General features: G+C 42.0%; 41 protein-coding genes. 11 read left to right on the forward strand and 30 right to left on the reverse strand.

The window, feature by feature from the left end; all coding sequences use genetic code 11:
- The 7 genes from KTR07_RS21320 to KTR07_RS21350 all read right to left on the reverse strand — a co-directional run.
- Positions 1 to 2,734: DUF6443 domain-containing protein (locus KTR07_RS21320; RefSeq protein WP_227198456.1), on the reverse strand; the 2,734-nt coding region annotated here is incomplete at its 3' end.
- A 197-nt stretch (positions 2,735 to 2,931) separates the two neighbouring features.
- Positions 2,932 to 5,967, reverse strand: a complete 3,036-nt coding sequence (locus tag KTR07_RS21325; RefSeq protein WP_254306566.1) for a hypothetical protein — start codon at positions 5,965 to 5,967, stop codon at positions 2,932 to 2,934.
- Between the two features lie 223 nt (positions 5,968 to 6,190).
- On the reverse strand, positions 6,191 to 6,286 hold the full coding sequence (locus KTR07_RS21330) for a smalltalk protein (protein ID WP_149192781.1): 96 nt from the start codon (positions 6,284 to 6,286) through the stop codon (positions 6,191 to 6,193).
- Between the two features lie 5 nt (positions 6,287 to 6,291).
- Positions 6,292 to 6,807, reverse strand: a complete 516-nt coding sequence (locus tag KTR07_RS21335; RefSeq protein WP_048699341.1) for an N-acetylmuramoyl-L-alanine amidase — start codon at positions 6,805 to 6,807, stop codon at positions 6,292 to 6,294.
- A gap of 80 nt (positions 6,808 to 6,887) precedes the next feature.
- Positions 6,888 to 7,394, reverse strand: a complete 507-nt coding sequence (locus tag KTR07_RS21340) for an HU family DNA-binding protein (RefSeq protein WP_016269189.1) — start codon at positions 7,392 to 7,394, stop codon at positions 6,888 to 6,890.
- 122 nt (positions 7,395 to 7,516) lie between these two features.
- A complete protein-coding gene (locus tag KTR07_RS21345; RefSeq protein WP_103877957.1) occupies positions 7,517 to 8,425 on the reverse strand; it encodes a DUF4373 domain-containing protein in 909 nt (302 codons plus the stop codon).
- Complete coding sequence (locus KTR07_RS21350; protein WP_008767435.1) at positions 8,413 to 8,733, reverse strand: hypothetical protein; 321 nt, start codon at positions 8,731 to 8,733, stop codon at positions 8,413 to 8,415. Before KTR07_RS21350 ends, KTR07_RS21345 begins: the two co-directional genes overlap by 13 nt.
- A 423-nt stretch (positions 8,734 to 9,156) precedes the next feature.
- Between KTR07_RS21350 and KTR07_RS21355 the strand changes: the two genes are divergently transcribed.
- Complete coding sequence (locus KTR07_RS21355; protein WP_008767434.1) at positions 9,157 to 9,867, forward strand: helix-turn-helix domain-containing protein; 711 nt, start codon at positions 9,157 to 9,159, stop codon at positions 9,865 to 9,867.
- Positions 9,868 to 10,101: 234 nt separating this feature from the next.
- On the opposite strand, the gene miaB is transcribed toward KTR07_RS21355, so the two are convergent.
- Positions 10,102 to 11,469, reverse strand: a complete 1,368-nt coding sequence (gene miaB, locus KTR07_RS21360; protein ID WP_113748858.1) for a tRNA (N6-isopentenyl adenosine(37)-C2)-methylthiotransferase MiaB — start codon at positions 11,467 to 11,469, stop codon at positions 10,102 to 10,104.
- Positions 11,470 to 11,804: 335 nt separating this feature from the next.
- Here miaB and KTR07_RS21365 point away from each other — a divergent pair, with 335 nt between their 5' ends.
- Genes KTR07_RS21365 through KTR07_RS21375 form a run of 3 tightly spaced genes read left to right on the forward strand, consistent with a single transcriptional unit; the run spans position 11,805 to position 14,554 of the window.
- A complete protein-coding gene (locus KTR07_RS21365) occupies positions 11,805 to 12,245 on the forward strand; it encodes a hypothetical protein (RefSeq protein WP_008767432.1) in 441 nt (146 codons plus the stop codon).
- 56 nt (positions 12,246 to 12,301) lie between these two features.
- The gene (locus tag KTR07_RS21370) at positions 12,302 to 13,801 is read left to right on the forward strand and encodes an acetyl-CoA hydrolase/transferase family protein (RefSeq protein WP_008767431.1); all 1,500 of its coding nucleotides are present in this window, start codon (positions 12,302 to 12,304) and stop codon (positions 13,799 to 13,801) included.
- 3 nt (positions 13,802 to 13,804) lie between these two features.
- On the forward strand, positions 13,805 to 14,554 hold the full coding sequence (locus KTR07_RS21375; protein ID WP_008767430.1) for a TonB family protein: 750 nt from the start codon (positions 13,805 to 13,807) through the stop codon (positions 14,552 to 14,554).
- 24 nt (positions 14,555 to 14,578) lie between these two features.
- On the opposite strand, the gene KTR07_RS21380 is transcribed toward KTR07_RS21375, so the two are convergent.
- From KTR07_RS21380 to KTR07_RS21410, 7 genes are all read right to left on the reverse strand, one after another.
- Positions 14,579 to 15,217: a hypothetical protein gene (locus tag KTR07_RS21380; RefSeq protein WP_008767429.1), complete on the reverse strand. Its 639-nt coding sequence runs from the start codon at positions 15,215 to 15,217 to the stop codon at positions 14,579 to 14,581.
- A 6-nt stretch (positions 15,218 to 15,223) separates the two neighbouring features.
- Entirely contained in the window at positions 15,224 to 15,814 is a 591-nt protein-coding gene (locus tag KTR07_RS21385; protein ID WP_011108700.1) for an RNA polymerase sigma factor, read from the reverse strand.
- On the reverse strand, positions 15,811 to 17,103 hold the full coding sequence (locus KTR07_RS21390) for a hypothetical protein (protein ID WP_008767427.1): 1,293 nt from the start codon (positions 17,101 to 17,103) through the stop codon (positions 15,811 to 15,813). Before KTR07_RS21390 ends, KTR07_RS21385 begins: the two co-directional genes overlap by 4 nt.
- Before the next feature lie 20 nt (positions 17,104 to 17,123).
- A complete protein-coding gene (locus KTR07_RS21395; RefSeq protein WP_008767426.1) occupies positions 17,124 to 18,305 on the reverse strand; it encodes a hypothetical protein in 1,182 nt (393 codons plus the stop codon).
- 148 nt (positions 18,306 to 18,453) lie between these two features.
- Positions 18,454 to 19,860, reverse strand: a complete 1,407-nt coding sequence (dacB, locus tag KTR07_RS21400; protein ID WP_008767425.1) for a D-alanyl-D-alanine carboxypeptidase/D-alanyl-D-alanine-endopeptidase — start codon at positions 19,858 to 19,860, stop codon at positions 18,454 to 18,456.
- Positions 19,861 to 19,939: 79 nt separating this feature from the next.
- Positions 19,940 to 21,283 (reverse strand): dihydrolipoyl dehydrogenase, encoded by a 1,344-nt coding sequence (gene lpdA, locus KTR07_RS21405; RefSeq protein ID WP_008767424.1) that lies wholly within the window; start codon positions 21,281 to 21,283, stop codon positions 19,940 to 19,942.
- Positions 21,284 to 21,294: 11 nt separating this feature from the next.
- A complete protein-coding gene (locus KTR07_RS21410) occupies positions 21,295 to 21,690 on the reverse strand; it encodes a PH domain-containing protein (protein ID WP_113748001.1) in 396 nt (131 codons plus the stop codon).
- A 107-nt stretch (positions 21,691 to 21,797) separates the two neighbouring features.
- On the opposite strand from KTR07_RS21410, the gene nadB reads away from it, so the two are divergent.
- A complete protein-coding gene (gene nadB / locus KTR07_RS21415) occupies positions 21,798 to 23,369 on the forward strand; it encodes an L-aspartate oxidase (RefSeq protein ID WP_113748002.1) in 1,572 nt (523 codons plus the stop codon).
- Between the two features lie 2 nt (positions 23,370 to 23,371).
- Complete coding sequence (locus KTR07_RS21420) at positions 23,372 to 23,644, forward strand: DUF4884 domain-containing protein (protein ID WP_008767421.1); 273 nt, start codon at positions 23,372 to 23,374, stop codon at positions 23,642 to 23,644.
- A 77-nt stretch (positions 23,645 to 23,721) separates the two neighbouring features.
- Here the strand turns inward: KTR07_RS21420 and rbr are convergent, their stop codons facing one another.
- Entirely contained in the window at positions 23,722 to 24,300 is a 579-nt protein-coding gene (gene rbr / locus KTR07_RS21425) for a rubrerythrin (protein ID WP_008762794.1), read from the reverse strand.
- Positions 24,301 to 24,544: 244 nt separating this feature from the next.
- Between rbr and KTR07_RS21430 the strand changes: the two genes are divergently transcribed.
- On the forward strand, positions 24,545 to 26,224 hold the full coding sequence (locus KTR07_RS21430) for a SulP family inorganic anion transporter (protein ID WP_008767420.1): 1,680 nt from the start codon (positions 24,545 to 24,547) through the stop codon (positions 26,222 to 26,224).
- 93 nt (positions 26,225 to 26,317) lie between these two features.
- On the opposite strand, the gene KTR07_RS21435 is transcribed toward KTR07_RS21430, so the two are convergent.
- The gene (locus KTR07_RS21435; RefSeq protein ID WP_117981536.1) at positions 26,318 to 27,448 is read right to left on the reverse strand and encodes an acyltransferase family protein; all 1,131 of its coding nucleotides are present in this window, start codon (positions 27,446 to 27,448) and stop codon (positions 26,318 to 26,320) included.
- Between the two features lie 271 nt (positions 27,449 to 27,719).
- On the opposite strand from KTR07_RS21435, the gene KTR07_RS21440 reads away from it, so the two are divergent.
- Entirely contained in the window at positions 27,720 to 29,153 is a 1,434-nt protein-coding gene (locus KTR07_RS21440) for a sialate O-acetylesterase (protein ID WP_117981537.1), read from the forward strand.
- Positions 29,154 to 29,534: 381 nt separating this feature from the next.
- On the opposite strand, the gene KTR07_RS21445 is transcribed toward KTR07_RS21440, so the two are convergent.
- The 4 genes from KTR07_RS21445 to KTR07_RS21460 form a co-directional block, all read right to left on the reverse strand.
- Complete coding sequence (locus KTR07_RS21445) at positions 29,535 to 33,419, reverse strand: TIM-barrel domain-containing protein (protein ID WP_062695859.1); 3,885 nt, start codon at positions 33,417 to 33,419, stop codon at positions 29,535 to 29,537.
- Positions 33,420 to 33,629: 210 nt separating this feature from the next.
- Complete coding sequence (locus KTR07_RS21450) at positions 33,630 to 35,180, reverse strand: sulfatase-like hydrolase/transferase (RefSeq protein WP_008767416.1); 1,551 nt, start codon at positions 35,178 to 35,180, stop codon at positions 33,630 to 33,632.
- Between the two features lie 43 nt (positions 35,181 to 35,223).
- Positions 35,224 to 35,997 (reverse strand): radical SAM protein, encoded by a 774-nt coding sequence (locus KTR07_RS21455; RefSeq protein ID WP_008762787.1) that lies wholly within the window; start codon positions 35,995 to 35,997, stop codon positions 35,224 to 35,226.
- A gap of 111 nt (positions 35,998 to 36,108) precedes the next feature.
- Entirely contained in the window at positions 36,109 to 38,157 is a 2,049-nt protein-coding gene (locus tag KTR07_RS21460; protein ID WP_113748004.1) for a helix-hairpin-helix domain-containing protein, read from the reverse strand.
- A 145-nt stretch (positions 38,158 to 38,302) separates the two neighbouring features.
- Here KTR07_RS21460 and KTR07_RS21465 point away from each other — a divergent pair, with 145 nt between their 5' ends.
- On the forward strand, positions 38,303 to 38,878 hold the full coding sequence (locus tag KTR07_RS21465; protein ID WP_032814169.1) for a DUF4294 domain-containing protein: 576 nt from the start codon (positions 38,303 to 38,305) through the stop codon (positions 38,876 to 38,878).
- Between the two features lie 382 nt (positions 38,879 to 39,260).
- On the opposite strand, the gene KTR07_RS21470 is transcribed toward KTR07_RS21465, so the two are convergent.
- Entirely contained in the window at positions 39,261 to 39,788 is a 528-nt protein-coding gene (locus KTR07_RS21470) for an RNA methyltransferase (protein WP_008762785.1), read from the reverse strand.
- A 491-nt stretch (positions 39,789 to 40,279) separates the two neighbouring features.
- Here KTR07_RS21470 and nadA point away from each other — a divergent pair, with 491 nt between their 5' ends.
- Entirely contained in the window at positions 40,280 to 41,218 is a 939-nt protein-coding gene (gene nadA, locus KTR07_RS21475) for a quinolinate synthase NadA (protein ID WP_008762783.1), read from the forward strand.
- Positions 41,219 to 41,373: 155 nt separating this feature from the next.
- Here nadA and KTR07_RS21480 read toward each other — a convergent pair whose 3' ends face one another.
- The 3 genes from KTR07_RS21480 to KTR07_RS21490 are packed head-to-tail and all read right to left on the reverse strand — an operon-like array spanning position 41,374 to position 45,044.
- Complete coding sequence (locus KTR07_RS21480) at positions 41,374 to 43,398, reverse strand: glycoside hydrolase family 97 protein (RefSeq protein WP_117981538.1); 2,025 nt, start codon at positions 43,396 to 43,398, stop codon at positions 41,374 to 41,376.
- 37 nt (positions 43,399 to 43,435) lie between these two features.
- The gene (locus tag KTR07_RS21485; protein WP_113748006.1) at positions 43,436 to 44,341 is read right to left on the reverse strand and encodes a glycerophosphodiester phosphodiesterase family protein; all 906 of its coding nucleotides are present in this window, start codon (positions 44,339 to 44,341) and stop codon (positions 43,436 to 43,438) included.
- A gap of 31 nt (positions 44,342 to 44,372) precedes the next feature.
- Positions 44,373 to 45,044 carry an SGNH/GDSL hydrolase family protein gene (locus tag KTR07_RS21490; protein WP_055219082.1) on the reverse strand — a complete coding sequence of 224 codons (672 nt, stop codon included), beginning with the start codon at positions 45,042 to 45,044 and terminating at the stop codon, positions 44,373 to 44,375.
- Positions 45,045 to 45,243: 199 nt separating this feature from the next.
- Here KTR07_RS21490 and KTR07_RS21495 point away from each other — a divergent pair, with 199 nt between their 5' ends.
- Positions 45,244 to 46,971: a right-handed parallel beta-helix repeat-containing protein gene (locus tag KTR07_RS21495; protein WP_225709856.1), complete on the forward strand. Its 1,728-nt coding sequence runs from the start codon at positions 45,244 to 45,246 to the stop codon at positions 46,969 to 46,971.
- A gap of 144 nt (positions 46,972 to 47,115) precedes the next feature.
- On the opposite strand, the gene KTR07_RS21500 is transcribed toward KTR07_RS21495, so the two are convergent.
- From KTR07_RS21500 to KTR07_RS21520, 5 genes are all read right to left on the reverse strand, one after another.
- The gene (locus KTR07_RS21500; protein WP_062695862.1) at positions 47,116 to 48,408 is read right to left on the reverse strand and encodes a DUF4998 domain-containing protein; all 1,293 of its coding nucleotides are present in this window, start codon (positions 48,406 to 48,408) and stop codon (positions 47,116 to 47,118) included.
- A 20-nt stretch (positions 48,409 to 48,428) separates the two neighbouring features.
- Entirely contained in the window at positions 48,429 to 49,637 is a 1,209-nt protein-coding gene (locus tag KTR07_RS21505) for a DUF5000 domain-containing lipoprotein (RefSeq protein ID WP_055219075.1), read from the reverse strand.
- A 19-nt stretch (positions 49,638 to 49,656) separates the two neighbouring features.
- On the reverse strand, positions 49,657 to 51,672 hold the full coding sequence (locus tag KTR07_RS21510; protein ID WP_113748007.1) for a RagB/SusD family nutrient uptake outer membrane protein: 2,016 nt from the start codon (positions 51,670 to 51,672) through the stop codon (positions 49,657 to 49,659).
- An 11-nt stretch (positions 51,673 to 51,683) separates the two neighbouring features.
- A complete protein-coding gene (locus tag KTR07_RS21515; protein WP_062695864.1) occupies positions 51,684 to 54,845 on the reverse strand; it encodes a TonB-dependent receptor in 3,162 nt (1,053 codons plus the stop codon).
- 307 nt (positions 54,846 to 55,152) lie between these two features.
- Positions 55,153 to 55,919 (reverse strand): hypothetical protein (locus tag KTR07_RS21520; RefSeq protein ID WP_217315502.1); only part of this gene is annotated, 767 nt, incomplete at its 5' end.

Genomic DNA, 55,919 nt, shown 5'->3' on the forward strand with positions numbered 1-55,919 from the left:
TTATTCCATCAGCATCATAAAGATAAGAAATGACATGACCGTTTTCAAATTCTATACGACTCGGTAAATTTAAACAATTATATTGGATATTCAATATTTTCTTGTTCAAATCTTTCGTCATATTACCATTTTCATCATATTCATATTCAGCTTCTTTGTTTACTCCGTCTTTGAAATCAAAGCCATTGCCGTAAACAGAATTTGTAGCCCTATCTGATACTGATTTTAGTTGGTTCCCATTATAGGACATTGCCAGATCATCTATCAAGCCGTATCCGGTAGATGAAGTCTGTCCGGAACGTTTGATCCCTAAAATATTACTCATCTTATCGTATCCGGTTACTTGTTCATTGAAGCGATTCTGATTTTGAACGAGAACACTGCCTTCTCCATACACCGCATTCGTCAAACGATTCAAATTATCATAAGTAAAGTGGTAGCCTCTCATTATATCATCTTCACCCGATTTCCAAACCATACTGCTGATATTACCATTGTAATATGGAATACCCGTTCCGTCCGTATAATGCAATACTTGCTCAAAAGATGAACCAGTGATACCAGTTAGCCAACTACGAATATTATACGAATAAGACGTATTCAACAGACCGTTATGGAACGTCTTCCGGGATAAGCGTCCCAAATCATCATACACATTGTCAATAAGAATCACTTCCTGAGCATCTCCCAAACGATGCAGCGCCTTTACAAGACGTTCGGCGTGATCATACTCATAGGTATAACTGTCACTCAAAATCTCATTTCCAGCCCCGGTCTGACGGTGTAAATGCCGCAAGGCGTTCCCATTAAAATCATAGGAAAAGAAATCACGGTCCATACCACCTAAATGGTTGTCAGAAACAGTTTGAGAAAGGCGACCACGATCATCATAATACATCACTGAGTAATTGTAGGGAGAATCCACTCCATATTCACCATTACGATACTGATCGTATGCATCCGTATGCAACTTAGCTATTCCTGTCAACATTCCTTTAGCACCGGATGACGTAGCGGCAAAACCTTCTTCATGGGTATATCTAAATTCATCTCTTGCCGAAAGATCTGTCCGATACATAAAGTCATAGTTATCATAATAATTGATTACCTGAACTAATGGTTTCGGCCCCACTAATCCTGCCATAAGACTTCCACTAAACTGATACCCCCCATATTCAGTACTTCCTACGTATTGACAAACATACCAATTCGACAATCCACTAAAAATAGGTTTTAAATAAGGATTATCAAACGGATCAATCGCAACTTTACATACTCCCTGCAAGCATACACGACCGAATGCATCCGGAATACTAAATTTCCATTCTCCTCTTTTACGTTCCTCGCCATTCTGGCTAAATATAAGATTGTTGTTTACATTATAGACATAGTATTCCCATGAAATTCCTGGAAGCTTTTTAGCCATGAGGTTTCCCGCCACATCATATTTATACAAATATCCATACATATCGAGTTTTTCTGCAGGAATATTACCTACACTCAACTGATCGGACAATGCAGGAGGAAGAACAGCACAAAGTTTTCCCAAATCATCATAAATATAGTAAGTATCCGACAATTGCTTATCCCCTTTCAGTCTTGATTCTATACGACGTTCCAGAACGGTTCTTTCCAAACGGTCTTTAAATTCAAACAAAGTGACTCCATCTTCATCCTCTGAGCGTGTAACAAGCAAGCTTCCATTTTCATACTGTTTACTTACACTAATATTTAATGCTTCTCTTGCCCCATTGATCAATTGAAAACCGAAACAACCTAAAGTATCATTACCAGCGATATTAACGTACTCATCTATTTTCAATGATCTGCCATTTTCACGCCATACTCTCCCCGGATTATGCTGTTTAATTACTTTTTCCAAAGGAGAATTTTCGTAGGTAAAGGTTAAATACGGATAAGCATCTCCTCCATAAGTATTGCGTGCCAATTCTCCACAAGAAGCTACAGATATGAAATCACCTGTGTTTTGTGTCGTTACAGCTGGCAACCATGTATTGGCTTTACGCCCCCACCCATCATATTCTTGTAGGGTTACTAAATCTTTATGACTAGGACTCACACCTTGTTGTACCGTTTCTTTCGAACGCCCCAGCCCATCATAGTAATTAACCACAAGCATACCTTCTTCCTTATTTCCTGTCCTACTCTTGAAAACAGAAACAGCATTTTTGCCAAAACGTTCGGGCAATAGATCATTTCCCCAATTTATTGCAGGAAAAGGAATAGCCGGCATCGGCTGTTCTTCCGGAGCAAGTCCTTTTGTCTCTATTGACAGAGTCATGATATAAAATAAAGGAAGTGGTCGAATTGAGTCCATCGGCAAGACCGGATCTATTGGCGGAAAAGGATCAATCGGCGGAAAAGGCTTTATTGGTTCATGCGGGTCGATCGGTTTAATATCAAAAGTATTAGTTTTCAATACACTTGCAGCATTCACACCATTATCATCAGGAACAAGAATATCTTTGTTCTTTTCTATTACAGTCGATGTCAAACAATATGTACCGGCAAATAACAAAAGAGTATCAGTGAAACTCACTGATGATAAAGAATCCGGATCAACACTTTTCGCATTCTGATAATACACCTGATTAGTGAGCAAATTATCATCTGTTATTTTTAATTGACATTCCAATTGTCCCGGAACTTTCTCCATTTCCATTCCCATAGTGAAATAATTAGACTTAAAAGAAATATATAATGGTTCTTTCACACGAAACAAGTAGTTTGCGCAACTCACTGACGATGTATCAGAAATGTTTATATGGTCCAGATGTTTTGTTTTAACCATATCCCTCTTCAACGTGTCATATTCGAGCTTACCTATCTCATTCTGCAAAGAATTCTGCGCAGGTATTTCTATCGAAAATCCTGATAGCAAAATTAGAAGTAATATTATTTTATGCAATTTCATAGTTGTCCTCCTTTCTCTATGGCTACTTCTCCACTTTCAATCTTGGAGCCATAATAATAATTGTAATCATATATATTTAATATCCGTTTTTGATAATCTCCATCTTTAAATTCCATAATATAATTCTCTGTCAGGCGACCCAGAAAATCATATTTATAAAACACAGTGATTCCATTAGGCTTTGTTTCTGAGCCCAAACGCAACTCATTTATATATTTGTAAATATAGAAATGCGTTCCGGATATCTTATGCCTGATATTTTCTATTTTTAGCAAATTAGTTGCAGAGATATCGGATGAAGAGAAATCCTTCACATTCATTCCCAATGCTTCTTCCACTTGATTAAGAGTGGCATTTTCTATCCGTGATATTAACCGTTGACCTTCAGCTCCCCATATCAATACAACGGGCGTTGACTCTTCGTGAAGATATATAGGATTCCCATAACCATCCACAGCCTGCACAGTGTAATGTTTATGCACATAACCATCTCTATCTGTACTAATCTGCTTTATATAAGGTATAGGACCCATATACTGATATACCTCTTTTAAATAAGAGCCGCCTGTCTGTTCTTTTTTACTAGAAACCGGAGATAGTATATGTGCTTCTTCCATCCATTTATATTCCGGTAAAGTTGCAGCATAAACATATTCTGTCAGAGTACTTTTTCCATCGCTGTTTCTACCGGCTATTTGGCTTAACTGCTTATACTTATTATATTGATACGCCTTTTCTATAACAAATGCCGTATTTCCCGATTGAGGATAAAGAGTTTCTATAACAGAGTCGGTCAGATAAGCATGTGTATATGTACGAGTTAAAGTCCCCACTTTTCCTAGCATGAAATTGTCTAAATCTGTACAAAAGAACAACACCATTTGATCAGCTGTTACAAATGAGCCTGGAGTTACCTCTTTGTATCGGTAATTCACCTTCTTTCGCAAACGATCATTGACATCATAGTATTCTTCAGACAACAACTTTCCTCTCTCCATAGAACGACTGCTAAATGGCATTGTATAAGAGTTCCCTTCAAACATAGAATAAAAAGCAAGCTCGTCATAATGAGTATTACCATAAATATCCTCATTATAGTTAGAGTAATGACGCACAATATAACCTTGCGACTTATTATCTTTGTCGAACGCTTCTTCAATTACACAAGAATAACCTACATCCGGTGTATTCAGATTAGTAACTGATGGGAAAAAACCTCCCTTTGATTTGAGATATAACGATATTGCATTCTTAGGATCAGGCTCCTTATCTCCATCCTTAAGAGTATACACCATCTCATTAACAGGAAGACTTTTCAATATTCCACTACTTTTTCCAAATCGGTCACGGGTATTCGAATAGTAATATTGCTTGGCACCAAGCACATTATCTTCATTATCCAGATTGGTAATACGCCGAATACGCAAACCGCCTGCAGTACCACTTTTGTCTGTTAATGACATCAAAGAAGGAGCTACCACTTTTGAATAGTTGTTCAATTCATATTCAAAACGGCTTTTTCCACCTGTTGGATAAATGACTTCCGTCAAGACCTCTGCCAAAGTATATTGCAAACTACTATAAGTCTGAGAAAAATTAGGTATCTCGGCAAAAGCAACACTTCCTCCTGTATAATATCCCCACGAATCGGCAATCGGGCGTACATAATCATTTGGCATACGTTTTTCCGAATTATAAAGAAAACGATATTCAGGTACGCGACCTCCGGTCAAATTCTCAGGTATATTATACCAAGTAAGAAAATAAAATCCATGTGGGTGCCATACATAGTTAGGGATCAAATCCGGATTCCCTGAACGTTCCGTAATTAAAGACAATTTAGTACGATTATTCCTTGCATAGTCAAAATATATAGTTTTCAAAGCCTTGGAGTTCTTTCCTTTCACATAAATACAATGAAGAATTTTATGTTGTAGTTTTGATTTAATCGATTGACGCAATGTTGCCTGATCGGTATTATCAATTTGGTTTCCTAAAAACAGAGTAAATTGATTAGCCGGGTCTTCAAAATTCATGTTATCTATATCCTGACGGTCATAATTTGCATTGTCTTTCCATGCCAAATAACTATCAACAAACTTATCTCCATATCCGTATTCATTGTAATAATTGAATTCCAATATCTCGTTAGGTGTTTTTATAGTCTTTAAATTAACTGGGAAAAGCAGATACCCAGTCATCCCTGAACGCCCACTTTGTATACCACTATAAGTGCATGGTATGTTGGTCACCACTTTCTGTTGGGGTACATAACGAAGATCACACATGATAGCTGAAGTGTCATAACTGAATTCTATTACCCGCTTGTCTACGGTTGTTATTTTGGACAACCTCCAGGTAGTAGCTATTAAATCACTGTTATAGCGGGCATAATAAGGAATACTATATTCAGTAGCGTTGATTCCACCAAATTCATACCTGCATCCATCAGGAGTAATCAGCGTAAATTTATTGAAAAAACGATTGTTTCTTGTGCTTGCTCCCCATCTACTTACATCAAGACGTTTTCCGACTTCCGACAAACTAAGAAAGCCTTCCCCATCAACAGGATTAAATTCCACACGTATATCCTGATCAGAAACAACATTCCACTCTCCATTACCGGCATAGTAGAAATTTCCAGAATAACCACAAACACTAAACGAAAATTCGTCAGCAGTTAATTCATAATAATCATTTTCCGTGCTTTGTATATGCATCGTTTCTGCTTTAAACTGTTCATTACTGATATTTTTCAATTTAGAAGCATGTGCATAATAACCCGGAGCATATCCATTTGATTGACATTTCTCATCATACATTCCACGAACAGAACGTGTAATATAGCCGCCTGCTATAAGATTCCATCCAAGTCCAAGACAACCAGACTGGGAATTAGGCTTTACCGAAGCCAAATGATAACTTGCAGCAAGTGATAACGAATAGTTACCAGCTTTCAATTCATAAATAGGCACGGATATATCCGGAACTCCCGTATATAAACTAACTGGAACTTTTCCATATTCTCCCAAACCGGCTATTTCCGGACTGGGTACATTTTTAATAGGTATTTGTTGCTGACCTATACAGTTGAAACTGAATATTGCCAGAAAAACAAATACTGATAGTAGTCTTTTTTTCATATTCTTTGATATATAATAGTTTCTTAAATAAAATCACAATACTAAGAAACTCCCTGCCCGATAAAGTAGCGCGCATATTCCCATGACAGGGAGTTCCCGTTAATTACTTCTCTTACAGATTCATCGCATTAGCACCCAATACGCCTGCCACAGCCGACGCTACCGCGATAACCACCTTCAGGATCATATCCCATACAGATCTCTTCATTGCCATCATTTACCTCCTTTCTTGTTCTTTAAATAGTTTAGTTTACTCTGTGTTTCTTCCGTGTCTTCTGCCGCAAATTCTTTAAATTCCTGCTCGGCATCAAAGCACGGACACGCCTTCATCCACTCTTCCGGTTCTATCTCTCCATTACCGTTCCTGTCCGGCGAGAGATCCCGATGCCCGCACACCCGGCAGCCGGGGAATACCTCCAGCAGCTGATGAATCAGCAGCCGAAGCGTAGCACGCTGTTCCGGCGTCCGGGTGTCTGCCGGGCGTCCCCGACAGTCCAGACCGCCTTCATAGCAGATTCCGATACTGCTGGCATTAAAACCTTTTGCGTGTGCACCGATGCGTTCGACAGGGCGGGTAAGATGCACCGTTCCGTCTTTGCGGATGTAGTAGTGATAGCCTGTTCCGTTGAAACCACGGCGGCGGTGCATCAGGTCCAAAGCCTCCGGAGAAAGCGTACGATTCCCCTGCGTGGCGGTACAATGCACCACGATCAAATTGATAATTCTCATGTGAATAAGTGATTACTAGTTAGTTAAGTTTCCGATTTAGTTTAGTCGTTCGTTCTTACATTTTGTGTTGTGACGAAAGGTTATACTGTCGGGTCCGGTGCTTCCTCACCATCTCCTTCGCCACCATCGCCGCCACCCGGCTTATTTGTATTTCCACTGCCGGAAGCCGGAGTGTCTGTACGGTCGAAGCGCACACACTTCGCACCGGTCACCAAAGAGCGGGTAGCGGTAGTCCGATCGGGGTTCTTGGTGAAGTTGGGAAGGAAACGGACCGTAAGAGAAGCTTGCGCAGCCGACACTTCTTCCGAAGTCTCCACCCCTTTACCGTTGGATTTCATCACCATGCGGAAAGTCCCGAAACCGTCAAGCGACACGCTTTCCGATGCTTGTAGATGCTGCCCCATCACAGTCACCAGGTTATCAAGCGTATTCTTCACATCACCCGGGGAGAGAGACGAGTAAGCGGCAATCTCTTTAGCGATCTGCGAAGTGCTGATATTAGCCGTGTATATCACACGGGGATGAAACATTTTTTTGTGATTTTTGTCTTCCAGAACAGACTGGAATGACTTGTACAATACTGCCATAATCGTAATAGTTTTTTTGTGTTAATAATTTCGTTTAGTTTTGTCCTCAAGCTTAATGACATTGCAAAGATAGGAGCATTATTCAGACTGACCTAATCATTTTTTCAAAGTGCGTTCATAAATTAATTAATTATACTCAGCAGGTAGTGCCCGGGCAATCTGATCTTTCCATTACTCCCCCGGATGGTATTAAATCCTTTCCAAACAGGGTTTCCAATAGCTCCGAAGTTACTTTTAAGAATAATGGCATATTGTTCGGAAGGCGGAACTTTGTAAAGCCGCAGGTTATCTGTCAGTCCCTGGAAGTTACGCTGCACACCATCGCATGGCGGTTGCAGACAGTCAATATCTTCCTGTGTCACAGCCGTTCTACTTTTCAAATATTTTCCTCCTTCATCTCCTCCTTGAGGAGGGTTAGGGAGGTGGTTTACTTTGTTTTGATTTATTTTTATTTGTTTTCTTTTGTTTTGTGTACCCGATGTTGCAATTTCATCCTCCATTGTTACAGAATCGGAGCTTGATGTTACCGTACAGGCGGTCTTGTGATCAGCATCACCGTTTAACGCTTCCGCACATTCGCTATCCAAAGAATCATCCGTACTACTTTTACCGCTCTGAGACGAACGGTATGAGGTGATTTCTTCCGATTCCAGCAGGCAGTAGTCCGGCTCTATCAGCGCACTGCTACGCCGCTTGGTGATGAAAAGATACTGCCGCTGGATGTCGGCGGAAGTCAGGATGTTGTATTGCCGGAAAAGTCCGACATCAAACAAGCCATATTCCACGGACAGACTGATGATACGCTTCACATCATCCAGTTCCGTACTGTAAAGGCTGTCCACAAGCTCCTCGTAAAATTCGTCACCGACAGAGATATAATACCCTTTCCCGGCATAGATGTACGACAGCGTTTCCACCAGTGTGGCAAAGGCAGAATCACCTTCACGTCTCATAATTCGGCGCACCATCCGATCGTGCATAAAGCTGGTGCTCATGGGGAAATAATCCAGTCCCCGTTTTATTCTTCCCATAGCGTATTCAGTTTTTCTTTTTCTTGTTTCCGTGAGATACTTTCTGCCACAACCTGACGGGCATGAAGAATAAGAAGCATCCGCAAAGCGGGGTCTTTCACCTCGGTTATCACCGGATAAGAAACAGGTTTGTTTTCAAATGATGTACATCGTCTCAAATCACGACGCTTGCGGGTGTTTGCCTTGCGACACTCCTTGCAATAATTGTCAAGGGTCCCGGTGCGTTTGTTTGTATAAAAGGCCTCATGCGGTAGCTCCCGTTTGCAGCACCCGCAAATGTGCAGAGATTGATTCATTAAAGGTTCCATATTGATTTTGCGTTTTAAAGTTTTCATGCTTAAATATTTGTTTATGTGATTATCGGACATATAGTTCCTGCATATTGGGGATATATGGCCAGCGTATTGGATCTATAGCTCCTGTATGCAGGATATATAGATGCTGTAAACCGACTCAATATCACTGGTGTTCATCCGATACAGAATCTTCCGGAAGGGGGTGGATGAGGCATTTTACAACCTTTCATAAACTTTTTGCCGTTTTTCATGGTTATTCTATTTTTAATTTATATTTTTGAAACATATTTCTAAGTTTGCTGCTACAAAGATAAAGCAGTTTTCTCACATAAAACAAACGGTTTTAGAAATTAACGCTAAAAAATTATATAACTGACTATCAATGAACGAATAAGAAGTTCCAACATCTTTACACTAATTTAAAACAAGAATAAAATGGATACATTTCTAGATGTTTCGGGAATAGTAAAGCGCGCCAAGCAGGCGCTCAACTTTAAAAAGGACAGTGAACTGGCCAGTTACTTAGGTGTTTCACGTGCAACATTATCCAACTGGTGCGCCAGAAACCGGATTGACTTTCATCTGCTGCTCAACAAAATGAGAGATGTAGACCTCAATTGGCTGCTGGTTGGGAAGGGTACCCCCAGACATCAAACCAAGTTATGCAAAAGCGATTTAGCAAGCGGTGAGGTCCAGATGATTCACAACCCTAAAACAGTAGAGGCGTTGGACGACCGCAGCGTTGCCCTATATGATATTACAGCTGCCGCCAATCTGAAAACGTTGCTCACCAACAAGCGACAGTATATGGTAGGAAAGATACAGATTCCAAGCATTCCCTTATGTGACGGAGCCGTCTACATCAGTGGCGACAGCATGTATCCGATACTGAAATCGGGAGACATCGTAGGCTTTAAAGAGATTAACAGTTTCAGCAACCTTATTTACGGCGAAATGTATCTGGTTTCGTTTACTATCGAAGGAGACGAGTACCTGGCGGTGAAGTATGTGAACCGCTCGGAAAAGGAAGGATGCCTCAAGCTGGTAAGCTACAACGCTCATCACGACCCAATGGATATCCCTTTCAGCACCATCAATGCAATGGCAATCGTGAAATTCTCCATCCGCAGACACATGATGATGTAATTTGAATGACGCTTCTTTTGCTCCGGAAAGAGGAAAAGGGCAAAGTTTAAACGAAGTGAACCCCGAAAGTTTATTGTCTGACTTTCGGGGTTCATTTCATTTTGAAATACCTTCTTTAATATATTGCATGGGCTGACTAAAAAGTCGGCAGTATCTCAAATCTCCTCCTTCGGGAAGGAGGGGAATTTATGATACTATCGATTTTTAATCAGTCCCGACATCGAGAATAATATACTAGACTTCTTCGCCTTTCAGCGTAGCCGAACTGGCTTCCGTCACCCGCACATTGACAAAATCGCCGATACGGTGCGTGCCTCTGTCGAACACCACCACCCGATTCTGCTCCGTGCGGCCGAACAACTGATCGCGCGAACGTTTGGAAACGCCTTCTACAAGCACTTCATACGTCTTGCCGATGCAACGTTGATTGGACTCCGCGGACAGACGGTTCTGCAAAGCGATAATCTCATTCAGACGGCGAACTTTCACGTCTTCGGGCACATTATCTTCAAGATGCTTCGACGCATACGTCCCCGGACGTTCGGAATATTTGAACATAAAAGCGGCATCATAGCCACATTCCTCCATCAGAGAAAGCGAGAGCTGATGGTCCTCTTCCGTTTCGGAATGGAAACCGGAGAAGATATCGGTAGTCAGTCCGCAATCGGGAATGATACGCTTGATAGCGGCTACCCGGTCCAGATACCACTCACGGGTATATTTGCGGTTCATCAGTTTCAAGATGCGGGAGCTGCCGCTCTGCACAGGGAGGTGGATATGCTTGCACACATTCGGCACTTGGGCGATCACTTCCAGCGTTTCATCGCTCATATCCTTCGGATGGGAAGTCGCGAAACGGATGCGCACGCCCGGAGCAGCTTCGGCCACCATACGGAGCAGCATCGGGAAGGTAACCACTTCGCCCGTCGGCTTCTCGAACCGGTAAGAGTTGACATTCTGCCCCAGCAGGGTAACTTCCTTATAACCTTTGGCAACAAGGTCGGCCACTTCATTCAGAATACTTTCCACATCACGGCTGCGTTCGCGTCCGCGTGTATAAGGCACGATACAGTAGGTGCAGAAGTTATTGCATCCGCGCATGATGGATACAAATCCGGAAATGTGGTTGCCGCAGATACGCGACGGAATCACATCACGGTAAGTCTCGGTTGTCGAAAGGTCTACGTTGATCGCTTTCTCGCCGGCCTCTACCGCGGCAATCAGCTCAGGCAACGTCAGATAAGCATCCGGACCGACCACCAGATCGACATGATGGTTCGTAATCAGATCATCCTTCACCCGTTCCGCCATACAGCCCAGTACGCCTACAATCAGGGCCTTCTTCTTTTTCTTCAGCGAGTGGAAAAACTCCAGGCGGTTCAGAATCTTCTGCTCCGCATTGTCACGGATAGAGCAGGTATTCATAAACACTGCGTCGGCCTCTTCCAGCGTTTCGGCTACCGAATAGCCCGCCATCTGCATCACCGAAGCGATCACCTCACTGTCCGCCACGTTCATCTGGCAGCCATAAGTCTCGATAAACAACTTCTTGTTGTCATCAGCAGTTGCGGATTTAAAGTCCGCTCCCGTTAATTCGTTCATATTCAAATCTTGTTTTAAATTTATCCGCAAAGATACGGCTTCGAATTCAATAAGCGGTAAAATGGTACGAAAATAACGCAAAAACTTGTAGTTCAGGCATTATTCTGATAATTAATGTTAATGAAATAAACATTTACGGGGCATATCCTTGCTAAATTTAATTTTATTTTTCACATTTGTGCAATGAAAGAAACATTAGATTTTTTCATAGTTAAGGTTTAGGTTAAAAAAATTAAGGGGAGCTGTGAAGCTGCCCTTTTTTCATAACAAAATGTTAGCTCAAACCAGATATAATGTGTAACTTTGGCAGATTAACTATTTAGAAGTGAAACAGAATGGAAGATTTTTTGAAATTTCTCCTGATAGCAGGTGTCATTCTTGTGGGAATATTCAAAGAGGTGAGCAAGAACAACAAGTCGAAAAAGGCTCAGAATAAACGCCCCGTCCCGCCTGCACCGTCTCCGGTCGAAGTAGATCCTGATGCTATTCCCATACCCGAATTCTGGGGGAGAGGCAGCAGGGCTTTGGACGAACTGCTCCAGCCCATACCTATGGAACAACCGGCTCCCAAACCAACGCCAAAGAAAAAGAAAAAAGAAGAAGTATCTGTGGCTGCATCCATAGCAAACAGTTCCGCACAAGATAAACGAAACACGAAGCAAGGTTCCCACTATGACCATCCGGAACCCGCCGGCGAGGAAGATTTCTCCATCCATTCCGTAGAAGAAGCCCGCCGCGCTATTATCTGGGGAGAAATCCTGCAGCGAAAGTATTAAGTGATAAGTATTAACCAACAAATATCAACCGCATTTAACGCGAAATTATACTATTTATGTCATTCAATCGTATTTCGGCAGCAGAAGCTGCAAGCCTGATCAAACATGGCTACAACATCGGTCTGAGCGGATTTACTCCCGCCGGAACTGCAAAGGCTGTTACAGCTGAACTTGCAAAAATTGCAGAAGCGGAACATGCCAAAGGTAATCCATTTCAAGTAGGAATTTTTACAGGTGCTTCTACCGGAGAATCTTGTGACGGCGTTATGTCTCGCGCAAAGGCCATCCGCTACCGCGCCCCTTATACCACCAACTCCGACTTCCGCAAAGCCGTGAATAACGGTGAAATTGCCTACAACGACATCCATCTGTCGCAAATGGCACAGGAAGTGCGCTATGGCTTCATGGGCAAAGTGAACGTAGCCATCATCGAAGCCTGCGAAGTGACTCCGGACGGAAAGATTTATCTGACTGCTGCCGGTGGTATTTCTCCGACTATCTGCCGCCTGGCGGACCAGATCATCGTTGAGTTGAACGCCGCACACAGCAAATCCTGCATGGGTCTGCACGACGTGTACGAACCGCTCGACCCGCCTTACCGCCGCGAAATCCCCATCTACAAGCCGAGTGACCGCATCGGATTGCCTTATATTCAGGTAGACCCGAAAAAGATCGTAGGCGTAGTAGAAACCAACTGGCCGGACGAAGCACGCTCATTTGCCGATGCCGATCCGTTGACTGACAAAATCGGTCAGAACGTTGCCGACTTCCTCGCTGCCGACATGAAGCGTGGCATCATTCCGTCTACTTTCCTTCCGCTGCAGTCGGGCGTAGGAAATATCGCTAACGCTGTGCTCGGTGCACTGGGACGTGACAAGACGATTCCCGCATTCGAAATGTACACAGAGGTTATCCAGAACTCCGTCATCGGATTGATCCGTGAAGGACGCATCAAATTCGGTAGCGCCTGCTCACTGACTGTTACCAACGACTGTCTGGAAGGTATTTACAACGATATGGATTTCTTCCGCGACAAGCTGGTTCTCCGCCCGTCGGAAATCTCAAACAATCCGGAAGTGGTTCGCCGACTGGGTATTATCTCTATCAATACAGCTATCGAAGTGGACTTGTACGGTAACGTAAACTCTACTCATATCGGTGGAACGAAGATGATGAACGGTATCGGTGGCTCGGGAGACTTCACCCGCAATGCTTATATCTCTATCTTCACTTGTCCGTCTGTTGCCAAAGAAGGTAAGATCAGTGCTATCGTCCCGATGGTTTCTCACCTCGACCACAGCGAACACTCCGTGAATATCATTATCACCGAGCAAGGTGTAGCCGACCTGCGTGGCAAGAGCCCGAAGGAACGTGCACAAGCCATCATCGAAAACTGTGCACATCCCGACTATAAACAGCTTCTCTGGGATTATCTCAAACTGGCCGGTGGCAGGGCGCAGACTCCACACGCTATCCAGGCCGCACTCGGTATGCACGCCGAACTGGCCAAGAGCGGGGATATGAAGAATACGAATTGGGCGGAGTATGCCAGATAAGGCATGAAACGTCTGTCGTTCATACTATCATTCATCGTTTGTATTTGCGTTGCAAATACAAACGATGTTTTTTCGCAAAAAAGGGAACTGCAACAGTTCAAGGGCAAGGTGACCAATTTGCAGGGAGAGCCTGTGCGTGCTGTAAGCATCTATATTCCGGGAACCGGCAGATATACTTCCTCGGACATGAATGGAGACTTTTCTGTAGAGGCCAAACATAAAGAGACACTCCGTTTCTCACATATAGGTATGAAAGATGTGCTGATACAATTGGATAAAGATTTTCCATCGGAACTTCTTGTGCGAATGAAGCCGGATACTTTTCAAATTAATAATATATTTATTCAGAAAAAGCAAATCATCAAGGTTAAGCCCGAAGATATGCCTGAGCAAACGATGATTAATTTTATAATCAACGGTCCCGACTTCCCGGGAGGATTAAGCGGGTTCGATGAATTTATCAAGAAAAACATACAATACCCGGAAGAAGCTTTTCAGGCAGGAGAAGAGGGACAAGTCACCGTAGAGTTCACCATCGACGTAAACGGATATGTCAGCGATGCAAAAGTTACCAAAAGCGTATCTGCCAGCTTGGATAAAGAAGCATTACGCATCATCGAATCCATGCCACGATGGAAATCAGGTATGCAACTGGGGCGTCCTGTAGCAGTCCGTATGTCTGTTCCTATAAACTTTGTCATTGAGCAAGACTACCAAGTCATTGATTCGTTACAGGTAAAAACAAATACGTAAGCTGGCATCCGCAACAACAAAGTGCTACTTACATGGAACTGTCGCCAATAAATGGAACGGATAATTACCTTCTGCAACAGTCATCCCGTTTGCAGCATAACACTCACTATTCGGGTCCGGCAGATTTTGTTGCTGTTGCAAGAACTCAATAGAGATAAAAGCAGGTTCCGCTTTCTGCACAGCTTTCCTACTCTGCTTAACATGTTCCTTCGTAAGTCCCGTACTTTTGGACTTTACCGTTGACCGTGAAGCTACCAAAGGCTGAGACGGAACTTCCACCTCCCGATAGACAGTATCCACCCGCTCGCGTACGACAATCACCGTATCTGCTACAGCAAGTCTCTCCAAACCAGCTTCCTGCCTGTCTGAAGTGGTCGAAATCCCATAGCCTATTATCCCACCCAACAAACACGCGGCCACCAGCCACCAGGGAGAAATTCCTGAGCGCTTTCCACCTTTCACTTCAAAAGTTTCCCTTTCGGGCGGTTCCTGCTTCGCTTTCATCTTTCCGTCCTTCTGTCTCTCTCTGAGATTCTGTGCAAAAGCAGCATAAGCAACAGGAGGGTGAACTGATTTTTCCTGCTCATATTGCTCTTTAGCAGCATGAATCAACTGTTGCATTTCCTGAGACTCTTCCAGTCTTTCTAAATCATCACTTTTCATATTCATCTATTTTTGGGGGTTATAATCTGATAAAGAACGCTGCAATACTTTCAAAGTATAATATAAGCGAGACTTTACCGTACCTTCCGGACAACACAGGATTTGCGCAATCTCCTGTACCGGAAGCTCTTCTTCATAACGCAGCGTATATGCTGCCCGTTGTTCATCTGTCAACCCTGCAAGTACTTTCTTCAACTGCCGGTCGAAAACCTGACGATCATGTGCCACCTCAAACTCAAGCGAGGAATAGCTATCTTCTTCATTGGTATATGACTGTTGTAAACGATACTCGTCTACTATATCACGATGGCGGTACTCATTTTTGCAAAGATTATACGCCATCGCAAACGCCCATGTAGAGAACTGTTTTCCATGCTGATAACTACCTCTTGCCTCATAAACACGAAGAAACAACTCTTGCAGAAAATCATCCGCCAACGCTCCGTCTGCCGACAGCATCCGCATAAAGAAACCTTTAAACCGGGGAGCATAACGGCAGTAAAGCTCTTCGAATGCTTTCTCACTGTTCCTGAATGCAAAGCGTTCCATTAGCTGTTCGTCTGTTTCGTCGTGGCTGAAAGAAGTGAATAGCATCATGGCTCTACCATTTCTATTAATTGTTGATATTCTTTCCGGTGCTCTTCCTTAAATGAACGAACTATAACAGAAGTTAGTCCTTTTTTTTCCATATCTCTTACATGATCAAAAATTCTATTAAACAACTTCAAATGTTCGGCAGTCTTTGCATCTACCCAAGACTTATTTACAAAACACCCATCATCCATACGATCCACAATATCTAATAACAACTTCTTCAGCCTCAAATATTGATTCTTGTCTCCACTTGTACGATAGAATTGTAAAAGGGGAAGAAAAGAAAGAACATAGGAATCTTCACCACGTGAAATATCCGTAATAATAGGGGACTGTAAATAATCAAGCAAATAAACCTGTTCATAATTTCTTCTTAAAATAGCCATATTATCATATGGTTTTAAGGAATATCTGAATACCAATCCTTCAGAGTAGAGGAAGTCTTTCATTTCCACTACGTCTTGTCTACTTGCAGAATATTGAGAAATATATACAGGACGCTGCTCTTTCTCCGCAAAATACCATGCACCGGGACATTTTACCTTTCCCCGGTCGGGAAGGGTATTTACATCTATTCCTTTTGTCTTCCAAAAGTCGCTCTCTTCCTCCGGATTCATCAACTCACTTAAATCTACTACTTCCACATCCTTGAACAACCCTGCTCCATACTGAAGCAATACGCTGTAGGCCCATTCGGGACCGGTTCCCGCAAGAATAGCATTCCTTTTCAGCCCTACAAATTCATTATAATAATAAGTCAGGATACTTCGTGAATATAATCCGCTGTCAAACCATTCGCGTGCTATTTCCCTCACCTTATCTATCTGTCCATGCCGTTGATAATACCACATATCATCTCTGTAATCCCTTTCACAATCCCGTCTCAAATAAACAATCTTCTCCTTGATTGCCTCTCTTTTGTCCTTGTCAGAAATCATAACCTCATCATCCAATACTTTATAATACACCCGTGTATCAGGAATGTACTTTTTCATTTTCTTAAGTAAACGAGGCTGTTCTTTCTTCCATAGCAATGTGTCTTCATCCCAAATTCCTTTGCACGCAAGATAGTAATTCTCCCACGCTTTTTCATTTCTCACATCTTTATCGATTTCTAACTTCCATGCATCTTTTTGAACTTGAAACCATTCTTTTCCACAAGGAATAAAGCCTACCAAATCGGGTTCCAAACGTAGCTCAAGACGTTCAGTTCTCAAGGTATCTATTTTCTGGGCAAACAAAGCCTGCTCAAAACCTATCAAGAGGAATAATATATATATAAGTCTTTTCATAGTCTTTATGAGAAGAACGATTAGAAATTAATACTTTTAAGATACCGTTCACGTACTTCCTCATTGTAATAATCCGCTTTCTTAATGATAGATTCCAATAAAGCATGAAGCTTATCATAATGAGTCACATCACCTGATTCCTTATAAAACTGGAGAAGGGACTTGAAAGCCGGTACATAATATATGCTAAGCATTTTTACTCCTTTCAAATCAAGACAAACATTCGTCAACGTCTCAGGATAAAAAGACTCGTATAAGTAATCTAACAGATAAGTATTCTCATAATTGCGACGCATGATAGCCAGATTATCATAAGGTTTGGCAGAATATCTCATTAACAGACCTTCAGTATATAAATGGTCTTTCAGCAGATCTTTCACAGCTTCATTGGTTGAGACAGAGATATAAATGGGACGGTTGGTATATTTGGCAATATGCTCTATACGTTTTTTGATTTCATTTGCAAATGTTGCCGTAGGAGTTTTACTTTTATAAAATTCAGGGTCAGTATCTTTGAACTCCGGTATGCCTAATTCCTCCGTAAGCCTGTTCATAGAAAATGAAGGAAGGATTAAACCTGAAAGGATTACTTTTTTATCATCAAACAATCCCTTTCCATATTGAAGCAGATAACTTCCAAACAGCGTCCAATTAACATCAGTAAATATCAATGCGTCCTTTTCGGCAGAAGTCAATTCATTATAGGTATAATTTAAAGACTGAACAGGATATGCACCTGATTGATACCACCGGGTAGAAATGTCTTTCAGCCTATCCTTATTGCTAAAAGACAAGCCCATATAAACAGGATAATGCATCACAGCATCAGGCCACTTATCTATAATTTCATCAAAAGTCATATCATTTTTTCCAAAAGGTAAAATCATATTCTGTATCAAGGCATAAGTAGCAGTATTGGGTATCTCTTTTTTCATTTTGTCCATCATCTCATTGATTTCCTTTTCTATATCATCGCCGGGAGTAAGCGATTTGAGTGTTTGAATCGTTCGTGCATAGGACATCCATGCTTTTTCATCTTTAGGGTTTTCATAGATCTTCTGTTTCCATTCCCGGGCCTGATTCTGAATTACAGGAATCTGAGATGCAATAGAGTCCGGGACCCAGCTTGCCTTGTTTTGAGAATAAACCTGTGCTGTACAATAGCACAATAAGACAAGTAACAAGTATTTGATAGTTTTCATTATTCACTCTTTTATTAAATTCAACATTGCTTAATTAGAACCGTTCTGACAAAGCATACACGCGAGCAAAGCAAACGTTCAAATAAAAGAGTACTTTTTTTCAGCAGATATTTATCATTTCTATCAACAACCTTATTCAATGCTCCTTTCAATGTCCGATAATCACCTCACAAACCTTATCCTGAAACGCCCTCGCCTTGGCAGCCGAAAGCACATTCTGATTCATAATGGCAAAAGCCAAGGTATGTCCGTTCTTCATCTTCAGATAACCGGCAAGGGCATTGATCGCCGTAAACGAACCGGTCTTTGCATGGACATTTCTGAATGCGGGAGTATTCTTCATTCTGTTTTTCAGCGTTCCGTCTATTCCGGCAACAGGAAGGGACTTATACAGTTTCTGAAAAACATCGGATTGTGAATAGGCATATTTCAGAAAATCGACCAACAGGGCAGGAGACAGGTAATTATAATTAGACAATCCGCAACCATCCGCAATCTTATAGTCTTTCGGATCGTGCCCGAGGTTACGAACCAGTTTCATAATCTCAACAATGCCATCCTCCGCCGTCACACGTTTCTTTCCTGTAGCTTGTGACGCAATCCGGCAAAGCATTGCTTCCGCATTCAAATTATCACTTTCCTTCATCAACTGATTCAAGACCTTCTGCACCGGAGTCTCCCAGCGAGCCATCTGCTCTGCTCCATCGGACGGTAATTCGGTAAAACCGTACGATTCGGGAACCACGATTCCTTTAGCACGGAGACGTTCTAAAAAAGCGTGCATAAAGAAGCTCCCTGAATCATAGACATTTATCAAATCCTTTCTAAACGTAGGAACATTGCCTGTTACGATCAGATTATTCCCATTGGTCAACCAGTCTCTCGATAATGAATATTTTCCGGCAGAAGGAGTACGTGTCTTTGTCCGGTTCGTCAGGGTATAATAAGAAGACACAGGCTTGCAGGAAACGCTTGCCGTATCTCCTTGTAGAGAGCCGGGAACCACCGTCACTTCCACAGCACCCTTACAAAACATCAACGGAGACATATAAGGCTGATAAGCCTCCGGAGTATCATCCCATGCCCATCCGTGCCCCCAATAAAGGGAATCTTTCATCGAAACATCGCCATACACCTGTCCGTTGATTACCGAAAAAGGGAAGGTGATTACTTCTTCGATCAATGAATCCATCATCAAACTGTCAAATTCCGGATCGAATCCACCGACAACATACAAGTTGCCTTGCAACGTATCATGCTCTATCACCCCGTCGTGCCAGACTTCCGTACGGAAAGGATTGTCCGCATCGGGACGGGAGAGGGCCGTAATAGCTGTGAGCAGCTTCATGGTAGAAGCCGGACGGGAGAGTTTCGTATCACGATAAGTATATAATGACTTCTTCGCTGTCAGGTCATACACGGATATGCCGACTTCGGATGCTTCGGGAAGCATTCTTTTGATTAGTGAATCAATCTGAGAAAGATTTGCCTGTCCCCATACGGATGCGGGCAACAGGACAACTGATAAAACCAAAAACAACAAATACTTCTTCATCAACCTTCTACATTAACTTTCATGCTACTTCAACTTCTTCCGTATCTTGAATATCACGGCTATCCGCTTATGATCAATCTTATAATGCCTCCCGGAAAATCTCTCCTACCGTAGGATGAGGGAAAACAATCTTCTTCCATGCGGCGGCAGTCAGTCCAAGCTCAATGGCAGTACCGGCAAGAGTGATGATTTCCGAAGCAGGATTGCCCAGCACGTGTGCTCCGATTATCTGCTCCTGTTCATCCAGCAGTACTTTGCAGACTCCGTTCACACCTTCATTCTCCGCCACAAAACGACCGGAATAAGCCATCGGAAGTTTCACCACCTTATAAGTAATTCCTTTTGCTGAGGCCGATTCTTCCGTTTCTCCGACTCCTGCAATCTCCGGATTCGTATAAACAACGCCGGGGATAGCCCGGTAACTCATTGCATCTTCCTTACCCAAAATAGAATGTACGGCAACCTCGGCCTCACGGACAGCCGTATGAGCCAGCAAAGAAAAGCCTGTCAGATCACCGCAGACATAAACGCCGGACAGCGAAGTCTGCATCTTCTTATTGACCTTGATAGCGCCACGCCCGGTTTTATCCAGATTCAGATTTTCGAGTCCAAAACCTTTCGTCACAGGTCGGCGTCCAACGCTCATCAATAGTTTTTCTGCTATAACACTGCCCTTTCCTTCTTCATTCTCGTATGAAACAACCGCACCTTCTTCCGTCTGTGATAAGGCGACAACTTTAGTGCTGAGCAGGAATTTAATGCCCCGCTTCGCATATTCGGCACGAAGCAATGCAGACAGTTCCTTATCCATTCCTCCCAAAATCTCATCCATCATCTCAATCACCGTCACCTGCACACCGAGACTATTAAAGAATGACGCAAACTCCATACCGATCACTCCACCGCCTACAATGGCAAGGGAGGCAGGCAGTTCCTTACTGTCCAGCGCATCCCGATGCGTCCAGTAATTCACCGTTTCCACGCCAGTAATAGGAGGGATAAAGGTCTCGGAGCCTGTACAAAGGATCAGATTTTCCGCATTGTATGTCTCTTCGCCACAGCGAACTGTATTTTTATCTATGATCTGCGCCTCTCCCGTCACCATCGCGACATTATTGGAGGTCAGCTTTGCCTTTACACCCAATACCAGTTTGCGCACCACTTTACTTTTGCGGGCAATGATCTTCGGCAAGTCAAAAGAGACTTCGGAGACATTCACCGCATATTTCGAGGCATGACGTGCACTGTCGTAAGTCTTTGCCGAATACAACAGAGTTTTCGTCGGGATGCATCCTTCATTCAGGCAGACACCTCCCAGATTGTTCTTCTCGATAAGGAGTACGCTCAAACCGGCTTTGCCGGCAGCTTCGGCGGCTGTATATCCTGCGGGACCGCCACCGATGATAATGACTTGGTATTTCATAGGTATAAAATTTATAGTTCCATTCTCTTTTTAATCAACTCCACAAATTCACGTTCCTTGACAGGCGTCACCGAAGCAAACTTCCCGTTTCCATACTCTATCAAGACATAATTCGTCACCGAAAACTTTCCGAATTTCATGGAATGATACTTCCGGATAGCCGTGATTTCGGCAATTGGAATTACTTTTTTACGCATAAAACGTCCGGTGGATATCTCCAGAACTCCATCGGTAGATACGGTATAAACCGTATGAATAATCTGTTCGATGACTACAATAAGCAAGAGCATTAGTAGCACTGCCGGCAAGATATATTTACACCACAAAGCGCCGACGGCATTTACAGTAAGCACCACCAGCAGAAAATACTGGTACCAGGCGATGCGGGCATGAAAAATTCGATTCATTTTGTCAGATTTTTGCGTGCAAGGTAGCAAATTTATGAATTAGTGACAACGAAAAGAACAACGAAGTGACTTATTTTGTAGCTTTGCGGTGAGAAATAAACAAAATTATGGTAAGAAAATTCGATTTCCTCGTTATCGGCTCCGGAATTGCCGGTATGAGTTTTGCGCTCAAAGTGGCGCACAAAGGTAAAGTTGCTCTTATCTGTAAAAGCGGGCTGGAAGAAGCCAATACGTACTTCGCACAAGGAGGAGTGGCGTCCGTCACCAACCTGCTGGTGGATAATTTCGACAAACACATTGAAGACACGATGATTGCCGGCGACTGGATCAGCGACCGTGGCGCAGTAGAAAAAGTAGTGCGCGAAGCGCCTGCGCAAATTGAAGAACTGATCAAATGGGGCGTGGACTTCGACAAAAACGAGAAAGGCGAATTTGACTTGCACCGCGAAGGAGGACACTCCGAGTTCCGCATTCTTCACCATAAAGATAATACGGGAGCAGAAATTCAGGACAGCCTGATCAAAGCCGTGCAAAGGCATCCGAACATCGAGGTGATCGAAAACCAGTTTGCCGTTGAAATCCTGACCCAGCATCATCTGGGAGTAACTGTTACCCGCCAGACACCGGACATCAAATGCTACGGTGCCTACATCCTCGACCCGAAAACCGGAAAAGTAGATACCTATCTCGCCAAAGTGACTCTCATGGCCACCGGTGGAGTAGGAGCTGTTTATAAAACGACCACCAATCCGCTAGTCGCTACCGGAGACGGTATCGCCATGGTCTATCGTGCCAAAGGTACGGTGAAGGATATGGAGTTCGTGCAATTCCACCCTACCGCCCTGTACCATCCGGGCGACCGCCCTTCGTTCCTGATTACGGAAGCGATGCGTGGCTACGGTGGCGTACTCCGCACGATGGACGGCAAGGAGTTCATGCAGAAATACGATCCCCGTCTTTCACTCGCTCCGCGCGATATCGTAGCCCGTGCCATCGACAACGAAATGAAAAATCGGGGTGATGACCATGTTTATCTCGACGTCACCCACAAAGACCCGGAAGAGACAAAGAAGCACTTCCCCAATATTTACGAGAAATGCCTCAGCCTGGGCATCGACATCACCAAAGATTACATTCCGGTAGCTCCGGCAGCCCACTATCTTTGCGGCGGTATCCTCGTAGACCTGAACGGACAGTCTTCCATCGAACGCCTCTATGCAGTAGGAGAGTGCTCCTGCACCGGTCTTCACGGCGGCAACCGTCTGGCTTCCAACTCACTGATCGAAGCTGTCGTATATGCCGACGCCGCCGCCAAGCATAGTCTGGAAGTTGTAGACCAGTATGCCTACAACGAAGCCATCCCCGAATGGAACGACGAGGGAACCCGTTCACCGGAAGAGATGGTACTGATCACGCAAAGCATGAAGGAAGTCAACCAGATTATGAGTACTTATGTAGGTATTGTCCGCAGCGACCTTCGTCTGAAACGTGCCTGGGACCGACTGGATATCATTTACGAAGAAACTGAAAGCCTGTTCAAACGCAGCGTAGCCTCCAGAGAGATCTGTGAATTGCGTAATATGGTCAACGTAGGATATCTGATTATGCGTCAGGCGATGGAACGCAAAGAAAGCCGCGGATTGCATTATACGATTGATTATCCACACGCTAAAAAATAATCATGAAAACATTAACTAGACTATTTATTCTTTTATTCGTTATGGCAGGTGTAAGTTCCTGCTATACAGGGATCCCATTGAAACAAGGCAAATCGGAAAATAACCGAACTTACGAAGTCAGCTATTTGTTCGAGCATGACGGAGTCAAAGTCTATCGATTTATGGATATGGGAAACTATGTGTACTTTACCACAAAGGGAGATGTGACCAGTATCAAAAATGACTCTACGAAAGAAAGGACTGTAACGATCTACAGAGATGATACAGTCAGATAATGAAATATCTTAATAAATAAAATGCCGCTTGCAATTATATGCAAGCGGCATTTTTATTATCTAATAAACACCTCTTATTAATAGTTTTCTTTCTTCACCTCGAAATAAGCCTGCGGATGCAAACATGCCGGGCAAACTTCAGGAGCTTCCTTACCGATTTCGATATAACCGCAGTTACGGCATTGCCATACCACTTCGCCTTCTTTAGCGAATACAGTCATATTTTCGATGTTGTTCATGAAAGCCAGGTATCTTTCTTCGTGGCCTTTCTCAGCGATTGAGATATTGCGGTACATAGCAGCAATCATCGGGAAACCTTCCTGTTCTGCCACATCAGCGAAATGAGGATAATCCAGTGACCATTCTTCGTGTTCGCCGGCAGCGGCAGCGCGAAGATTTTCGAGTGTATTACCGATCACACCAGCCGGATAGCTGGCAGTAATTTCTACCATACCACCTTCCAGGAACTTGAACATACGTTTAGCGTGTTCCTTTTCCTGATCAGCTGTCTCTGTGAAGATTGCTGAAATTTGTTCGTAACCTTCCTTCTTTGCAACACTTGCAAAATAAGTGTAACGCATTCTAGCCTGTGATTCTCCTGCGAATGAAGTCAGCAGATTCTTCTCTGTCTGGGTTCCTTTAATACTTTTAGTCATAATTCTAATCTATATTTAAATTGGTTATTACCAAACGTAACTTGTCGTACTATTTATAACGCAAATATAAGCGATTTGTTCGTAATAAGCTCCCTTTTCTTGATGAATAAAAACTATCGATTCATAGATAAAACCTATCAACAATCAAATAGCATGTTGCTAAACATACTTATCTCGATTATTTTGCGTAATTTTGCAACCTCTACTTTGCAAAAGAGCAAATTATATATAATAATTCACAGAAATGAAGTTATTTGAATTTAAACCCAAATTGGTTTCTTGTTTAAAGAATTATTCGAAAGAAACGTTTATGGCGGACCTGATGGCAGGCGTCATTGTCGGCATCGTAGCACTTCCACTGGCCATCGCCTTCGGTATTGCTTCGGGAGTATCGCCCGAGAAAGGTATTATCACTGCTATTATTGCCGGATTCATCATCTCTCTGCTGGGAGGAAGCAAAGTCCAGATCGGCGGACCGACAGGAGCTTTCATTGTGATCATCTACGGCATCATCCAGCAATATGGCGAAGCCGGACTGATTGTGGCAACGCTTATGGCAGGTGTTCTCCTTATATTATTAGGAGTGTTCAAGCTCGGAGCCGTTATCAAGTTTATTCCGTATCCCATTATCGTCGGTTTCACCAGCGGTATTGCCGTTACCATTTTTACTACGCAGATTGCCGATATCTTCGGCCTGTCTTTCGGAGGTGAAAAAGTACCGGGAGATTTTGTCGGGAAATGGATGATTTATTTCCGTCATTTCGATACCGTGAATTGGTGGAATACCATTGTAAGTATTGTCAGCATCATTATCATTGCAATCACTCCCCGGTTTTCTAAAAAAATTCCCGGATCGCTGATTGCCATTATTGTAGTGACAGTGGCCGTCTATCTGATGAAGACTTATGGCGGAATAGATTGCATTCCGACCATCGGCGACCGTTTCACCATTAAGTCAGAGTTGCCGGATGCCGTTGTACCGGCTCTGGATTGGGAAGCTATCAAAAATCTGTTTCCGGTAGCTATCACTATTGCAGTGCTGGGAGCTATCGAATCACTCTTGTCTGCCACCGTAGCCGATGGTGTGATAGGCGACCGTCATGATTCCAACACGGAACTAATCGCACAGGGTGCCGCAAATATCGTAGCGCCATTGTTCGGAGGTATCCCCGCTACCGGAGCTATTGCCCGTACGATGACGAATATCAACAATGGAGGTAAGACGCCGATTGCAGGTATTATCCATGCGATTGTTCTTCTTCTGATTCTTCTTTTCCTGATGCCCCTTGCACAGTATATTCCGATGGCTTGCCTTGCCGGAGTACTGGTCATCGTATCTTATAATATGAGCGGCTGGCGCGTCTTCAAGGCTTTACTGAAGAATCCGAAATCCGATGTCACCGTATTGCTGATTACTTTCTTCCTCACTGTTATCTTCGACTTGACAGTTGCCATCGAAGTAGGACTGATCATCGCCTGCGTACTCTTCATGAAACGTGTCATGGAGACTACTGAAATCTCCGTCATTACGGATGAGATCGACCCGAATAAAGAATCGGATATCGCCGTCAACGAAGAAAACATCATGATCCCTAAAGGAGTGGAAGTATATGAAATCAACGGTCCTTACTTCTTCGGTATCGCTACGAAGTTCGAAGAAACGATGGCGCAGCTGGGAGACCGTCCGAATGTACGCATCATCCGTATGCGTAAAGTTCCGTTCATCGACTCCACAGGTATTCATAATCTGACTACACTTTGCGAAATGTCGCAGAAAGAAAAGATTACCGTCATTCTTTCCGGAGTCAATGAGAAAGTATATAAGGTGCTGGAGAAATCCGGATTCTATGAATTGCTGGGAAAAGAAAATATCTGCCCGAACTTCAAGGTAGCGCTGGATAGAGCGGAAGAAGTCATGAAATAAAGAGACTACAACATAAAGAAAGAGCCATTTTATCTCCTGCTTTTCGGGATTAAAATGGCTCTTTTTTATTTTAAGAGAGGGATTACCGCTCCACTAAACTTTTAAAAACAAGCCACGTTTATACATCATTCTCAACAGGAAGAAAAGAATAAGATAATTAGCAAAAGTAAGCCATACGGGATAATAATCTCCGATGTATTGTTTCAACCCATAACTGACCGAATCAGCAATGCAACGGAAGTTCACCACTTCGCCCAACAGATAAGCCGTGATGGAGTTCATACCATACACTTTCAACCAGTTCAATCCACGGCTGTGTCCCTTATAGTCAATCCAGTAATAAAACAATGCCATCAGCAGAAAGCAATAACCACCGGACAGTAATGTCATACTACCTGTCCACAAACGCTTAATGATGGGCATCTGCAAACTCCAAAGCATCGCCAGCCCTACTAAAAGCACACCAATGACGGACAGAGTCTGTACCACCTTTTTACGGTTCGCTTTCCCTTCTTTCATAATCTTTCCGGCAAAAGCTCCAAGCATGACAGTCACTCCGAATGTCAGACTGCTCCATATCCATGTGTAATTGTAATAAGGTGAAAAGCTCCACGTTCCGTCCTCATTCCAGAAAACACCATCTCTGAAACGACCTAAAACCCATCTGTCCACCTGTTCGGCAAAGTTTCCAGCCGGTGTGAAGTCACCCAAAAATGTCATGGGAATCCAGTATATGAAAAGCAACAGCAAAGTGATTCCTATCTGCCACCTGAATGAAAAATGTAACTGAATGACTGCCGCAATAAAATAGCCGACAGCAATAGACTGCAAAGTATTTGAATAGAGATAAATATGACTGCTGTCCAGTCCAAGCAGATTTCCCTGAACAATCATTCCGAAAATAAACAGCAGAAACACCCGCCTCAGAATCCTCCGATAGACGGGCCAGTAACTGCCGGACATACCGATGTACTTTGACAGTGAAAACGGCATCGAAGCACCTGTCATAAAGAGGAACAACGGCATCACAAGATCCCAGAAACGGAATCCCTCCCACACTTCATGATCAAACTGATAAAGGATATCATTGAGAAACGGCAAGTTCAACTGTCGTACCAACGCCGCAAACACCGGCTGAAAGAAGACAAGAAGAAATAGATCAAAACCCCGAAGAATATCCAAAGAAGCAAGTCTGGATGTGTTATTCTCTGATAATTTACTCATAGTATTAACCAATTCATATTATTATTCAGTTATTGTCTCATCAAAAACATATGCTGTAAAGCGTCTTAATACAAATATATTCAAAACTTCTTTCTCCTACAAGTACATCGGAAAGGAAATGAATCATTGGAAGAGAAGCGAAGTTAGAGTAAATCGACCAAAATCTGTCAGAGAATGACTAAATAGTATTATTCCATATTCAAATTAGGTTGTAATTTTGCCCTAGACCTAAATGAAGTATTTGTCAAATCCTAATTAATAAAACAATAGTATGAAAAAACATTTTCTGATTTTTACAATCTCGCTTCTATTTTTCTCGCTTGCACAAGGCAAAGTGAAGCTCCCTGCCATGATGGGAGATCATATGGTACTTCAACAAAACAGTTCCGTTAAGCTGTGGGGATGGGCAGACAGCAAAAAGGTGACTGTCACCACTTCGTGGAATAACCGTACTTATAAGGTATCGACAGACGATGAAGGAGCATGGCTGGTCAAAGTGGATACTCCTGCCGGAAGTTTTACCCCTTATTCTATTACCATCAGTGACGGAACCCGGGTCACGCTATCGGATATATTAATAGGAGAAGTATGGATATGCTCCGGTCAGTCTAACATGGAAATGACCATGAAAGGAAACATGGGACAGCCCATCGACCATTCGCTGGAAACTCTTCTGAACGCAGGCAACTACCGCGACCGTATCCGTTTTATCACTGTCCCCCGAACCAAAGGAGTGAAAGAACGGACAGACTTTGAAGGAGCGAAATGGGAAGTTTCTTCGCCCGAAACCACTATGGATTGCAGTGCCGCAGGTTACTTCTTTGCCCGACAACTGACGGAAACGCTTCATCTCCCCGTAGGACTGGTCATCAACAGCTGGGGAGGTTCACGAATCGAGGCATGGATGACAGAAGAAACGCTCGCCTCCGTGGAAGGCGCAAATATAGAGGCCGCCAAAAATCCAAAGTTAGATACGAACAGCCGGCTGCAATGCCTGTATAATATCATGTTACTGCCTGTGAAAAACTATACGGCACGCGGATTTCTATGGTATCAGGGAGAGTCGAATCTATTCAACTATCAGATCTATGCTCCGATGATGACTGCGATGGTGCAGCTCTGGAGAAATGTATGGGAAGCACCGGATATGCCTTTTTATTATGTCCAGATTGCTCCGCACAAATACGGAAACAGCCGGAACATAAATTCCGCCTTATTGCAGGAAGCACAAATGAAAGCATTGCAGACAATCCCCAACTCCGGAATGATTCCTACGATAGATGTCGGCGACGAGTTCTGCATTCATCCTCCTCAGAAAAACGTAGTAGGACTCCGGCTAGCCAATCTCGCACTGACTAAAACATACGGTCTCCATAAATTTCCATCTACCGGACCGATGATGACAAAGGTGGAATATTCAAAGAACAAAGCGATCGTCACACTCGACAATGCCCCTTCCGGACTGGCACCGGGCAGCTGTGAATTGGAAGGTTTCGAGATTGCAGGAGCCGACAAGAAATTCTATCCGGCAAAAGCACGGATTGCAGGTCGCACAAGAAATGTGGAAGTATGGAGCGATCAGGTCGCCCAACCGGTAGCCGTACGGTATGCTTTCCGTAATTATGTAGGAAACATCACTTTACGCAATACATTAGGGATTGCTGCTTTCCCGTTCCGGACAGATACATGGGATGATGTAAAGTAAGAGCTGATTAGCCTCTGTGCAGGGTATATATGCCCTGTGTACAGGAGCTATATATCCAACGCGCAGGAGCTATATATCCAATATGTTGGGCATATAGCTCCTGTATATTGAATAATAGTCCTTTTTCAATACACTATATTTTATTCATTCCTGCACAGTTTTGAACTAATAGAATAAAGATTACTATCTAATAGAATGATTCTCACTTCATAAAAAGAGTATTCAAATGAAGAAATCCCTAACCAGATTAAATATGGAGGTAGCAGACTGAAGGACTGCTTGTGAAAGTAATCCTTCCCGTCTGTCTCCCAAAGAGGATGCCAATAGTTCCCCACAGGCATCCTCTTTTGTTATATATCAATGATTTACACGAAACACATTCTAGAATGAATGCATCCTCAGTTGCTTATCAACCAATATTCCGTCTTTCAGATTCAGATCAAACTTCACTTTACGTTTCGCTTTCAATTTCAGAATAAAGAGTTCTTCCGAACCTTCCAAAGCCTCCTGTTTTCCCATATTGACGAAAGTAGGATAGAGGGATTTCACACCATTCGTATGCAGGCGGTCATAAGTCAGATTTTCCATTGCTTTCATATTCAGCGGTTCCACGCCTACAAATTCATAGTCGCTCTGATCATAAGGCAAAGCAAAGCTAAGTGCATTAACCGAACGCAGATCATTACCCTTCACACGGATTTCAACGATTTCGTCCTTTTGATACTGCTTCTTCGGAGTGCTGATGGACAGAGAGCCGGATACTTTCTCCGTAGCTTCCCTGTCGACACCGCCGTCGAGCTGAGTGGCTACGACAGAAATATCATAAGCATCTATCAAGTCATTCATGTTGATATCGCCTTTGCTGATATAACCTTCAAAGTCTGAGTCGCCACGACGCAATCCGGTATAGTTCATATAAGAAGTCAGGTCATTGCGGTCGATCTTGCCATCATTGTTGATGTCGCCTTGCAGGTAACTTGCCGTTCCCGGTACTTTGAATACGTAGATTTCACGACCTGAACCATAGTTTCCTACACCTGCCGTAACGTTCAGTTTGATGTAACGTGCATTTGGACGCTCTGTGAAAGTGAATACTTTTACATCACCATTCCGTTGCCATTCGAATGCTCCGGCTTCCGTCCAGTTTTCTTTGTCCATACTGTAAGATACCGTTCCTTTCAGCAGTGTACCGTTGCCGGCATCCGCACGGGGCAAATAATGGAACTTATCCAGTTGGTTAACTGTTTTGAGGTCGATAATCAAATCTAATGGTATGGAGTTAACGCTATACTTCGTGTGCCATGTATCTCCCGATTCGGAGAAGTTGAACAATCGGTCTACACCGAATCCTCCCTGCGATGCGGCAGTCGATTCACCTTCAATGCCACGAATAGCAAATTCCAGCGGATTAGTCTTCGTTTTCACCTGAATCTCTGCCCATTCGGAAACACCGTCTTTGTTGACAGCACGCACTTTGAATGCGTAAGGAGTATCCGCTTTTAGGTCTTCAAACAGTAAGTAAGTATCCCGGATAGTCGTATAAAGCATTCCGTTAAATTCAATCTCATAGTAATCGGCATTGGGTACTTTGTCCCAAGTCGGTTGCAGGGTATATGCTTCTCTGTTCTGCTCGCTTACTTGAGCGTTTTGTGGTACAGACAGAGTTCCGGTGCTTACCAAGTTCCGGTCGGCCGGTTCAAAGCGGAAACCTTCCACGTCCAGTTCGATACGATTGGCGGTGATGTCGGTGCTGCCCAGTTTGATATGCAACAGCGGATTCCTTGTGATAACCACTTTCTCAAATTCACTTCCTTTGGTTGCAAACTTATTCAGATTGGGGGTTTCTTCGTACCAGAATACGTTTTCTCCATTCAGAAGTTCCGCTGCCGTGCTTACTTCCGTCAGTTTTACTTTCTTGTTGTTGATTCTTGCAGTCAGTTTCTTCGGTTTCTCCGTGACGTTGATGCGCAGTTCCGTCTTTTTATCTTTTACAAAACCGTCGAAACTTCCGGCTGTGGGATGAATGGTGATAGTCACACGGTTCTTTGCGTCTACGTTCGATTCGATCAGGGTAGATACCGATTTCTCCTGACGGTAGGCTTCCGTCACACCGTCGTCGTCATATTCTACGGTTGCAGTATGGCGGTTCGGATAAAATTCATAGATGCGAAGTGAGGGGTCTATTTCGCTGACATTATTGTTAGGTTGTGTCATCGGAATAATAGCGCCATTCTTTACGAATACGGGTAACTTCCAAACCGGAGTATCAAAGTTGCTGAGAATACGGTTGCCTTCGTATTTCTCTCCGCTGAAATAGTCTATCCAAGTGCCTTCGGGCAGATAAATTCCATTGCGGATATCATTGCCCTCTTTATCAGCCTTCGTATTCTGATAGACAGGGGCTACGAGAAAGTCGGTACCATACATATATTGGTAGCGGGTAGCCGTTCCGTATGTATATTCATTCGGATAGTCGAGGAACATGGCACGGATGAGAGGCATACCATCCACCGCTTCACGGGCAAAGCTATACGTGTAAGGCATCAGCTCCGATTTCAGTTTGAGATACATGCGGTTAATGGATGTAGCTGGTTCGCCTAAAGCATGGGGGTACTTTTCGTTGGCGCCCCAGCCATCCATATTCAACTGCATGGGGGTAAATGTTTTCCATTGGAAATCACGTATATTGACTGCCGCATTCTTTCCACCAAAGATTCCGTCCATATCCGAGCAGATATTCGGCTGGCCGGACAGACCGGAACCTATATAAGTAGGGATATGAAAACGGATATATTCCCATTCGCCTCCGGTCTGGTCGCCCGACCAGATGCCGGCATAGCGTTGTGTGCCTGCCCAGCCGTCCAGTGAAATGATAAAGGGACGGGCATCATTGCCATAATAAGGCATAATATGTCCTACGTCTGCCACTCCGTTCAATCCGAAGGAATAGCCGGCTCCTACCCATGCCACGTCAGTTTTGAGTACACGCACACCGGCATCACGGACTTCTTTCACGATGTCACGCTGCAATAAGGCGCTTACACCTTCTTTCGGGTGCAGGTCTGACTGTGTCCAGAGTCCTATTTCCACTCCGTTCTTGCGGGCGTAGTCTCCCAGGCTTTTCAGATTGGCGATGTTGCCGTCCAACGTTTCCGTCTGTCCGTATCCGGCTCCGTAACCGTCGTTCGGAAGTAACCATCCGAGAGGCATATCATGATTCTTGTAACGGTCGATAACGGCACGTGCCGAGAACTGATAATTGTTCTTTTCACCATTCAGAGACTCTTTGATGCCGCCATTGTCTTTCTGGCTTTCTTTATAACGCTTTCCGTCTTCAAAAAGGATTCCTTTCTCGTCTTCCTTCCAGTAGTCACGGTTGTAGGCATTGAGATGTCCTTCGTAAAAACCGAATTTGGGCAACAAAACGGGGTTTCCCGTCAACTGATAGAAATCATTCAACAGGGAAACGGCTCCGTCGTTGACCATATAGAAAATATCAAGGTAAGAAGAATTGTGAGACAGTTTCACTATGTTTTTCTCTGTTGCTCCAAAGTCATATTCACCTTTCCGGAAAGTGTACCACATCATTCCGTAACCATTGGTAGACCAGTAAAAAGGGGCAGGGGAGGCCACTCCGCCATCCGTCCAGCTATTCTGATTTTCGATGGCAATAACCTTGCCTTTATGAGAGAAACGTCCGTTTTGCACACCGCCTCCGTAGAAGTATTCTTCGGGATTCTCCTTTAAGGTTACAGTCACTTCTTTAGGACCGAATACCACCGGAGCGACTTCTTCGATCACACATTTGCCGGTCAATGGATTAAAGACTTTCATCAGTCCGGTCTGCTTATTCAGTTCAATCCGTACTTGGGCGGTGGTGAGGGTGATATATCCATCTTTCTCATCCACCGACAGTCCAGAAACCTTGCGTCGGGGCTGGTCTACAAGTATCTGCGCTTCAGGTTTCGCTTCGGGGTCACGGATGACGCCTCCGGAATTGTCCTGAAAGACACGGAAAATATTCTCTCCGTAAAAGTCGATAGTCATCCGTTGCTGGTTCGTGAACAATACATCAACCGTCGTCGGGTTTATTTTCTCTGCACGAAGGATTCCCGAAGTCTGTTCCTGGCAGACGGATGCCGAAGAAACATCACTCTGATCCGATGCTACGGATGCCTGTATGGAAGAAAGGGAAATTGGACATAATAATAAAATGGCGGTAATACGCCTGAGATGTCGTAAAGAGATGGGGGTTTCTTTTTTCATGTTTTTATTTATTTAGTATTAGACATTAAGTGCCTTTGTATATTCTTTTAAAAATGATATTAACTAATTCAGATGACATACTATAAGATTATTAGTGTCAGATTGTAAAATTACTCGTTTGGTAATAAATACACTTCATCTTTGGGTTACCCTAAATCAGAAGCTGTTTTATTATTATTTATTCACAAATCCCATAGGGATAAGCGGAGGTCAATAGCGTGTCACCTTATTCGTAGTCGCTTTCAGATACTCAAAGCGGTTGATCAATTCGCCCAGCTTCTTCGGGTATTTGGTTGCTACATTTTCCTGCTGCCCGATATCTTTTTTCAGATTATAGAGCTTATATCCATATCCCAAACCGATAAAGTCTCCGTCTTCCTTGCTATACGGATTATAATAAGGAGGAATCAGTGCCCAGTCACCCTGACGGTAGGCGTAATTGAACATTCCTTCAATGACAAGTTCTTCACGTCCTTTCTTGCTCTTGCCCAAAAAGGTGTCCAAGGTATTTTCACTGTCCAGCTTGTCCGGATAAGACTGCCCTAACAAGGCGGCAAAGGATGCCAGCAAATCCATCTGGCAGACGAATGCATCGGAAACCTGCGGTTTAACTGCTGCCGGCCAGCGAAGCATAAAAGGTATACGTGTACCTCCGTCGAACATACTTGTCTTTCCTCCGCGAAGCGGACCGGCTATCTTATGATCTCCTACCAGCTCCACTGCATCGTCTTTGTATCCGTCATCCAGTACCGGACCATTATCACTGGTCAGCACGACGATTGTATTTTCAGCCAATCCCAGTTTATCCAGTTCTTTCAGAAATTCGGATACACACCAGTCGGCTTCCAAGATAACATCCCCGCGGGGTCCCATCCCCGACTGACCTGCAAAACGTTCGTTAGGAACACGGGGTACGTGTGGCTGATGCAATCCGTAATAAAGAAAGAAAGGGGCATCTTTATGGTCATTGACAAATTGCTTCGCCTTGTTCAAAAACAATTCCGCCATTTCCTCGTCTTTCCATTGTGCCGCCTTACCACCTTTCTGAAATCCGATACGGGGCACCCCGTTGACTATCGAACCGGCATGTCCCACACTCGGGTGCATCCGGAGCAGTTCGGGATTATTCTTTCCGGTAGGTTCTCCCGGAAAATTCTGCCGGTAATCCACATACAACGGATCATTGGGGTCTAGCCCCACTACACGTCCGTTTTCGAGAAATACACATGGGACACGGTCGTTCGTTGCTGCTTGAATAAAGGAATAATCGTATCCTATTTCGGCAGCTCCCGGATGAACCTCTTTATTCCAGTCTACTTTACCGTCTCCCAATCCGATATGCCATTTACCTACAGAACCGGTAGCGTATCCGGCTTGTTTCATCAACTTGGGTAAAGTAATCTTCTGGGTGTCGATGATTAATGCCGCATTACCGGGCAGAATTTTTGCATCGGTATTTGTCCAGGGATAAAGACCGGTCATTACGGAATAGCGGCTTGGAGTAGAGGTTGCCGCTGTGCAAAAACCTTGTGTGAAACGGATTCCTTCATTCGCCACACGGTCCATGCCCGGTGTAGAAATACGATGAGCACCATAGCAACTCAAGTCACCGTATCCCAAATCATCGGCGACGATCAGGATTACATTCGGTTGCTGCTTGTCAGCCGGTCGTTCCTTCGGATGAGCTTGTCCGGCTGTCAGCGTAGTAGGCATTGAAGAAATGCCTGCCAAAGCATAAAAGGCTAAATTCGTGTTTTTCATAATATGGGGGTTTTATGTGTTTAAAATGATCTCAGGTAAGCGATCAATAGGATGCTGTTGCCGGAATTCCCGTTCGCTTTATCAATTCTACAATCCGGTCCAGTTCTTCATGAGTGGCTTTCTGCAAATCATGATCGGGAGTCTCCCTGTCAATCGTATAGATCATTACCTGACTGGGAGCTATCTCCTTGACTGCTTCCAGCCACGGGAGCACAAACTCATCGGATGTATTATTCATATCTTTCCCAAGGTAACTACCTTTCAGAAACATAGTCTGAATAATACAATTTCCTTTGAATTCTTTCATCTTTTCGATGATCTTCCTTACGGAATATTTCCCGTTGGGACGATCCAGGAGATGAATGTATTCTTCGTTCACCGTATCCAGCTTCAGGATATTATTATCTATCTTGTTCAATGCATCGAATACTGCAGGACGGTCAATGAAGGTAGAATTGCTCAATACACTTACTTTTGCATTCGGGAAATAGTGGTCACGAAGTGCCAGTGTATCTTCTATGATTTCCGGAAAATGAGGGTGGGCAGTCGGTTCACCGTTTCCGGCAAATGTGAGTACATCAGGGGCGGGACCGTTCTTCTGCATATCTTTCAGCTTTTCTTCCAGGGCGATGCGCACTTCTTCACGAGTGGGCAGATGCTTCTTCGGACGATGGTCGGCATTGAAGCCGCATTCACAATAAATGCAGTCGAACGAGCAGACTTTGCCGTCTTCCGGCAATAAGTTGATTCCCAAAGACACACCCAAGCGGCGGGAATGAACAGGGCCGAAGATGGGTGAAGGAAAAATAATAGTCATCTTTTTATTAATTGTTTTAATATGAGTTCAATATCAATACGAACGTTTATCACATCAAACTCACATTATTTTATCATTTACTATTTCATAATATCCAGAGGCAAAGATACTTTAAAACTTAATACGGAGTTGCATTTGTACGTCAGCTTTTTTATTTCCAAGGATTAAATCATTGCCGGAACCTATTTCATTCCGGTCGAGATAAACGGTTTCTCCGAATTTAGTTATAAACATCCAATGTTCATTCGGTTCATATCTCAGACGAACAGCACAGCGAAATCCACGGCCTTGAAAGGAAGGAGTGTAAAATGTATAAAGCAATCCCTTTTCTGATACATATACCCGCGAATCATAGTCGTCTGTAGAAAAATAACTGCCTTGAACGTCAGCAAACAGCCTGGTCCAAGGCAGTTGGGAGGACATCATTTGTGTAACTTGATATCCTTTACTAGCAGCCCTGTCTTGAGAATGAAAATGGTTGTAATCTAAAGTTGTACGACAGCTAAACACATCTCCATAAAAATAGTTCAAACGATATCGAAGTTGGTGATGAAAAATAGGAAGCGTTAGGTTTTCTTTGCTACCTGTCAAGTCACGCTCTTTCTGTTTATAACGATATTTCAAGTACATTGTCAGATTACTGTGCGGAGTAAACGTAGCCTGAAGCAATCCGTCCATACCTCGGGAAGGTTTACTGATCCGGTATTTCTTCCACGGGAAAGAAAACAGATCGAAGGAAGCAAGGACGTGCCAATGGCGGAAAGGGGAAGTTTCCAACCCCAGATAATATCCCTGTTCGTTTTGAACCGCACTTCCTTCTCCAAAAGAATGGGCGAACATAGCCCAATAATTATATGAGTAGTATCGTTGTACGATCATCAACTGAGTTCCTTCCACCGGTGAATACTGAAGACGGTTCAAAGTAGCACTGCCTTGTTTTCCCATAGCCGTCTCTCCTTGGAAAGAAAAGCGATGCCAGCGGTAAGCATAGTCTATTCCTAAATTGTAGAACTGATTTCCATGAATGTTGTATTGGGAATAACCTGTTAATTGCGGTTCATAAGGTCGGTTGAAAACATAGTAAATACCGGTGATACCCAGCCGGATACGGTTCTGTTGATAACTCACGTTTCCACCAGTCAGCTGCATGGTGAATACGTTCTTCTTATCGACTTCTTTCTGACTGCGGTGTAGTCCGGTTTTGTAGATAGAAGTTATTTCGCCATCGGTCAGCACACCGTCCAGCGAACGGTGTGAGTAAAAGCCGGATATACTCCATTGCTTTGTAATGCTTAAGGTTGCCGCCGCTCCCCGAAAATAATTAGTTTCGTCAGTAGAAGAATGTTTCCTGATTCCTCCGCTGCGGGTGTTGAAAGAAGAAGCATATACGGTCTTTCCCAGTAAGTAATCCGTGCTGATCACCAATCCCTGTCCGAAACTTAACCGATAGTTACCAACAGCCAATGTTTTTAACCGCCCACAATCTTTGAGTAAGAGATAAAAAGAATAATAATCATACCCTTGACGATTGTGCAGAGCAAAGAAAGGTTCTCCGGCATCCTTCTCCGCAACGAAACCTGCATAGAGCTGGTCGCGATAACGGAAAGCATACTTAACAGAGTTATAAACAGAAGGTCCCAAATAGGTATGTTCATAACCTTTTCGCTTGTAAAACGGTATATCTATGCGAGTTATCACTTCATTCTTTCCATACTTCATTGCGCTTTTCAACATAGTTTTCCACCGAAAAGACGACTCATTGTTAATCGCTTTGATACATACGAAAGGCAATAGATACTGAATAGTCTGCCTGTCCATATCCTCTATCAACTGAAGTTCATAAAGGGTTTTCATCTGCCCATGCACGTATATATAAGCCAGCAGATGTTCAATCTGAATATCACTGAGAAAAGGAAATTGTTCCAGTTGTTGACGGGTAGCCCGGTTTAAATCTACAGGTTCGTGAAGGCGGACGGACAGTTCTTCCAGTTCATTCTCCCAATTGGGTTCATTAACAGCATTATCAACACTATTATTAACAGATAAATCTTCAAAAATATCTTCTATAAGACTTTGAGAAGGGTTTTGAGCACTACAAGCAGGAATAATGAACAGGCTGTTTATAATACTTATCAACCGAAATAGTTGAGTAGTTTTCATCAATAAATTATTTGTTTACACCTTGCGTTTTTACAGACAAGGGCGCAAAGATACTTTAAATAGGTTAACGTCTAAAAGAAATGTCTGAATAATAAAATTTTAATTTTATTTTTGTAACGTGAAAAGGAGACTTAACATAGTAATAATGATGGCATTTGCTATGGTCTGTTCATCGAAGATGCAGGCACAGGACAGGCAAACTATCAACGGATACTTGGTTCCAATGTGTATCTACAACGGAGATACCATTCCATGTGTCCAGTTAAGGACTGTTTATATCTTCCGCCCGCTAAAATTCAAAAACGAAAAAGAACGGCTGGAATACTACCGGCTGGTACGTAACGTAAAAAAGGTATATCCTATCTCCAAAGAAATTAACCAGGCTATTATTGAAACTTACGAGTATCTTCAGACATTACCCAACGAGAAGGCTCGCCAAAAACATCTCAAACGGGTGGAAAAAGGACTGAAGGAACAATATACCGCACGGATGAAGAAACTCTCTTTTACACAAGGCAAACTCTTGATTAAATTGATAGACCGCCAAAGTAATTCCACCAGTTATGAACTGGTGAAAGCTTTTATGGGACCTTTCAAAGCAGGATTCTATCAGACATTTGCCGCACTGTTCGGTGCCAGTCTGAAAAAGGAATATGATCCGTTGGGAGAAGATAAACTGACGGAAAGAGTTGTGCTGCTGGTAGAGAACGGACAAATCTGATTCACCTTGTCATAAGGTTATCAACGTTGTTATTAACCATCATATTTCTATTAAATCTAATTCCACTATCACCATAGGAAAATTACCCTGCTTTATCTGACTTCCAGGGTATTAACACCTGACAAGTCAACTGTTAATAGTCTGTATGACAAGTATTAATAGTTGAGAAGTCAGCTATTAATAGCTGTGATGCCATCTGATAACAGCTTGAAACAGGATGGTTAATAAACACTGAATCAATCAGACTCAACCAAGAGTAAGTTGCTACAATATTCTTATCATCACACATAATTATGAACAGAAAAAAATAGTTGGTTAATAGCAAGTTAACTATGATATCAACCACTTATTAACTAATTATTAACCGACTGATTTTACACCGTCAACGCAGCTTTTTGAACAAATCCCAGATGACAATGCCCGTTGTTACAGACACGTTCAGAGAATGCTTGGTACCATATTGGGGAATCTCGATACAACCATCCGAATGATCAATCACTTCCTGTTGCACCCCTTTCACTTCATTTCCCATTACGATAGCGTACTTCTTCGTCTTGTCCAGTTCGAGTCGATCCAGCATAATGCTGCCTTCCGCCTGTTCTATCGAATAAACAATATATCCTTCTTTACGGAGGTTATCAACAGCATCAACAGCGTTATTAACATACTTCCAGTCAACAGTGAACTCTGCGCCCAAAGCCGTCTTATGCATTTCGGGGTGGGGAGGGGTAGCCGTTATTCCACACAGATAGATACACTCGATACGGAAAGCATCCGACGTGCGGAATACCGAACCTATATTATGCAGGCTACGAATATCATCCAGCACTACCACCAGAGGCAGTTTTTCTGCTTGTTTAAACTCTTCGGCACTGATACGGTTCAGCTCTGTTATTTTCAGTTTTCGCATACGTTGTTCATTTATTACGTTTCGGTTGCAAAGGTAGTTCTTTTCTGTTAACAGAGGTGTTGATAACGGTTTAAAACCTGTCAAAACAATCGGGAAAGAATTTGAAAAATAATTCTTGCATTATTCAAAAGAAGGTATAAGGGGCCTTCATTATGAACATTCCAAAAAACAAAGACGAAACTTTCTATGCAGACATCAACATATTTTTCAGCACTTATCTGCCTGTTTATATCCATAAAGTTTTTAACTTTGCACTTTATCAACAGGGAGTTAATAGTATTCTCCCATTTGATAGGGCTTGCATTGATAATGAAGATAATAAATAGTCAATCTTCCACCTTTCCTTCCGTTCATAACGGACTTATAAAGCAGAAGTATGGACTAATAACTTATTCGGCAAGAAAAATCGTATTTATTTGCTAACACTATTAACAGGCTATCATCACTAACAAAGGATTTTTTTTAAAAGGAAGAAATAAAAGAATATTATTATGAATAATCTCATAAAGGCTATAAACGAGCTGAAGAAAGAAAAGAATGCAATCATTCTGGGCCATTACTACCAGAAGGGTGAAATACAAGATATCGCCGATTACGTTGGCGACAGTCTGGCGTTGGCTCAACTGGCTGCCAAAACGGAGGCGGACATCATTGTGATGTGCGGCGTTCACTTTATGGGTGAGACGGCGAAGGTGCTTTGTCCGGATAAGAAAGTGCTGGTGCCCGACATGGAAGCGGGTTGTTCGCTGGCGGACAGTTGTCCGGCGGATCAGTTTGCGCAGTTTGTCAAAGAGCATCCGGGGCACACCGTTATTTCGTACGTGAACACGACAGCTGCTGTGAAGGCAGTAACGGATGTGGTGGTGACTTCCACCAATGCCCGGCAGATCGTGGAAAGTTTTCCCAAAGATGAGAAAATAATCTTTGGTCCGGACCGGAATCTGGGAAATTATATCAACTCAGTTACGAACAGGAATATGCTGCTTTGGGACGGAGCCTGCCATGTGCACGAACAGTTTTCGGTGGAAAAGATCGTGGAATTGAAAACGCAGCATCCGGAAGCATTGGTGCTGGCACATCCCGAATGCAAAAGTACGGTGCTGAAACTGGCAGATGTGGTAGGGTCTACAGCTGCACTGCTGAAGTATGCGGTGAACCACCCGGAGAATACGTATATCGTGGCTACCGAATCGGGTATCTTGCATGAGATGCAGAAGAAGTGTCCGCAGACAACGTTTATCCCCGCTCCTCCGAACGATAGCACCTGTGGATGTAACGAGTGTAGCTTTATGCGGTTGAATACGTTAGAGAAGCTCTATGAGTGTCTGAAGAATGAGTCACCGGAGATTACCGTAGATCCCGAAATAGCGGAGAAGGCAGTGAGGCCTATTCAGCGGATGCTGGAGATTTCGGCGAAGCTGGGATTATGATAGGATATACAAACGGTACCTTCCAATACATCAAACGGTACCATCCAGTATGTTGGAAGGTACCGTTTAATGTATTGGAGTGTACCATTCCGTGTATCAGATGGTACCGTTCTTTGAGATGTAATTATCTCATTTAAATTTTATTCATAGCGATATTAGTTTTCTGCTTCCAAACGAATAACGAATCCACCGCCTTTTGCCATATTTATATTCAATATAGTTTTACTATCCACTGTTCTTTTCTCTACCATGTATTCTTTAGGTTGCTCGTAGGAGTTCGGAGCGTCTTTAAAGATAGTTGCCTGATAGGAGACATTGTCTTTCAGGAAGCTGAGGTTCACTTCTGTAGAACGGGCATCCCAGTTGGTCATTCCGCCCACATACCAGTCATTGCCTTTTTGTTTCGCTGTTACGATATATTCGCTTAACTTTGCTTCTAATGGCAAGGTCTTATCCCATACTGCGGGAACTTTGGAAAGGAAGTCGAGTACATCCGGATATTTATTGTATTCGGTGGGTGAGTCACATAAATAAGCCATCCATTGGTCGTAAATGACAAACATGGACAATTCATGCGAACGTGTTCCCATGCTCATAGGCGGAGTATTATCTATATCCATCGGTCTGAATTCATCCTGAGTGACACTTCTCATGGATCCCGGAGTATAATCTGCCGGTCCTGCCAACAGGCGGATGAAAGGAAAACGAGTGTGATATTCGGGAGTTAACGTCTTTTCCCAGAAGTTACATTCCGCTCCTCTTACTGCTTCATAGTTCAGTATATTAGGGTACGTGCGATGCAATCCGGTAGGGACCGGGCAACCGTGGAAAATAGCTACCATTTGCTTTTCGGCCAGGCGTTCTGCAAATTCTTTTCCCCATCGCATGGCTATTTGGTCATTCCGTTCGAAAAAGTCGATCTTTGCTCCCGATACACCGTAGCTGTGCATTTTGGCGATCCAGTCACTTGGATTCTCTCTGGCACAACTAGCCCATGTCCAGACGATAATCTTCACATTCTTTTCTTTGGCGTATGAGCATAGTTCTTTGATGTAATCTTCGGACCATCCGGCATCCAAGGTCATATATTCGATATGATTCTTTGAAGCCCAGTCTATGTAGTATTTATATAACTGGAGAGAAAGTTGCTTGTTTCCACTTGGGAAGTCAACACCTTCCAAAACGGCTTTGTGCCACCATTCCCATGCACTCTTTCCCGGTTGAATCCAGGAGGTATCGGTCAGACGGCAAGGATCGGCCAGTTTGTATACCAGTTCGTTGTTCAATAATGATTTATCATCTTCCGAAACGATGATGACACGCCACGGAAAACTACGGTTTCCATCAGTCTTTGCGATGTAATTCTCTCTGGTAACAACCAAATGATTGGAATACCAGTAGTAAGGATTGGACGGATCGGAGTCTATTGTTTCTTTCGGGTAGTTAGCCCATTTTCCGCGCATGGAGTTGTAGCCGTTGGATTCCATATACAGAGCCGGATAATCATAGATATTTGATTCCGTTACGACCACTTTATAGGGAGAATCGGGATATTCGTATAATACCGGAGAAACGGCAAAACGTTCGTAAGGAATTTCCAACGGACCTTTGTAGACTTTATAGAGTCTTTCAAAGTTTCTATATCCTTGATGCACCTGATGGGTACGTCCGGATTGATCCGTTTCGCCGGAATAATTAGCATCGCATTCCGGATAATAGATGGTCGGGGTGGAAGTAAAGTTGAAAATGGCATCTTCACTGATGATCGTAATTTCTCCGTTGAGACGGGTGGCAAAATGATAGGCCACTCCTTCATCATAAGCACGTACTACAAGGTCGCAGCTGTCGTTGAAAGAAACGGTGAGTTCATTATAAGTATCCTGTAATTCTTTGTTTTTACCAACAAGGACGTCGATAGTCTGATTCACCTTTCTTTTCTTTGCCGACTTTACACTTCCGTTGCCGATTACTCTGCCGTCCGCCAGATGTAAACCGATGGGAGAAGGAAGTATAAGTTGTGTATTATCGTACCATACTTCATATTGGGTACCATTGTCTATTTTCAGTTTAATCTTCAGTTTTCCGTTAGGAGAAACCGTTTCATATTTCTCTGCCTGTAGCGTGCAGCTTAAAGAGAATAAACAAAGGAGTATTAAATAACTGATTTTTTTCTTATCCATATAATGTGTTTTATTGAGAATTAAAGATGTTATTAATTTAATTGTGCCAACCTTTTTTTCTTAAATAATCGAGCAAATAAGCAGGTTGATCTGTTTGTAAAATCCGGGCTCCTAGCTGTTCGATCAGATAACCGTAGCTTTTTTCCGGATCGGTCAGTGCAAGATTATCATCATGATTTCCTGCAAGTGATCCCCATAATGTGTTATACCAAATCAAACTTTTCTTAAAAAGGAATTGTTTTATTTTTGGAGGAAGCGGATTTTTGGGGTCTGAATAAATAATTTCGAAAGCAGCAGGACGTAATTCTTTCAAATAGTCTGTGATTATTTTCTCAGCTTCTTTGTTACCTAAATCTATTACTGGCATATATAAAACTTTATCCAAATAAGAACCAAATTCTCGTTTGACAGTTTCTATAGGCTGTCCTCCTTTCATGATTACTTGATTTTGGGTTTCGGTTTTTTCCAATATAGCATATACATCGTCAAAAATGTCATATGCTTTGTCCAAATTAACCATGATTTTTCCTTTTGCTGTTAACAAAGCTTCTTCTAAAGTGGGCACAACATAATTTGTTACTTTTCCATCCTTATCTTTCAATTTTAACTTTTTTATATCTGCCAGAGTCCAGTTTTTAATTTCTCCTTTTCCAGTGGTAGTACGATCTAGTGTATTATCATGCATTAGAATCAGTTGTCCATCTTTTGTTTTTTGAATGTCAATTTCTACAATATCTACTTTCATAGCAATGGCGCTGTCAATAGCAGCAGTTGAATTTTCCGGTGCGCTACGCCAATTTCCCCGATGAGCAACAACTAACACTTTGTTTGATTTTGGATTTAAGAAAGTATTTTTAATTGTTTCTACGTGTTGTTGTGCCGTTACTATGCAGGTTGATAAACAACAGATAATTAATAATAGAGTTGATTTTTGATTTTTCATTATTGCCATATTAAAATAGAATGAATAAGGTTTAATGTACTAATACATTCTTTATAACTTTGATCACTTGATTTGCTAAAGCTGAATACCCTGCGTCGATCGGATGTGTCCCGTCTCCGCCTGCATAATATTCGGGATGGTCGATGACTACTTTCCATAAGTCGTTCACTTCTATGCCAGCATAATTGATATGTTTCAAGGCAATCTGATTACGTATTTTCAACCGTTCGGTGATAGGGGCAAACTCTTTCATTCCTTCTCCGGTACGGACGGGAGTGGTGGTTGCCCAAATCAACTTGGCTTTAGGGGCGTATTTACGAATGATTTTGATTAATTTTGTGAAACTTTTATCATACTCTTCTTCTGTATAATCGAATCCGTGCAAACCATTATTGAAATGGATAACGTCGAACTTAGTATTTTTGAGTACTACAGTCAATTCTTCGATTAAAGCCGGATCACCTACACTTTTCGAATTAGAGAGTCGCCCTACATATGCTTTTTCTTTCAATGCTGCTTCTACTTTTCCATAATATCCGCGTGTGATGGAATTACCGATGAGCAATACATGTGGAAGATCTGTTTTATTAGCTCCGGGAATCCAAATATCAGACCATTCGATATATTCACGTGCAATCTTTTTCTGTGCATAAGTGAAAATACAAAGTGACAGTAGAATAAATGTAATAAAAGTGTGTTTCATTATTTTCTTTTTTTAATGGGTTATGTTATATAGGTTCGGATACAAAATTAGGTAATAGCAGAAAGATTATATGTGTACAAAGCAATCAAAAAATGAAATATTTGCAGCAAACATTCTATTTTTTGATTGCTTTATGTTTATAATAAGGTATAGATAATTTCTATCTTTGTGAAAAAAGTAAAATTTAAAGATCAATATCATGAAAAAGTACATTTTGTTTATGATGAGCGTTTGGTTCATCCAGTTGGCTATTTTTGCCCAGTCTAGGATAATAGAGGTTTTTCCGGAGCAGGGAAAAGATATTGAAAATATAGCGTTAGCTTTAAAAAAAGCTGCTGACTGTAAAGGGAGGCCAGTTACTGTAAAGTTTTCACCGGGAATTTATCAGTTAGACCGTGCGAAATCATCACAAATGTTATATTATATATCAAATACGACTTCTGAGTTGGATGATCCTGATCCGACTAAACATATCGGATTGTATCTTAATACATTAAAGAATATCACTATTGATGGTTGTGGGTCAACTTTATTGATGAATGGTGAAATGACAAGTTTCGTACTTGATAAATGTGAAGGTATTGTTTTGAAAAATTTTAATATAGATTATAAACATCCTACTCAAACGGAGGTTGAAGTATTGGAAGAGGGGAATGATTATTTGATTGTTCAGGTACATCCCACATCCCAATATCGGATTGTAGACGAACAGTTGGAGTGGTATGGTGATGGTTGGTCTTTTAAGAACGGAATAGCGCAGTCGTATGACCGTATAAGTGAAATGACTTGGCGTTCGTGGAGTCCGATGGAGAATTTGCTTCGTACAGTAGAACTTCGTCCAAATGTGTTATATCTGCAATATAAAGCAAAACCACAAGTAGGACTACATACTATTTTTCAGATGCGCGACTCTTTCCGTGACGAAGTGAGTGGATTTGTAAACAGGAGTAAGGGAATACTGTTGGAGAATATCAACTTCTATTATTTAGGAAATTTCGGGGTAGTCTGTCAATACAGTGAGAATATTACTGTTGATCGTTGTAACTTTGCTCCTCGTCCAGGTTCAGGACGTACTAATGCGGGATTTGCTGATTTTATTCAGGTTTCTGGTTGCCGTGGTATGATTGATATTAAGAATTCCCGTTTTGTAGGTGCACACGATGATCCTATCAATATACATGGTACACATTTGCGAGTAATAGAATTTTTGTCGGACAATCGTTTAAAACTTCGTTTTATGCATGATCAGACTTTTGGATTTGAAGCCTTTTTTAAAGGAGACGATATAGAACTTGTTGATTCACGTTCTTTGTTGGTAGTAGGGAAATGTAAAGTAAAAGAGGCAAAATTAGTAACACCAAGAGAAATGGAACTCACTCTGTCAAGTCCACTCTCTTCGGAGGTAATGCAACAGAAAGACCTGGTTGTTGAGAACCTGACGTGGACACCGGAAGTGCGGATTACAAACAATTACTTTGCAAGAGTACCAACCAGAGGGATTCTTATCACAACACGACGTAAGTCTCTGATAGAAGGAAATACATTCTACGGCATGCAGATGAGTGGAATATTTGTAGCCAATGATGGATTAAGTTGGTATGAGTCAGGACCGGTACACGACTTGACTATTCGTCAAAATACGTTTTTAAACTGTGGAGAACCGATTATTAGCATTGATCCGGAGAATAGAGAATATAAAGGGGCGGTTCATAAAAATATTACTATTGAAGAAAATTATTTTTATATGAGAAAAAATAGCTCATGTGCCATTCGAGCGAAAGCTGTTGATGGCTTGATGATACGTCATAATTTGATTTATTCTCTAGATACTGAAAAAAATAAAGAGTCTGATTTTATTCAGATGTATAATTGTAATGAAGTTACAATAAAAGAAAATCGGGTACAGTTGCACCACCTATTTAAATGAATTCTATTTCAATTTTAAAAGAAATAGATAAATATATAGTAAAAGATTTGATTATAGTAAACCCTGGAAATTTATAATACAAACTTCCAGGGTTTATTTTTATAAGAATAACATTTGATGAATAGTTTAATAAAATGAAGAACTTTATTCAGCTACACTCCACAATCTTACTGACTTAAATTCTATATTTCTACAGATATCTGAGAAAGATACTACCCAGCCTACGGTAATAGTTTTTTCTTCTGTTAGTTCAAATATAGGTAAGGCAGATGTTTTATTAGTATGTTCTGACTCAAATTTGAGGTAAGAGAGGATAATGTCTGACTTTTCCAATTCTTCATTGTCGGGTAGTGATTCGCCTTGAGCTACAGCAAAATGGATATTGGTACTGCCAGAACCTATATTTGCGGCGTTTTTTACTTCGATACGCATTTCATACTTTCCTTCTGGTAAAGTAAATGTTTGCCAGATCTTTCCGTTGTCATAATATCCCTGACTCCATTGTGTTGTTTCGAACTGAATTGTTCCATCGTTGTATTCTGTGAAGCCGGCACCTCCATTGGCATTTTTAGTTTCCATAACTTCATTCCATTTCCAATCGTAAGGTTTTCCCCATTTATTGCTTACATCATATCCTCTAAATGGATATCCGGCATTCTTAATATAAAGACTGGTTAGGTCTTTTGTAATGCCAATGTAACTTTGGGAAGGCAATGTAACTTCTTTATATTCTGTAACAAATTCGTCCAAGGAAGTTGTTGTCGGTTTATATATACTATTGTACCGGAGTATTCCATCAGCTTTAAAATTGTCGAGTTCTGTTGTAGTCTCGTCAACTGAAATATATTTCGAGCCTAAAGTTCCGTCCTGACGTTCATATTCAAGGTTACAGCCTACTAAACCGTCTCCTCTTGATATATTCCAATTCAGTTTGGCTGCCCATATTCTTTCTGATTGTCCACTTTCATTTACAATTTCTTTTTGTTCAGGAGAGATACTATGTAAAATCCGGTTGGTTAATGCTTGTTGGTATAGTTCGCCATATGCATAAGCAGATACCTCTGTCGGGATAGATGTGTTGTTTTTGGGATCATAGGTGACTATCGAGAAGTCATATTGTCCTTCTGTTAAATTCTCTAACATAAATTCGAAGGTTTCTCGTGGTTCCGTACGTTCTATTGGAAACTCTTTAAACTTTTCTTCCAATGTAATAGGATCTTTGTAACTAATAACACATTTTACCTGATTTACACCGTACATCATTTTCCCTTCTATTTTGATTCTATTTTTTCCAGTAAAAGCTTTGAGTGAATCAAGTTTTCCTACATAGATTTTTTCTCCCTCGTCTAGATAAGGCTGAATACCATCCAGCATGCCATTACACGAATAGAAAAAGCACAGGATACTACAGAGAATCAATATATTTATTTTTTTCATACTTTTGCTTTGTTAAAAGGTTATTGTATCGGGGTTCCGTAGAACCAAAGTTGCTGCATAACTACCAATCCGGCACCGTCATGAGTAGAAAGTATTTTAAATCGAATGTATCTTACTGGAGGAATATCTGCCGGAAATTCAAATTCTTCTCCTTTACTAGCATATGTTATATCTTCTTCTGAATTTGAACCGGCGGGCCATCCGGAAGGTTTTATACTTTCACAATCTGCCAGTTTGGTCCATCCGTCCCAACTTCCGTCCGAAGATGGTAAATCAGAACGTCCCCATACTTCCCATTCTTTGATAGCACCTGCACGATAGTAATAACTACCTCCCATGGAGCGTTGCCATGAGGTGAAGCGGCTTAATTGAGCGGTTTGACCCATATCGAATGTAAACCATACAGGAAACTCGGAAGGATTAAAGTCATAACCGTGAGCATAATTCCAACTGTTTAATCCATGATCTCCATTGAATAAAGACTCCAAAGTATGACCTGCGTTGTCCATCTTTATATCATTGGCTAGATAGAAAGTTTTGAATTTGGTCAAATCCAATTTTTCTTCATATAGTGGTGTCAAGGTTGTTAAGTATTCCTCTGACTGGTTATCATATAGATCGCGGACACGGACTTTAAAATCATGTGGTTCGGCAGAGAACCCTCGGAGTGTAAAGCCGATGTTTTTTACAGAAGTATATTCTGTATGTTCTACATTCCAATTACCTTTTGAATCTTTTGTAGAGACATCAAAGATGAGATAGTTTCTGCCTCCATTTGTAGTATGTATATAAATACCTCCGAATGTAGGATTTACCTCTATTTCTTCAATGGCAGTAAGGTATGCCGGTTTTCCAGGTACTATTTCGGTGATGATAGCTTCTCCTTCTTTCTCCATTTTGTTAACGGCTGAAATTACTAATTTTTTCGGGTTCGTATTACCGAAACCTTCTATTGTCGTTTCATCAGTATAGAGAGAAGCACGTGCTTCCATTTCTTTTCCATTGTCAAGTGTATATTTTATTTTGATATACAATAGATCTTCGTCTGTTGGAGCAGTGAATTTCAATGTCACTCCACCAGGAATTTGTTCATAGGAAGTCACTTGTACTGTACCAGGAGCATGTCCACTGTCATCCCCATAAGGTTTATGAGTTTCTACATCTTCGCAACTGTGTAGCAATACTGCCGCACATGCCATCCATATATAATATAAGATTCTTTTTTTCATTGTTTTTCGATGTTTATAATTACCATCCATACGTTTGAATTAATTTGTCGTCTACTTGTAAGTCTTGTTTTTTTATAGGCCACAAATAGTCTTTAGTTGTAAATGCGCGAGGAACAAAAAGAGTTGTGACTTTATAAAAGTCTTCTTCTATTTCTCCTTGTACGTTCCATCCTTTAATGGATTTACTCAGTTCTTTTGAAGCGTCTTTCCATCGTCTGAGATCATTGTATTGATGTCCTTCCAACGCAAGTTCAATTTTACGTTCCTGTTTGATGATACTTCTCATCCCATCTTTAGTTTTAGGTTTGGTAGGATCATTGCTGTACTTTTCCCATGCTACTCTGACATCTCCTATATCTTCGGTCTGTCCAAGTACACCTTTTTTCAATCCGGAACGTTCACGTACCTTCCGTAGGTATGTATAAACTTCTTCCGGTACATTATTATCACCTTCTGCAGCTTCATTAAGTGATTCTGCATACATTAGATACAAGTCGCCTAATCTGATAATAGGGAATGGGTATTCGTAGACTACTTGTGAAGATTGAGTTATAGCATTTTGATAATATACTACTTTTTTAGCGAAATAACCTGTAATGGAGTAGTTAAATCCCCATTTGTTTCCAGAGTTTCTTCCATATTTACCATCTACATAATTCAAGTCATTGACATCTGTACGTCCGTTACCATACCAAGTGGAACCATCGAAACCGAGAGACCCGTAGAAGCGGGGTTCTCTGTTGAAGTGAAGTACGGCAGTGGTCCAGCCTGTTCGCATGTTATATTTATCAGCACTAGTCACTTGTCGGGTTGTGTAACGATTATCATAGTTTCCGCTTGTTAACCATTCTTTGTCTTCGTCAATGGGCACTCCATTTTTACTGTAAAATTGTTCCGCTGTTTCCAGTGTAGGAGCATATACACCTGCTGCCCTGCTTTGCAAAATACTGCCTGTTACTTGACCGTTTCCACTTCCTTGTTGCAAAGAAGGAACAATACAAGCCATCGATAGGTTTTGCAGTTCATTGGTACCCTGTTTGCCTACGCTCCATATCAATTCGGGGTTAAAACGTTCTGTTACCGTCTGACGGATATTCATACTGTAAAATATTTCTTCGGGTAAATCCTGACTATAAGACATATCCATGCTACAATCGTAAAGCTTGCATCCGTTGGCTTCTGCTGATTCGATTGCCGCTTTGCAGGCTTCCGCGGTTTTTACCCATTTTTCACGGCTGAATTCTTGATTGATGAGCGGTTTTCCTTCTTTATTTCTAAAGTTTGCATACTCCTTGTTGCCATTGAAGAGAGGACTGGCTGCCCATAATAGGATTTTGGCTTTTAGGGCGAGTGCGGCAGGCTGCGTCAGACGTCCCATTTCAGTAGCTTCCATAGTGATGACCGGCGGAAGGTCTTTGTAAGAGTCATCTATTAATTTTACCATAAAGTCTACTACCTGGTCTACCGGCATACGGGTTACTTTTACTCCTTCAGACGAAGTTGATACGGGGAGAGCTTCGTCTACAATAGGGATAGGGCCGTAGTGCTCAAACAAGAAGAAATGATAGTAGGCTTTCAGTACATTTACTTCGGCTATCCATCTCTTTCGTTCCGAATCCGTCAGGTCGTTTACTTTATGCTGATCTCTCACATAACTTAGGAAAATATTACATTCCCGGATGGCACGGAACATAGGAAGCTTACTTCCTCCTTCTCCATCCCAATAGTTGGCATATGGCGCATTTGTATTCTGCAATCCGCGGGCTATGTAAAAGCTGACTTCATTATCAAAATAAGAATCTTTGTCGGTATAAAACCAACATTCGTGTCCGGCTCCCATACCGGGTATGCGTTTAACGGAACCATGATCGGGGACGAAATGATAGCAATTTGCCAAGTAACGCTGGGCTGTATTCTTGTTGTTAAATACAATGTCCAATGTTGTCACGTTATCGGGAACGATGTCCAAATAATCCGAACAGGAACAAAGCAAGCCCAAGCTGATGAATAGAATATATTTCGTAAATTTTTTCATATCGTTGCTTATTAGAAGTTAATGTTAATGCCAAGATTATATACTCGCTGGATGGGGTATCCCAGACCATTATTTCCCATTTCTGCATCCCATAACTTAAATTTACTGAAGGTCAGCAGGTTGCTTCCTGTCAAATATAAGCGTAAGGATTGCACGCCTATTTTTTTCAAGGCTTTCTGTGAGAATGTATATCCCAATTCTACTGTTTTCAAACGGAGGAATGAACCGTCGTGCATCCACCAGGTGCTTGTTACCATATTATTATCAACAAGTGTGGGAGACAGGCGAGGCCAGAATGCATATATGTCGCGGTTGTTTTCAGACCAATGGTCGTTAGCAATGACATCTAAACATTGCTGTACGCCTATACGATCACCGGCATCATAATTTACAAAAGGGGATGTATTTCTGGGATCGATGAAGAAAGATACTCTTGCATTTCCCTGGAAGAACATAGAAAGGTCAAACCCTTTGTAACCGGCAGAAAATCCGAAGCCATAGGTAATCTCCGGCTGATTAGGATAGCCGAGGAAAGTCTGGTCTTCATCTGTAATCTTTCCGTCGCCATTCAAATCTTTATATTTGATGTCTCCCGGCATAGCTCCACCATTGAAACTTGTCTGTGAGGGAGAGTTGGCAACATCGTTTACATCAATAAACAAGCGTTCGGCAATATATCCGTAATTGTGATTGATAGCCTGCCCGATTCTGGAGCGGTATCCTTGTCCGTAACTGGCATAATCCAGTTCTTCATAAACTTCATACCTACCTTTGGCGAGTGTGAAGTTTCCCATTCCTTTTATCCAGAAATCTTTGTTGGCAATATAAGAATAGTTGGCAGACAAATCAATTCCTCGGGAGGATGCTTCACCTATGTTTGCGCTTACTCCGGCAGAAAGTCCCATACTAGATGGAATATGAGCACGAGGTTGGTAAATCTGGGTACGGCGTTCATAGAAGAAGTCCGTCTGGATTTCCAAAGCACTGTTGAACATACCCAGTTCAAAACCTAAATTTACTTTCTTCGATTTTTCCCAAGTGATATAGATGTTGGGATAACGGGAAACAGATACGCCGTTCATATGATTATCATAATCTGTTCCGAAGAATTGATCGCGATTTCCATCGTTGGGGTTCACTTCCGACAAATAGTAGAAACGGTCTTCCGAGCTTCCGATAGCATCATTACCTACCAGTCCATAAGTCAATTTGAATTTTAGTTTGTCCACTGTATTTCGTAGCGGTATCCAGAAGTCTTCATTAGAAATGATATAACCAAGACCGAAAGAAGGGAAAAAGCCGTAACGCTCATGGGCGGCAAAACGTTCGGAACCATTGTATCCGAAGTTGAATTCTGCAAAATACCTTGAATCATAAGCATAAGTGAAACGTCCGGCAATTCCCTGGTTTCTACGTGGTAATGATTGTTGCAAGGTCTTTTCGCTTGACCTTTTTTCTTCTCGGCGGGTATATACCAACATTCCGCTAGTAGCGTGTGCACCGAATGTCCGGCCATAGCTGACGGCTGCTTCTATATAATTGGTGGTGTTGATGTTCTTAGCACCTTGGTCATAGGATAAATACTCTTCTCCTTCTACAATATTGGTCAGCGTATAACTATTGTTCGTTTTATCATAGTTGGCCTGATAGTAATAAGGATTAATGGCACGGGTGAGGTCGGAATAAGAAGAACGGGTGGTGCTGACCAGAACTCTGGCATCCAATCCTTGGGTAATAAAATCCAGTTTTTGTTTCAGTTCGGCTTGTGCGGCCACCAATAAGTTATTGGATTCTTTATATCCTCTTACCATATCTGCATAAGGATTGATGTAAGCTCCTTTATTGGCATTACCAAACAGTACATGCGTGTTATTGGCATACTCGTCTGTTGCCGGATAACTTTTAGGATATAAGACAGGACTGGTTTTCATTACCTTTTTATAGAGTCCTTCACCGCTGTCGAGCGGGCCGGTATAATCATCGAAGTTTCCGTTGACACGAATGGCAAATTCCGTAGTTTTACTTAAGTCCATATTGATATTTGACCGGACAGAATAACGTTGCCAGTTGATGTTACTGTTGTAATTGTTAAGCTTATCATTTTTGATTACTCCTCCGTCTTTGGTGTAAGAAGCTGCTACATAATAGCGTACTGCACTACCACCACCACTCAGGTTGGCGTTTACTCTTGTGGAGAGAGCATAGTCATTGAATAACTCATCATACCAGTCTACTGCCGGATAATAATATGGATTAGTACCGGCAATGGTATTTTCTATTTTTTCTTGGCTATATACAGTGTAGTTGGCACTGGCAGCAGGATTGTTGGGATCACGTCGTGAGTTAACCGCTTCATTGTTCAGTTTCATAAAATTGACAGGGTCTGTCAACTTCACCTTTTTTCGGGGAGTAGATACCGACTGTTCTACGCGAACAGACACTTTAGGTCTTCCAGCTGTTCCCTGTTTAGTAGTCACAAGGATTACTCCGTTTGCTCCGCGTGCACCATACAAAGCAGTGGCTGTAGCATCTTTCATAATGGAGAACTGTGCAATATCATCCACATTTAGGCGGGCGAGGTCGTCCGTACTCAATTCAATGTTATCGATCAGAATCAACGGATCTTTCTTGTATCCGAATGTTGTAGCGCCACGTACAAAGAATTGGGCATTATCTTTACCGGGTTCGCCTGATGTCTGAAAAGCGATCAGACCGGACATTCTTCCGGCAAGGGCGGTTGTCAAGTTACTGCTTGGCACTTTCAATTCCTGTGGATTTACTGTAGAGACAGCACTGATGACACTCTCTTTCTTTTGCTTGGCAAAAGCGACTACTGTCACTTCGTCGAACTCGTTGGTTTCAGGAAGCAGTTTGATAGCATAAAAATCTTTATTGTCTATTTTTACTTCCTGCTTTTTCATACCAAGGAATGAAACGACTAGTATCTCTCCGGTTTTCGCTTTTATAGTGAATTTTCCATCGATGTCTACAATTATACCACCTTGTCTGTTTTTAATTGTAATAGTGGCTCCTGCCAAAGGCTCATTATCATCACCGGTTACCATACCTCTTATTTCTCTGTTTTGCGCGTATATATTCGTCGCAAAGAAAAGACAGAGTAGAACCAGAATCAGCCGATTCATTTTAAAGAATGAATAAGTTCTTTCTTTCATGTTTTTCATGGATAATTTTAAATTAATACTAGGTTAATACACTTCTGACAACTAGACTGTTGTCTTGTTAACGGTGGAAATTCTCGAATTCGTTTCATATATTATTAGATTTAAATGTGATTATTCTCATAAATTCAATGAGTCAAAATTAGGTGTTTGCATTGTTTAAATGATGTATAAACGCTGCAAAAAATAACGTATTTACTGCAAAATACTTTTGATTAGGAGTATTATAAATAATATTTCCTGTATTTATATTAATTTGTATCGAACTATTCAAAGTAGAAATTTTGTATCTTTTTATTGCTTAATCGAAAATTTTCAAAGAAGAATAATTAGAATAGCCTACATTTATAGAATAAGAACCTTTATCAATCGGAAACAATGCTTTTCCTGTATAATCATAATATGTGACAGTATAACTTAATGTATAGTTTTGATTTGGTTCTATCCCTAGTTTAGTGCTAAAATAGTATGTTCCCGGAATCCATTCTATTTTATATTGTTTTGTAATTGGAGAATTCTCAAAAATACCATTTATAGCAAAAATTATTTTTGCTGAATGAACACCTGATATAAGAGGTCGCAGAGTTCCATAAAGTTCTAATACAGAACTTCCGAGTCCATCAAAATTGGGTGCTGGAATTAATCCACATTGATTATAGCCTTTTAGTTGGTAAGGTTCTGACCAAGTGCTTCTAGAGCCATTTGGTGCATATTCGTCTACACATATTCTTATAACAGGATTTCCTTTTGGCAAATAATTTCCACTAAAAGGTATTATATATGAATTTAAAGCTTCACCTGATAATACAATATATGGAGTATTACCACCATTTGGATTATAATATTTCCATTCTGCACCACTTTGATATTGAAGATAAATATTCCATTTTCCAATATATTGAGTGGGATGAATGTAAAATAGCTGAATCCAATTTCCATAAATATTCTCACCATTTATGATAGGATGGAGAGGATCTTGTACGACTCTAGTCATTATAGTAGTAGTTTCTTCTTTTTCATAATCATCGAAATAATTTGTATTACATGATGTAAATAATATTGTTATAC

The organism is Bacteroides sp. MSK.20.82, assembly GCF_019052485.1.
Lineage (GTDB): Bacteria > Bacteroidota > Bacteroidia > Bacteroidales > Bacteroidaceae > Bacteroides > Bacteroides thetaiotaomicron.

Excerpts from the sequence above, each read along its gene's own strand:
- KTR07_RS21330 (WP_149192781.1), bottom strand. The coding sequence starts at position 6,286 with ATGAAGAGATCTGTATGGGATATGATCCTGAAGGTGGTTATCGCGGTA.
- KTR07_RS21335 (WP_048699341.1), bottom strand. The coding sequence starts at position 6,807 with ATGAGAATTATCAATTTGATCGTGGTGCATTGTACCGCCACGCAGGGG.
- KTR07_RS21340 (WP_016269189.1), bottom strand. The coding sequence starts at position 7,394 with ATGGCAGTATTGTACAAGTCATTCCAGTCTGTTCTGGAAGACAAAAAT.
- KTR07_RS21345 (WP_103877957.1), bottom strand. The coding sequence starts at position 8,425 with ATGGGAAGAATAAAACGGGGACTGGATTATTTCCCCATGAGCACCAGC.
- KTR07_RS21350 (WP_008767435.1), bottom strand. The coding sequence starts at position 8,733 with ATGGAACCTTTAATGAATCAATCTCTGCACATTTGCGGGTGCTGCAAA.
- KTR07_RS21355 (WP_008767434.1), top strand. The coding sequence starts at position 9,157 with ATGGATACATTTCTAGATGTTTCGGGAATAGTAAAGCGCGCCAAGCAG.
- miaB (WP_113748858.1), bottom strand. The coding sequence starts at position 11,469 with ATGAACGAATTAACGGGAGCGGACTTTAAATCCGCAACTGCTGATGAC.
- KTR07_RS21365 (WP_008767432.1), top strand. The coding sequence starts at position 11,805 with ATGGAAGATTTTTTGAAATTTCTCCTGATAGCAGGTGTCATTCTTGTG.
- KTR07_RS21370 (WP_008767431.1), top strand. The coding sequence starts at position 12,302 with ATGTCATTCAATCGTATTTCGGCAGCAGAAGCTGCAAGCCTGATCAAA.
- KTR07_RS21375 (WP_008767430.1), top strand. The coding sequence starts at position 13,805 with ATGAAACGTCTGTCGTTCATACTATCATTCATCGTTTGTATTTGCGTT.
- KTR07_RS21380 (WP_008767429.1), bottom strand. The coding sequence starts at position 15,217 with ATGAAAAGTGATGATTTAGAAAGACTGGAAGAGTCTCAGGAAATGCAA.
- KTR07_RS21385 (WP_011108700.1), bottom strand. The coding sequence starts at position 15,814 with ATGATGCTATTCACTTCTTTCAGCCACGACGAAACAGACGAACAGCTA.
- KTR07_RS21390 (WP_008767427.1), bottom strand. The coding sequence starts at position 17,103 with ATGAAAAGACTTATATATATATTATTCCTCTTGATAGGTTTTGAGCAG.
- KTR07_RS21395 (WP_008767426.1), bottom strand. The coding sequence starts at position 18,305 with ATGAAAACTATCAAATACTTGTTACTTGTCTTATTGTGCTATTGTACA.
- dacB (WP_008767425.1), bottom strand. The coding sequence starts at position 19,860 with ATGAAGAAGTATTTGTTGTTTTTGGTTTTATCAGTTGTCCTGTTGCCC.
- lpdA (WP_008767424.1), bottom strand. The coding sequence starts at position 21,283 with ATGAAATACCAAGTCATTATCATCGGTGGCGGTCCCGCAGGATATACA.
- KTR07_RS21410 (WP_113748001.1), bottom strand. The coding sequence starts at position 21,690 with ATGAATCGAATTTTTCATGCCCGCATCGCCTGGTACCAGTATTTTCTG.
- nadB (WP_113748002.1), top strand. The coding sequence starts at position 21,798 with ATGGTAAGAAAATTCGATTTCCTCGTTATCGGCTCCGGAATTGCCGGT.
- KTR07_RS21420 (WP_008767421.1), top strand. The coding sequence starts at position 23,372 with ATGAAAACATTAACTAGACTATTTATTCTTTTATTCGTTATGGCAGGT.
- rbr (WP_008762794.1), bottom strand. The coding sequence starts at position 24,300 with ATGACTAAAAGTATTAAAGGAACCCAGACAGAGAAGAATCTGCTGACT.
- KTR07_RS21430 (WP_008767420.1), top strand. The coding sequence starts at position 24,545 with ATGAAGTTATTTGAATTTAAACCCAAATTGGTTTCTTGTTTAAAGAAT.
- KTR07_RS21435 (WP_117981536.1), bottom strand. The coding sequence starts at position 27,448 with ATGAGTAAATTATCAGAGAATAACACATCCAGACTTGCTTCTTTGGAT.
- KTR07_RS21440 (WP_117981537.1), top strand. The coding sequence starts at position 27,720 with ATGAAAAAACATTTTCTGATTTTTACAATCTCGCTTCTATTTTTCTCG.
- KTR07_RS21445 (WP_062695859.1), bottom strand. The coding sequence starts at position 33,419 with ATGAAAAAAGAAACCCCCATCTCTTTACGACATCTCAGGCGTATTACC.
- KTR07_RS21450 (WP_008767416.1), bottom strand. The coding sequence starts at position 35,180 with ATGAAAAACACGAATTTAGCCTTTTATGCTTTGGCAGGCATTTCTTCA.
- KTR07_RS21455 (WP_008762787.1), bottom strand. The coding sequence starts at position 35,997 with ATGACTATTATTTTTCCTTCACCCATCTTCGGCCCTGTTCATTCCCGC.
- KTR07_RS21460 (WP_113748004.1), bottom strand. The coding sequence starts at position 38,157 with ATGAAAACTACTCAACTATTTCGGTTGATAAGTATTATAAACAGCCTG.
- KTR07_RS21465 (WP_032814169.1), top strand. The coding sequence starts at position 38,303 with ATGATGGCATTTGCTATGGTCTGTTCATCGAAGATGCAGGCACAGGAC.
- KTR07_RS21470 (WP_008762785.1), bottom strand. The coding sequence starts at position 39,788 with ATGCGAAAACTGAAAATAACAGAGCTGAACCGTATCAGTGCCGAAGAG.
- nadA (WP_008762783.1), top strand. The coding sequence starts at position 40,280 with ATGAATAATCTCATAAAGGCTATAAACGAGCTGAAGAAAGAAAAGAAT.
- KTR07_RS21480 (WP_117981538.1), bottom strand. The coding sequence starts at position 43,398 with ATGGATAAGAAAAAAATCAGTTATTTAATACTCCTTTGTTTATTCTCT.
- KTR07_RS21485 (WP_113748006.1), bottom strand. The coding sequence starts at position 44,341 with ATGAAAAATCAAAAATCAACTCTATTATTAATTATCTGTTGTTTATCA.
- KTR07_RS21490 (WP_055219082.1), bottom strand. The coding sequence starts at position 45,044 with ATGAAACACACTTTTATTACATTTATTCTACTGTCACTTTGTATTTTC.
- KTR07_RS21495 (WP_225709856.1), top strand. The coding sequence starts at position 45,244 with ATGAAAAAGTACATTTTGTTTATGATGAGCGTTTGGTTCATCCAGTTG.
- KTR07_RS21500 (WP_062695862.1), bottom strand. The coding sequence starts at position 48,408 with ATGAAAAAAATAAATATATTGATTCTCTGTAGTATCCTGTGCTTTTTC.
- KTR07_RS21505 (WP_055219075.1), bottom strand. The coding sequence starts at position 49,637 with ATGAAAAAAAGAATCTTATATTATATATGGATGGCATGTGCGGCAGTA.
- KTR07_RS21510 (WP_113748007.1), bottom strand. The coding sequence starts at position 51,672 with ATGAAAAAATTTACGAAATATATTCTATTCATCAGCTTGGGCTTGCTT.
- KTR07_RS21515 (WP_062695864.1), bottom strand. The coding sequence starts at position 54,845 with ATGAAAGAAAGAACTTATTCATTCTTTAAAATGAATCGGCTGATTCTG.